At 73.1% G+C, this 49,664-nt stretch carries 34 protein-coding genes and 1 tRNA gene; 12 read left to right on the top strand and 23 right to left on the bottom strand.

What is annotated here, in order from left to right:
- Nucleotides 1-400: 400 nt before the first annotated feature.
- The 16 genes from AB852_RS20300 to AB852_RS20225 all read right to left on the bottom strand — a co-directional run bounded on the left by AB852_RS20300 (nucleotide 401) and on the right by AB852_RS20225 (nucleotide 22,293).
- A tRNA-Leu gene (locus AB852_RS20300) sits at nucleotides 401-488 on the bottom strand.
- A gap of 193 nt (nucleotides 489-681) precedes the next feature.
- Nucleotides 682-1,881, bottom strand: a complete 1,200-nt coding sequence (locus tag AB852_RS20295) for a sugar phosphate isomerase/epimerase family protein (protein WP_073790364.1) — start codon at nucleotides 1,879-1,881, stop codon at nucleotides 682-684.
- A complete protein-coding gene (locus tag AB852_RS20290; protein WP_073790566.1) occupies nucleotides 1,878-3,296 on the bottom strand; it encodes an alkaline phosphatase family protein in 1,419 nt (472 codons plus the stop codon). The genes AB852_RS20295 and AB852_RS20290 overlap by 4 nt, the downstream gene beginning before the upstream one ends.
- A 122-nt stretch (nucleotides 3,297-3,418) precedes the next feature.
- Nucleotides 3,419-4,588, bottom strand: a complete 1,170-nt coding sequence (eboE, locus tag AB852_RS20285) for a metabolite traffic protein EboE (RefSeq protein ID WP_073790361.1) — start codon at nucleotides 4,586-4,588, stop codon at nucleotides 3,419-3,421.
- Between the two features lie 3 nt (nucleotides 4,589-4,591).
- Nucleotides 4,592-5,446 (bottom strand): TatD family hydrolase, encoded by an 855-nt coding sequence (locus AB852_RS20280; RefSeq protein ID WP_073790353.1) that lies wholly within the window; start codon nucleotides 5,444-5,446, stop codon nucleotides 4,592-4,594.
- Nucleotides 5,446-6,132, bottom strand: a complete 687-nt coding sequence (locus AB852_RS20275; protein ID WP_079184805.1) for an EboA domain-containing protein — start codon at nucleotides 6,130-6,132, stop codon at nucleotides 5,446-5,448. The genes AB852_RS20280 and AB852_RS20275 overlap by 1 nt, the downstream gene beginning before the upstream one ends.
- Nucleotides 6,133-6,326: 194 nt before the next feature.
- Complete coding sequence (locus AB852_RS20270) at nucleotides 6,327-7,304, bottom strand: sugar phosphate isomerase/epimerase family protein (protein ID WP_079184786.1); 978 nt, start codon at nucleotides 7,302-7,304, stop codon at nucleotides 6,327-6,329.
- Entirely contained in the window at nucleotides 7,301-8,254 is a 954-nt protein-coding gene (locus AB852_RS20265) for an SCO3242 family prenyltransferase (RefSeq protein WP_073790351.1), read from the bottom strand. The genes AB852_RS20270 and AB852_RS20265 overlap by 4 nt, the downstream gene beginning before the upstream one ends.
- Nucleotides 8,255-8,376: 122 nt before the next feature.
- The gene (locus AB852_RS20260; RefSeq protein ID WP_079184784.1) at nucleotides 8,377-9,630 is read right to left on the bottom strand and encodes an inositol-3-phosphate synthase; all 1,254 of its coding nucleotides are present in this window, start codon (nucleotides 9,628-9,630) and stop codon (nucleotides 8,377-8,379) included.
- Nucleotides 9,631-9,935: 305 nt separating this feature from the next.
- Nucleotides 9,936-13,628 (bottom strand): ThuA domain-containing protein, encoded by a 3,693-nt coding sequence (locus AB852_RS20255; RefSeq protein ID WP_073790349.1) that lies wholly within the window; start codon nucleotides 13,626-13,628, stop codon nucleotides 9,936-9,938.
- A 598-nt stretch (nucleotides 13,629-14,226) separates the two neighbouring features.
- The gene (locus AB852_RS20250; RefSeq protein ID WP_073790346.1) at nucleotides 14,227-15,231 is read right to left on the bottom strand and encodes a sugar phosphate isomerase/epimerase family protein; all 1,005 of its coding nucleotides are present in this window, start codon (nucleotides 15,229-15,231) and stop codon (nucleotides 14,227-14,229) included.
- A gap of 15 nt (nucleotides 15,232-15,246) precedes the next feature.
- A complete protein-coding gene (locus tag AB852_RS20245) occupies nucleotides 15,247-16,476 on the bottom strand; it encodes a Gfo/Idh/MocA family protein (protein WP_073790562.1) in 1,230 nt (409 codons plus the stop codon).
- A 155-nt stretch (nucleotides 16,477-16,631) separates the two neighbouring features.
- Nucleotides 16,632-17,675 (bottom strand): substrate-binding domain-containing protein, encoded by a 1,044-nt coding sequence (locus AB852_RS20240; protein ID WP_073790560.1) that lies wholly within the window; start codon nucleotides 17,673-17,675, stop codon nucleotides 16,632-16,634.
- A 120-nt stretch (nucleotides 17,676-17,795) separates the two neighbouring features.
- Nucleotides 17,796-18,866 (bottom strand): ABC transporter permease, encoded by a 1,071-nt coding sequence (locus tag AB852_RS20235; RefSeq protein WP_073790343.1) that lies wholly within the window; start codon nucleotides 18,864-18,866, stop codon nucleotides 17,796-17,798.
- Nucleotides 18,863-20,446: a sugar ABC transporter ATP-binding protein gene (locus AB852_RS20230; RefSeq protein ID WP_073790341.1), complete on the bottom strand. Its 1,584-nt coding sequence runs from the start codon at nucleotides 20,444-20,446 to the stop codon at nucleotides 18,863-18,865. The genes AB852_RS20235 and AB852_RS20230 overlap by 4 nt, the downstream gene beginning before the upstream one ends.
- Before the next feature lie 665 nt (nucleotides 20,447-21,111).
- Nucleotides 21,112-22,293: an ROK family transcriptional regulator gene (locus tag AB852_RS20225; RefSeq protein WP_073790339.1), complete on the bottom strand. Its 1,182-nt coding sequence runs from the start codon at nucleotides 22,291-22,293 to the stop codon at nucleotides 21,112-21,114.
- Between the two features lie 885 nt (nucleotides 22,294-23,178).
- On the opposite strand from AB852_RS20225, the gene AB852_RS20220 reads away from it, so the two are divergent.
- The 3 genes from AB852_RS20220 (at nucleotide 23,179) to AB852_RS20210 (ending at nucleotide 29,378) form a co-directional block, all read left to right on the top strand.
- Entirely contained in the window at nucleotides 23,179-24,690 is a 1,512-nt protein-coding gene (locus tag AB852_RS20220; protein WP_073790337.1) for a DUF11 domain-containing protein, read from the top strand.
- A gap of 220 nt (nucleotides 24,691-24,910) precedes the next feature.
- Entirely contained in the window at nucleotides 24,911-27,040 is a 2,130-nt protein-coding gene (locus tag AB852_RS20215; RefSeq protein ID WP_073790335.1) for a DUF11 domain-containing protein, read from the top strand.
- Between the two features lie 220 nt (nucleotides 27,041-27,260).
- A complete protein-coding gene (locus AB852_RS20210; protein WP_073790333.1) occupies nucleotides 27,261-29,378 on the top strand; it encodes a COG1361 S-layer family protein in 2,118 nt (705 codons plus the stop codon).
- Nucleotides 29,379-29,473: 95 nt separating this feature from the next.
- Here AB852_RS20210 and AB852_RS20205 read toward each other — a convergent pair whose 3' ends face one another.
- Entirely contained in the window at nucleotides 29,474-30,421 is a 948-nt protein-coding gene (locus AB852_RS20205) for a beta-ketoacyl-ACP synthase III (protein WP_073790331.1), read from the bottom strand.
- A 264-nt stretch (nucleotides 30,422-30,685) separates the two neighbouring features.
- On the opposite strand from AB852_RS20205, the gene fdhD reads away from it, so the two are divergent.
- The gene (fdhD, locus tag AB852_RS20200; RefSeq protein WP_073790328.1) at nucleotides 30,686-31,522 is read left to right on the top strand and encodes a formate dehydrogenase accessory sulfurtransferase FdhD; all 837 of its coding nucleotides are present in this window, start codon (nucleotides 30,686-30,688) and stop codon (nucleotides 31,520-31,522) included.
- Nucleotides 31,523-31,988: 466 nt separating this feature from the next.
- Nucleotides 31,989-33,203, top strand: a complete 1,215-nt coding sequence (locus tag AB852_RS20195) for a DUF4185 domain-containing protein (protein ID WP_073790558.1) — start codon at nucleotides 31,989-31,991, stop codon at nucleotides 33,201-33,203.
- Here the strand turns inward: AB852_RS20195 and AB852_RS20190 are convergent.
- Entirely contained in the window at nucleotides 33,139-34,215 is a 1,077-nt protein-coding gene (locus AB852_RS20190) for a bile acid:sodium symporter family protein (protein ID WP_342748486.1), read from the bottom strand. The two genes, AB852_RS20195 and AB852_RS20190, sit on opposite strands and share 65 nt — an antisense overlap.
- A 328-nt stretch (nucleotides 34,216-34,543) precedes the next feature.
- On the opposite strand from AB852_RS20190, the gene AB852_RS20185 reads away from it, so the two are divergent.
- From AB852_RS20185 to AB852_RS20175, 3 genes are all read left to right on the top strand, one after another.
- Complete coding sequence (locus AB852_RS20185; protein ID WP_073790326.1) at nucleotides 34,544-35,416, top strand: LysR substrate-binding domain-containing protein; 873 nt, start codon at nucleotides 34,544-34,546, stop codon at nucleotides 35,414-35,416.
- Nucleotides 35,417-35,894: 478 nt separating this feature from the next.
- Nucleotides 35,895-37,730: an AMP-dependent synthetase/ligase gene (locus AB852_RS20180; RefSeq protein WP_073790323.1), complete on the top strand. Its 1,836-nt coding sequence runs from the start codon at nucleotides 35,895-35,897 to the stop codon at nucleotides 37,728-37,730.
- 182 nt (nucleotides 37,731-37,912) lie between these two features.
- Nucleotides 37,913-38,749 (top strand): aldo/keto reductase, encoded by an 837-nt coding sequence (locus AB852_RS20175; RefSeq protein WP_073790320.1) that lies wholly within the window; start codon nucleotides 37,913-37,915, stop codon nucleotides 38,747-38,749.
- A gap of 20 nt (nucleotides 38,750-38,769) precedes the next feature.
- Here AB852_RS20175 and AB852_RS20170 read toward each other — a convergent pair whose 3' ends face one another.
- On the bottom strand, nucleotides 38,770-39,735 hold the full coding sequence (locus AB852_RS20170) for a class I SAM-dependent methyltransferase (protein ID WP_073790317.1): 966 nt from the start codon (nucleotides 39,733-39,735) through the stop codon (nucleotides 38,770-38,772).
- Between the two features lie 150 nt (nucleotides 39,736-39,885).
- On the bottom strand, nucleotides 39,886-41,115 hold the full coding sequence (gene thrS / locus AB852_RS20165) for a threonine--tRNA ligase (RefSeq protein WP_073790314.1): 1,230 nt from the start codon (nucleotides 41,113-41,115) through the stop codon (nucleotides 39,886-39,888).
- A 339-nt stretch (nucleotides 41,116-41,454) separates the two neighbouring features.
- Between thrS and AB852_RS20160 the strand changes: the two genes are divergently transcribed.
- From AB852_RS20160 to AB852_RS20145, 4 genes are all read left to right on the top strand, one after another.
- The gene (locus tag AB852_RS20160; RefSeq protein ID WP_073790312.1) at nucleotides 41,455-42,300 is read left to right on the top strand and encodes a helix-turn-helix domain-containing protein; all 846 of its coding nucleotides are present in this window, start codon (nucleotides 41,455-41,457) and stop codon (nucleotides 42,298-42,300) included.
- 185 nt (nucleotides 42,301-42,485) lie between these two features.
- The gene (locus tag AB852_RS20155) at nucleotides 42,486-43,400 is read left to right on the top strand and encodes a helix-turn-helix domain-containing protein (RefSeq protein WP_073790310.1); all 915 of its coding nucleotides are present in this window, start codon (nucleotides 42,486-42,488) and stop codon (nucleotides 43,398-43,400) included.
- 9 nt (nucleotides 43,401-43,409) lie between these two features.
- Entirely contained in the window at nucleotides 43,410-44,273 is an 864-nt protein-coding gene (locus AB852_RS20150) for an SAM-dependent methyltransferase (protein ID WP_079184781.1), read from the top strand.
- A 183-nt stretch (nucleotides 44,274-44,456) separates the two neighbouring features.
- Complete coding sequence (locus AB852_RS20145; RefSeq protein WP_073790304.1) at nucleotides 44,457-46,070, top strand: flavin-containing monooxygenase; 1,614 nt, start codon at nucleotides 44,457-44,459, stop codon at nucleotides 46,068-46,070.
- 73 nt (nucleotides 46,071-46,143) lie between these two features.
- Here the strand turns inward: AB852_RS20145 and AB852_RS20140 are convergent, their stop codons facing one another.
- The 3 genes from AB852_RS20140 to AB852_RS20130 all read right to left on the bottom strand — a co-directional run bounded on the left by AB852_RS20140 (nucleotide 46,144) and on the right by AB852_RS20130 (nucleotide 49,568).
- Nucleotides 46,144-46,569, bottom strand: coding sequence for an OsmC family peroxiredoxin (locus AB852_RS20140; protein WP_073790301.1), 426 nt, complete (start codon nucleotides 46,567-46,569; stop codon nucleotides 46,144-46,146).
- Nucleotides 46,570-46,663: 94 nt separating this feature from the next.
- Nucleotides 46,664-48,481: a vWA domain-containing protein gene (locus AB852_RS20135; protein WP_073790299.1), complete on the bottom strand. Its 1,818-nt coding sequence runs from the start codon at nucleotides 48,479-48,481 to the stop codon at nucleotides 46,664-46,666.
- Between the two features lie 25 nt (nucleotides 48,482-48,506).
- Complete coding sequence (locus AB852_RS20130; protein WP_073790296.1) at nucleotides 48,507-49,568, bottom strand: ATP-binding protein; 1,062 nt, start codon at nucleotides 49,566-49,568, stop codon at nucleotides 48,507-48,509.
- Between the last annotated feature and the right edge of the window lie 96 nt (nucleotides 49,569-49,664).

Here is a 49,664-nt window from a genome sequence, read left to right as displayed (position 1 = left end):
GATCTTGGACGCCCTGTCCGGCGTTCCCAAACACACCATCAGCATTCGGAATGACTCGTCTAGGGACTAGGGCCGCTGGACACTTGGCAGATGGATGGCGATCACCTGGAACAGCGCCTGACCGGACGAGTAGCGATGGGGCGATCCGGCCCTCTCCTGCGTGTCCGTACAAGCCACGCATGTGCGACTGGCGGGCATCGAAGATCGCCCGCACCACCCGCCCGGCTGCACCGTGGCCCGTACGGCCACCGCCGCGCCGAGGGCGCGAGAAGCTTGCCGCTTCCAGCGCCAGCCGGATCAGCCTGTCATCCCTGGCCTGACCGGGAGATTTCGGGGATATTGGTCACACAGTGCCCTGAAATGCAAAAAACCCCAGATCAACTGGGGTTCCTGCTGGTGCTGGTGTCCGAGGGGGGACTTGAACCCCCACGCCCGTTAAAGGGCACTAGCACCTCAAGCTAGCGCGTCTGCCATTCCGCCACCCGGACCGGTGTGGTGTTCGCGGGGGTGTTCCCCGCGGCGACATGGACAACAATACCAAGGTTTCGGAGTCGCTTTCACCTGTGTATTCGCAGGCCGGGAGGGTGGGTGGCGGAGCGTGCACGGTTGGTCACCGGAGGTGTCGCGCCGCTCCCGTCCGGCGCCCCCGTAAGGGCAGGGGCGCCGGGTGGGAGGGGTGGGTCAGCAGGCTCGGAGGGCTGCCAGGTTGGTGTAGCCGGTGCGGGCGGAGTCCAGGGACTGGGTGGGGGCCGAGCTGCTGGGGGCGTTGTCCTGTTCGACCATCGGGTTGTGGTAGGTCTTCCGGCCGACGCGGGAGAAGAAGCGTTCGTAGTCGATGTCGCCCGTGCCGAAGGGCACCATGTCGTAGCCGTTGCCGCTGCTCTCGTTGACGGTGCCGTCCTTCGCGTGGAACAGCGGGTAGCGCGTGCCGTTGCGGGCGACGAGCTTCGCCGGGTCGAAGAGGCTGCGGCGCTGGGAGCCGTCGTGCGCGGTGTAGGTGTGGAACTTGTACCGGGCGACATGGGCCCAGAAGATGTCCAGCTCCAGCCAGACGTCGCGGGGGTCGGTCCGCTTCAGGAAGTACTCCAGCTTGCGGACGCCGGAGCTGCGGGTCGGGCGGCCCTGGGCGTCGAGGGGGCCGCCGTCCAGCAGGAAGTCGTACGCGCCGTCGTGGTTGTGGGTGTACAGCTTGATGCCCGCGCGGCGGGCCACGGCGCCGATCGCGTTCCAGTGGTCGGCGGCCTTGTCCCAGTCGGCGCGGTGCGAGGACCAGGTGGGGTCGCCGCCGGTGCCCATGTGGTCCATGCCGAGGATGTTGGCGATCTCCAGGGCCTGCTTGAAACGGTCGAGGTCCGGTGCGGTGAGGGTCGCGGGTATGAAGCCGTGGTTGCCCTGGGCCCGCAGCCCGTAGTCGTCGAGCCAGGAGCGCAGGAGCCGGGCGCCCTGGACGTTGTCGAGGTTCGCACCGCCGGGGGCGTTCGCGTGCTGGCCGTATCCGGCGAACTCGACCTGCCGGTAGCCGTAGCGGGCGAGCTGCTTGAAGACCTCGCGGAAGCCGGACGGCAGCTCGCTCGCCAGCGGGTCGCGGGCGATCGCGTCCCGGACGGTGTAGAGGATGATGCCGCGCTTGTGGGCGGGGACGAGGGCCCGCCGGTCATGGCCGTGGCCGTGCCCATGACCATGGCCGTGACCGTGGCCCCGGCCGCGGCTGTCCGCGAGGGCCGGGGACGCACCGAAGACGGGGGCCGCGACCGCGACCGCCCCGACGGCTGAGCAGGTGCTCAGGAAGCGGCGGCGGTCCACGCCCAGGACCCGGCGCAGGGACTCGTCCGGGGTGGCTCCGGACGCGGGTGCGGAGGCGGGCTCGGAGTGCTGGTTCACGGTCTCTCGCTTTCGCTGGAGGGTTCGCTCGCGGCTTCACCGGAGGGTTCACGGGCGGGGTCGGTGAGACCGGCGAGGGTCAGGAGCAGGGACTTCACCTCGGTGGCCGCTACCCGGTCACCGAACGCGCGGGGGGTGGAGCACAGGAGGAGCGGACCGTCGTCGTCGCTCGCGGGGAGGCGGCCGTGGGTGCCGCGGACGGGTGACGGATCGAGGGGGACGACCGCCATCCGGTAGCGCATACCGAGCTTCTTGCGGGCCAGCGCACCCGCCGCCTTGAGCCGTACGTACGGGTCCTCGGGGTCCATGAAGAGTTCCGCCGGGTCGTAGCCGGGTTTGCGGTGGATCTCCACGAGCTGCGCGAAGTCGGGGGCGCGGGCGTCGTCCAGCCAGTAGTAGTACGTGAACCAGGCGCCCGGTTCGGCGAGGGCGACGAGTTCACCGGAGCGCGGATGGTCGAGGCCGTGGGCCTTCTTGCCCTCGTCGTCCAGGAGCTGTTCGAGGCCCGGGAGCCCTTCGAGGGCGGCGCGGGTGGCGTCCAGGTCCTCGGGGCGGCGGACGTAGACATGGGCGATCTGGTGGTCGGCGACCGCGAAGGCACGGGACGCCATCGGGTCGAGGTACTCCATACCGTCCTGGGTGTGGACCTCCAGGAGACCCGCGCGGCGCAGGGCGCGGTTGATGTCGACTGGCCGGTCGGCGGGGGTGATGCCGTACTCGGAGAGGACGACGACGGTGCGGCCCTCGCGGCGGGCGTCGTCCAGCAGGGGCGCGACCGCCGTGTCGAGCGCGGTGGCGGCGGCATGGGAGCGGGGGTCGTCGGGGCCGAAGCGCTGGAGGTCGTAGTCCAGATGGGGAAGATAGGTGAGGGCGAGGTCGGGGCGGCGGGTGGCGAGGAGGTGCCGGGTCGCGTCGATGATCCACTGGCTGGAGACGAGGTCGGCGCCCGGTCCCCAGAAGTGGAACAGCGGGAACGTGCCCAGCCGGGAGACGAGTTCGTCGTGCAGGGCGGGCGGCCGGGTGTAGCAGTCGGGTTCCTTGCGGCCGTCGGCGTAGTAGACGGGACGCGGGGTGACGGTGAAGTCGGTGTCGGCGCCCATCGCGTACCACCAGCAGATGTTGGCGACGGTGTAGCCGGGGTGGGCGCGGCGGGCGGCGTCCCAGAGCTTGTCGCCCGCGACCAGGCCGTTGTGCTGGCGCCACAGCAGGACGTCGCCCAGTTCGCGGAAGTACCAGCCGTTGGCGACGATGCCGTGCTCGGCGGGCAGGGTGCCGGTGAGGAACGTGGACTGCGCGGCGCAGGTGACCGCGGGCAGTACCGTGCCGAGCGCCGCGCGGGAGCCGGTCCCGGCGAGGGCCCGCAGATGGGGCATATGGGCGAGGAGCCGGGGGGTGAGCCCGACGACGTCGAGCACGAGGAGGGGGGTGGGGGGCGGGGCGTCGGCAACCGCGTCGGCGGGAGCGTCGGCGGCGGGTGCCGTGGACCGGTTGGGCCCGGTGGACTCGTCGGGCGCGGTGGACTCCGGGGGCACGGGGGTCACGGGAGCTCCTTCAGGCCGAGGTCCGTCAGCAGGTCGCGGGCCAGGGTGAGTTCCGCGGCGATCCCGTCGGTGAGCTGGGCCCGGACCCGTGGCCGCAGTTCGGGCGGCAGGGCCTGCCAGGTGTACGTCTCGACCTCCAGGTGCCGGGTCAGCGGCCGGGGTCCGCCGACCAGCCGCCCCAGGGACGCGGTCAGCACGTCGAGCGTCGAGGTCAGCGGCGGGGCGGGCGCGGCGTGCAGCGGTACGTGGAAGTGGGCGCGCCAGGGGGCGCCGTCGGGCAGCGCCGTGCCGGAGACGGCCGCGCCGAGGTCGTCGGTGCCGCGCAGTCCGGCGGCGGTGGCGGTGCGGGTCTGGTGCAGGAACCGGGGTTCGTCGAAGGCGGCGAGGGCTTCGCGTACCTCGGGCAGATGGGGGTTCTCGGCGTGCAGCGCGGCGGAGAGCTGGGCCTTGACGACGGGTACGCCGGCGGCGGTGAGCGCGTCGAGGGCGGGGCCGGGGTCCTCGAAGGAGGTCGCCAGATGACACGTGTCGACACAGATCCCGATCCGCTCGTGTCCGACGGCGGTGAGCGGCGCGATGGCGTCCCGGGTCGTCTCCACGACACAGCCGGGCTCGGGTTCGAGGCCGACACGCACGGAACGGCCGGTGAGGTCGGCGAGTGCGTCGAGCCGGTGGCCGAGCGTGCGCAGGGCGTCGAGGGCGGCCGCGGCGCGCGGCGCGGGATGGTCGGTGCGCCAGGCGAGCGGGAGGGTGGAGATGGTGCCCTCGGTGATGTCGTCCGGGAGGAGCTGGACGAGCAGCCGGGCGAGTTCGGTGGTGTGGCCGAGGCGTTCGGGGTCGGCCCAGTCGGGTTTGTACACCCGGTACTTGACCTCCTCGGCGCCGAATCCCTGGTAGGGGAAGCCGTTGAGGGTGACGACCTCCAGGCCGCGCCGGTCGAGTTCGCCGCGCAGCGACCGGACGGCGGCGGGGTCGGCGGCGAGGGCGCGGGCGGCGTCCCTGGCGAGCCACAGTCCGATGCCGAGGCGGTCCCGGCCGAGGCGTTTGCGGACGGGTTCGCAGTGGTCGCGCAGCTGGGCGAGGACCCCGTCGAGGGTTTCGGCGGGGTGGACGTTGGTGCAGTAGGCGAGGTGGACCGTGGAGCCGTCGGGGTGCCGGAAGCGCATCGGTCACGAACCTCCGCGCAGGATGGAGTTGCCCTCGTGGGTCGCGCCGGTCCCGGCCCCGGGGACATCGAGGACGAGGCGCCCGCTGAGCCCGTAGAAGGCGACGGGGTTGCGCCACAGCACGAGGTCCACATCGTCCTCGGTGAATCCGGAGACCAGCATCAGATCGGCGACCTCGCGGGTCTTCAGCGGGTCGCTGCGGCCCCAGTCGGCGGCGGAGTTGACGAGTACCTTCTCCGGCCCGTACTCGGTGAGGACGTCGACCATCCGCGCGGCGTCCATCTTGGTGTCGGGGTAGACGGAGAACCCGAGCCAGCAGCCCGCGTCCTTCGCCTCCTTGACGGTGGTCTCGTTGAGATGGTCGAGCAGGACCCGGTCGGCGGGCAGCGCGGACTCATGCACGGCGTCGAGGGTGCGGCGCAGTCCGGCGAGCTTGTCGCGGTGCGGGGTGTGGACGAGCGCGGGCAGTTCGTGGTCGGCGGCGAGCTGGAGCTGGGCGGCCAGCGCGTGGTCCTCGGCCGGGGTCATCGAGTCGTAGCCGATCTCCCCGACGGCGACGACGCCGTCCTTGTCGAGATAGCGCGGCAGTTCGTCGAGGACGGGCACACAGCGCGGGTCGCCCGCCTCCTTCGGGTTGAGGGCGAGGGCGCAGTGGTGGGCGATGCCGTACTGCGCGGCGCGGAAGGGTTCCCAGCCGAGGAGGGCGTCGAAGTAGTCGATGAACGAGGCGGGTGAGGTGCGGGGCTGGCCGAGCCAGAAGGAGGGTTCGACCACGGCACGGACCCCGGCGGTGTGCATGGCCTGGTAGTCGTCGGTGGTGCGGGAGGTCATATGGATGTGGGGATCGAAGATGCGCATCAGGACTCCTCGCCGGTGGCAGTGGCCGCCCTGGGGGCGGTGAGGGTCAGCGTGTACCGCAGGTCGTCGGGGACGGGGCGGCCCGCCGCGGTCCGCTCCCGGGCCTGGTCGTCGAGCATCCGGGCGAGCTCGGTGTCGCCGCGGGCGCGTTCCGCGAGTGCGGCGACGGCGGTCACCGGGACCCCGGTGAACAGGCACTTGAGCACGGCGTGCCGCCATTCGTGCGCGTCGAGGTGGACGGCCGCGTAGGGGCCGACGGCGGCGGCGACCAGCCGGGTGTCATTGGTGCGCAGCGCGTCCCGGACCAGCGGGAGGGCGGCGGGTCCGGGGACGAGGGCGGGCAGGGCGAGGAGCACCGCGCGGCGTTCGGCGGCGGTGCCCTGGCCGTAGAGCCGGGTGAGGGTGTCGGGACCGGCGTGCGCGGCGCGCAGCAGGAGTACGCGTACGGCGTCGGCGTGCTCGTGCCCGCAGCGGCGTCCGGCCTGCGCGAACAGCGCTTCCCAGCGGGCGGCACCCCGGGCGGCCCCGGACTGCCCGGGGCCGGGTACGGCTCCGGCCCTGTACGCGGCCTCGGCTCCCGAGGCGGGTGCGGATGCGGCTCCCGGTACGGCTGCGGCTCCCGGGACGGGTGCGGCTCCGGCCCTGTACGCGGACCCGGCTCCCGGGACGGGTGCGGCTCCCGGGATGGGTGCGGACGCGGCTGCCGGTCCCGCCCCGGCCCCGCTTTCGGCCCCGGACCCGGACCCGCACCCGGCCGCGGTTCCGACCTCCGTCTCCGCCTCGCCCCCCGCCTCGGTGAGGGCCCGGTCGAGCCAGTCGCGGGCGGCCTCGGACAGTGCGGCGCCGAGCTCTTCGCGGGTGGGGAGGTGGACGGGGGCGGTCATGACCGGCCCCCTTCGCCGGGGGTGGTGCGGCCAGTGGCGGGTACGCGGTCGCTTCCGCCGTGGGACGGCCGGGCCGTCGTGCGCGGGGAAGCCGGGCGCCGCGCGCGGCGCGCCGTACCGTGTCCGGTCGGGGGCGGGGCCACCGAGCGCAGGAACTCCAGCGAGGTGGCCGCGAGCCGGGGGCCCGCGTGGCTGTGCCGGGGCAGTTCCACGCAGGTCAGCCCCTGGTACCCGGTGGCGGCGAGCGCGTCGAGGACGGGCGGGACGTACAGCTCTCCCTCGCCGAAGGGCAGATGGTCGTGGACACCGCGCCGCATGTCCTCGATCTGGACGTGCCGCAGCCAGGGCCCGGCGGCCCGGACGCAGTCGGCGGGCGGCGCGGTCTCCGTCACCAGGCAGTGGCCGATGTCAAGGGTGAGCCCGAGGGCTTCGGGCGAGCCGAGCGCGGTGCGCAGCCGGTGGAACCCGTCGAGGGTGTCCAGCAGATGGCCGGGCTCGGGTTCCACGGCGAGCGGCACCCCGGCGGCCGTAGCGGCGGCGACGACGGGTTCCAGGGTCGCCGCGAGCCGGTCCCACGCCTGGTCCTCGTCGACCCCGCCCGGCGCGGGGCCGCTGAAGCAGTGGACGGCGTGCGCGCCCAGTTCGGCGGCGACCCGGACGGCGGTGGTGAGGAGTCCGGTGCGCAGGGCCCGCCGGTCCGGGTCGGGGTCGAGCAGGGTGGGGCCGTGCTTGTGCCGGGGGTCCAGCACATAGCGGGCGCCGGTCTCGACGGTGACGGTGAGTCCGAGCCGGTCGAGCTGCCGGGCCACCGCGCGGGTGCGCTCCGCGAGGTCCGGTGCGCACGGGTCGAGGTGCATATGGTCGAGGGTCAGCCCGACGCCGTCGTACCCGAGGTCGGCGAGCAGGGTGAGGGCGTCGGTGAGCCGCAGATCGGTGAGGCCGTTGGTGCCGTAGGCGAAACGGAGGGCGCTCATGTGATGCTCACCCGCCGGGCGAAGGTCCGGGCGGCGGGGGCGAGGGCGGCGGTCAGCAGTGCGGTGACGGGCGCTCCGGCGCGGGCGCAGAGCGCGGCCTGGAACGGGATCATCGCCCGGATTCCGGCGCCCACGGCCCGCCGGGTGAGCGGTGGGGACGGGTTGAGTGCCGCGTGCCACAGCGGTACGGCGACGGTGGCGAGGTATCCGGCGGTGAGCGCGCCCTGGAGGCTGGTGCCCGGCAGGCCGAGGGGGGCTGCTCCCCGTCGGCCTGCCGGGGGCGGGTGGGCGCCGGCGGGTGGACGCGGTCCGAGCAGCGTCCGGGCCAGCGCGGTGGTGGTCGCGAGGGCGGTGAGCGGTACGGCGGTGGAGCCGCCGTACGCCTCGTGGCGGGACACGGCGGTCACCGCGAGGGTGTGCGTGCCGAGTGCCGCGGCGGCGGGCAGCGCCCGCCGGGCCCGGCCGCCGTTGGCGGTGGCGCCGAGGACGAGGTCCAGGGCGCGGGCCGTCCCCATGGCCACGGGGCCGAGCGGGGTGTGCTTGAGCCCGAGGTCGTACGCCCACACCGTGGCCGCCAGCGCGGCGGCGGTCGCGAGCGCGGGGCGTCCGGCCAGTGCGGCGCAGCCGATCCCGGCGGCGGTGAGGGCCGCCGCGCCGGTGAGGGCGGCGGCGGGGGCGATCCGCCCGGACGGCAGCGGCCGGTGCGGGCGTTCGACCGCGTCGACCTCCCGGTCGGCCCAGTCGTTGAGCGCCATGCCCGCCTGGTACAGACACAGGGAGGCGCCGATGGCCAGCAGGGTACGGCGTCCGGGGCGGGAGGCGACGGTCGAGGCTCCGGCGAGGGCGTCACCGGGGACGGTGAACAGGGCGGGCAGGCGCAGGAGTTCGGCCCAGTCGGCGCGCGTTCCGGCGCGGATCGCGGGGCGTTGGGGGGCGGGGGCCGCCGGCACCTGGACCGTGGACGTACCGGGCGCGGACGTACCGGGCGCGGACGCACCAGGTACCGACCTACCAGGTACCGACGGACCGGCTACAGCCGGAGCGGGTCCGGGTGCCGTGTCGCGGGGGTCGTTCATCGTTCACCCGCCAGGAGCCTGCCGAACGAGAGCAGTTGCGCGTACTGCTCACCGAGCGCGGCCGGGGCGCCCGGGTCCGGGTCCTTGAAGTAGAAGGCGAGTTCCGGCCGGGGTCCGGCGAGACCGGTCTCGTGGGCGCGGGCCAGCAGCCGGGCCAGGTCGAGGACCAAGGGGGCGGCGAGGGCCGAGTCGCAGCCCTGCCAGGTGGTCTGGAGGGTCATCCGGGAACCGAGGAAGCCGTCGAAGGCGATGTGGTCCCAGGCCGTCTTCCAGTCGCCGAGCGCGGGGACGTCGTCGATGTGCGTACCGCCTTCGGGGACCGTCCCGAGGGTGTCGGCGAGGACGCGTTCCTTGCCCGCGTTCTTCGCGGCGGCGGCGCGCGGGTCGGCCAGGGCGGCGCCGTCCCCGCCGCCGAGGAGATTCGTCCCGGACCAGGCCCGCACCGTGAGCGCGCGCTGGGCGAACATCGGCCCGAGGACGGACCGCAGCAGGGTCTGCCCGGTCTTGCCGTCGCGGCCCGCGTACGGCAGTCCGCCGGCCTCGGCCTCGGCGGCGAGCGCCGGGTGGTGCAGCCCGGTGGACGGGGTGAAGTTGACGTACGGGCAGTCGGCGCGCAGGGCCGCCGCCGCGTACAGGGAGCTGGGCGGCAGGGTGCCGTCGCCGGGGCCGGCCTCCGTGGAGGCGACGTTGACGACGACGGCGCGTGCCAGGCCGTTCGCGCGGACGAAGGCACGGATGTCGGCGGCGAACGCCTCGATCAGTTCCTCCTCGTCGCGGGTGTCACCGGGCAGCGGGCCACCGGGGCGGATCTCGCGGTCGGCGGCCTCCAGTTCGGCGCGGACCGCGTCGGCGAGGCCGTGCGGGAGGACGCCCTGGTCGGCGAGGGCCTCGGCGCGTTTGGGGAGGGGGCAGTCGAGGGTGTCGTGCCCGCCGAAGACGAGGGTGCCCAGCGGGGGAAGCGCGGCCTCGGTGAACGCGTCGGTCTCGGTGACCATCCCGGTGGCGGGGCGCAGTCCGGCGGCGACGGCCGCGCAGCCCGCGACGGCGGTGGTGGCGACGGAGCCCCTTGCGCCGATCAGCCAGACGCCGGTACGGGCGGGAGCCGCGGCGGGCACACCGCCCGGGGCGGACGTGGAGCGGGCGGACGTGGCGCGGGCGGTGCCGGGCCGGGTGGACGTGGAACCGGTGGGCGTGGACCGGGCGGTGCCGGACGGAGTGGTCGTGGACGGAGTGGTGGGTTCGGCGGACATGGGCAGCCTCCTTGTCGTGCGCGAACCGGGAGCGCGAGGGAACGAGTCGTGAGGTGGCGGGACGTGAGGGGGGGACGTGAGGTGGGGGGCGTGGGTGGCGGGTCGTGGGTGGGGGGAGCGGGTCCCTCCCGCCCCGGGGAGGCGGGAGGGACGACGGCTCCGGGCCGAAGGGCGGCCCGCCCCCGGCGACGCAGGGGGTAGCGGGCGGGCATCCCTCCGGGAGGGCCCGGAGCGGTGCGGAGCGGTGCCGGATGGTCGGTCCGGGACGGCGGGCGGAGGTCCGGCGTCCTCCGCCCGCCGCCGTTCTAGGCGCCCGGTACGGGCAGTTCCTTCAGCTGGATGTCGCGGAACGCCACCTTGTCGGCGGGTCCGTGGTTCTGGAGCCCGATGTGTCCGTCGGTGAGGCTGCGCCGCGGGTCCTTGTTGGTGAAGTCGTTGACCTTGACTCCGTTGAGGAAGACCTGGAGGCGTTCGCCCTGCACACGGATCTCGTAGCTGTTCCACTGCCCCGGCGGGCGCAGCGCACGGTCACGTGCGTTGATGTTCGCCGATTTGAAGGAGTAGACGGAGCCGGTGGTGCGGTCGGCCCGGTCGGTGGCGTCGATCTGGATCTCGTAGCCCTTGTTCACGGCGGACCAGGGGTCGTCGGAGGCGGGGAAGCCCACGAAGATACCGGAGTTGTCGTCACCGGTCATCTTCCAGTCGAGCGTCAGGGAGTAGGACTTCAGCTCCTTGGCCTGGTACCACAGGAGCCCCATGCCGCCCTCGCTGTTGAGGACGCCGTCCTTGACGGTGAAGCGTCCGGGACCGGCCTGCTTCCAGCCGTCCGTGGTGTGGCCGTTGAAGAGGTCGCGGGCGCCCTGTTCGGGCTTGCAGTCGCCCTTGACCTGGCCGCTGGCGTACTGGAGGCCGCCCAGCAGATGGCTGCGGAAGGCTTCCTCGGCGTACGACTCCTTGGTGTGGCCGAGACCGGTGTAGAAGGACCGGCCGCCCTCGTACGCCTGGCACCAGGCGATCGGGTGGTCGCCCTTCATGGTGCCGCCCTGGTAGGTGGTCTCGTCCAGGGTGGCGAGGACGCGGACGTTGTCCCGCGGGTTGGAGCGGTAGTTGTACCACTCGTCCGTGCGCTCCCAGACGTCCGGGACGGACTTGGTGGCGGGGTGGTCGTGGTCGGTGACCCGGACGGTGGCCTGCTGGGTCGCCGGGTGGGACTCGAAGTACGCGCCGACGAGCTTGCCGTAGTAGGGCCAGTCGTACTCGGTGTCGGCCGCCGCGTGGACGCCCATGAAGCCGCCGCCGTTGGCCATGTAGTTCTGGAACGCCTGCTGCTGGGCCGCGTTCAGCACGTCACCGGTGGTGGACATGAAGACCACGGCGTCGTACCGGGCGAGGTTGGCGGTGGTGAACTGGCCCGCCGCCTCCGTGGAGTCGACGGTGATCTTGTTGTCCTTGCCGAGATCCTTGAGGGTCTGGACGCCGGTCGGGATGGCGTCGTGGCGGAATCCGGCGGTCTTGGAGAAGACGAGGACCCGCCTGGCGTCACGGTCCTTGGGGTCGCTGGAGATGTCGAAGTCGTCCAGGTCGTAGAGCGCTCCGGAGCCGCCCTTGAAGACCAGGTACAGGCTGGTGGTCTTCTTCGGCAGGGCCCGCAGCGGGACGTCGACGTCCTGGAACGTCTCCCAGCTCCCGGTCACCGGGATCGGCGCGGAGCCGTGCAGGGCGCCCTTCGGGCCACCGCTGCGGACCTCCAGGGAGCCGCCCGCGCCGCCGGAGGATATCCGGGCGGTGAGCTTCTTCGCGCCGGTCAGGTTGTACGGGGTGAAGGAGATCCAGTCGCCGTCGGTGATGTCCCCGACGGTCTTGCCGCCGTTGGCCGCCGGCTTGTCGTAGACGCGGATGCCCTGCTGGGCGCCGAAGTGCTCGGCCTGCCGGTGGCGGGGCTGGAGCTGGACCTGGTCGTGGCTGGTGAGCTTCTCCTGGCCACCGCCGCCGTTGTCGGTGTACTCGGCGTCGAGGACCCCGAAGATATTGGCGTTGGGGTCGTGCTCGGTGTCGGCGGGGGCGGTGATGGTGCCCTCGCAGCCGGTGGCCGAGGTGATCGGGTGGCCGTGGCTGTCATGGCCGAGGATGTAGCGGACGGTGACCTTGGAGCAGTCGATCGCCCCGTCCTCGGGGTCCGTGACCTTCACCTTGAACGGGATCGTGTCACCGAAGCTGAACAGCTTGCCGTTCGGCGGGCTCTCCAAGGTGACGGTCGGCGCGGTGTTGCCGACGACGATCCGGACACTGGCGCGGGCCTTGCGGCCGGTCGGGTCGGTGACGGTGACGGTCGCCGTGTAGGTGCCGTCCTTGCGGTACGTGTACGAGGGTGAGGCGCCGGTGCCGGTCTTCCCGTCACCGAAGTCCCAGGCGTAGGTCAGCGGGTCACCGTCGGGGTCGCTCGCGGTGGCGTCGAGGCGGACCCTGAGCGGGGACTGCCCCGAGGTCTTGGTGGACTTGGCCTCCACGCTCGGGGAGCGGCCTCCGGTGGCGTTCTCGATGCGGTACAGCGCCGAGTGCTCGTTGCCGCCGAACCAGGCGGTGCCGTAGTCGAGGACGTAGAGCGCGCCGTCGGGGCCGAAGCTCATGTCCATGACCTGGGTGCCGGTCCACGGGAACGGGTTGATCGACTGGACCGCGCCGTCCCCGCCCTGTTCGATCCGCTTGATCCAGCGGCGGCCGAACTCTCCGGCGAAGAAGTCGCCGTCGTACGCCTCGGGGAACTTGACCGGCGAGTCCAGGTCCGGGTCGTGCCGGTAGACGGGTCCCGCCATCGGGGACTCGGAGCCGGAGCCCAGCTCGGGGACGGAGCCGCCGTCGTAGGGCAGCCACGCCTGCTCGGCGGGTGGCAGGTCCACCAGACCGGTGTTGTTCGGGGAGTTGTTCTTCAGCGCCCCGCAGTCGAACGCGGCCCCGGACTCCTTGGTGGCGAAGTCGTAATCCACGTACGGCTCGTTCTTGCCGACGCAGTAGGGCCAGCCGAAGTTGCCCGCCTTGGTGACACGTGCGAACTCGACCTTGCCGGACGGGCCGCGGGTGGCGCTGGCGGCTCCGGCGTCCGGGCCGTACTCACCGACGTAGACGACGCCGGTGGGCTTGTCGACGCTGATCCGGAACGGGTTGCGGAAGCCCATCGCGTAGATCTCGGGACGGGTCCTGTCCGTCCCGGGGGCGAAGAGGTTGCCGTCCGGGACGGTGTACGAGCCGTCCGGCTGGACCTTGATCCGCAGGATCTTGCCGCGCAGGTCGTTGGTGTTGCCGCTGCTGCGCTGCGCGTCGAAGGCCGGGTTGCGGTTCACGCGCTCGTCGATCGGGGTGTAGCCGTCGGAGGCGAAGGGGTTGGTGTCGTCGCCGGTCGACAGATAGAGATTGCCGTCCTTGTCGAAGTCGATGTCGCCGCCCACATGGCAGCAGGTGCCGCGGGTGGCCTTGACCTCAAGGACGTTCTTCTCGCTGGCCGTGTCGAGGGTGCCGTCGGCCTTCAGGACGAACCGGGAGAGCCGGTTGACCCCGTCGAAGCGCGCGAAGTCGGCGGCGGTGCCGGTCTCCGGGGCGTCGCCCGCCGGGGTGTCCATCGGCGGGGCGTAGTACAGATAGACGAAGCGGTTGTCCTTGAAGCCGGGGTCGACCCCGACGCCCTGGAGGCCCTCCTCGTCGTGGGTGTAGACGGGCAGCTTGCCCGAGACGCGGGTGTTGCCGTCGGCGTCGGTGAGGCGGAGCGTGCCGTCGCGGGAGGTGTGCAGGACGCCGCCCTCGGGGAGGACGGCGAGCGACATGGGCTCCCCGACCTCGGGGGCGCCCTTCGCGAGGGTGATCTGCTGGAACTCCTCCGCCGCGGCGGGGGCCCGCGGGGTGTCGGCACCGGCCGGCGGGGCGGCGAGGGCGAGGGAGGCGCCGGCGAACAGTGAGGTGATGAGGAGGGTGAGCGTTCTTCTCGGGGTGTGACGTTTCGTGTGCACGAAATCCCTCCGGGAGGGTCCGGGGAAGAGGGTTGCCGTTCGGCTGTGCGGTGCGGGACCCGGGGTGCGCCGTCACTCCGGTTCGTAGGTGTCCCTTACACCTCAGGGACCGTAGCCTCCTTTATCCGGGGCGGATAGCCCTTGTGCGACAGATAAGTTGAACTTTTTCCCGTGTCAGGACAAAGGGGGGTCCTGGCGGGGCCTCGGCGGTAACCCCCTGCGGGGTCGGTCCCGTTCTGCGGCTGCGGGCTCGCCTCCGGGGCGTCTGTGCCGCTGAGCGCGCTCGTTCCTGTGCGGGTCGTTCGTGGGTGCGCGGTTCCTCGCGCCCCTGGGTCTGTGCTGCTGGGCGTACTTGTTCCCGTGCGGTACGGACGGGGGTGCGCAGTTCCCCGCGCCCCTTTGGGGGCGCCACCTCTGCCGGTCCGTCAGGTGCGCGGGAACCGCACCGGCGGGCCTGCGGTCGATCGGCCACCGCAGGAGGCAGCCCCAGGGGCGCGGGGAACTGCGCACCCACGAACGACCTGTGCCGGAACACGTACGCCCAGCGGCACGGACCCAGGGGCGCCGAGGCCGTACGGGCACCGGGAACCCGGACCGATTACCCGGCGGAGCCGAACGCCGCGTCGAACGAGGCGGACGGGGGGTCGAAGTCGTAGCGGCGGAGGTGGGCCAGGGCCTCCGGCGCCCCCTGGAGGCGGTCCATCCCCGCGTCCTCCCACTCGACCGACACGGGTCCCTCGTACCCCACGGACCGCAGCATCCGGAACACGTCCTCCCAGGGCACGTCCCCGTGCCCGGCGGAGACGAAGTCCCACCCCCTGCGGGGATCGCCCCAGGGCAGATGCGACCCGAGGCGCCCGTTGCGGCCGTCCAGCCGCCGCCGCGCCTCCTTGCAGTCGACGTGGTAGATCCGGTCCTTGAAGTCCCACAGGAAGCCGACCGGGTCGAGGTCCTGCCACACGAAGTGGCTGGGGTCGAAGTTCAGCCCGAAGGCCGGCCGGTGGCCGACCGCCTCCAGGGCGCGCCGGGTGGTCCAGTAGTCGTAGGCGATCTCCCCGGGATGCACCTCGTGCGCGAACCGGACCCCCTGCGCGTCGAACACGTCGAGGACCGGGTTCCAGCGCTCGGCGAAGTCCTCGTACCCGCGCTCGATCATCCGCTCGGGGACGGGCGGGAACATCGCGACCAGGTGCCAGATGGCGGACCCGGTGAACCCGATGACCGTGTCGACGCCGAACGCGGCGGCGGCCCGTGCCGTGTCCGCGATCTCCGCGGCGGCCCGCCGCCGGACGCCCTCGGGGTCGCCGTCGCCCCAGATCCGGCCGGGCAGGATGCCCTGGTGGCGCTCGTCGATGATGTGGTCGCACACGGCCTGGCCGACCAGATGGTTGGAGATGGCCCAGCACTTGAGCCCGTACCGGTCGAGCAGTTCCCGGCGGGAGGACACGTACGACGGGTCGGCGAGCGCCTTGTCGACCTCGAAGTGGTCGCCCCAGCAGGCGAGTTCCAGTCCGTCGTAGCCGAAGTCACGGGCGAGCCGGCAGACGTCCTCCAGCGGGAGGTCCGCCCACTGGCCGGTGAAGAGGGTGAAGGGGCGGGGCATGGGGAAACGGACCTCCTAGGCCGGGACGGTGGTGTAGACGGAGTTCTTCGCGGCGCTCTCCTCGACGGCGGCCAGCACCCGCTGCACCTGGAGTCCGTCGGCGAAGGAGGGATCGGGGCCGGTCCCGGACGCGATGGCGTGCACGAGGTCGCGGGCCTGGTGCACGAAGGTGTGCTCGTAGCCGAGACCGTGGCCCGGCGGCCACCACGCGTCCAGGTACGGATGGTCGGGCTCGGTGACGAGGATGCGGCGGAAGCCCGCGCTCACGCCCGGTTCGGTGTGGTCGTGGAAGGAGAGTTCGTTGAGGCGTTCCAGGTCGAAGGCGAGCGAGCCGAGTTCACCGTTGAGCTCGATGCGCAGCGCGTTCTTGCGGCCGGAGGCGAACCGGGTCGCCTCGAAGGAGGCCAGCGCCCCGGACGGCAGCCGCGCGGTGAACAGGGCCGCGTCGTCCACGGTGACCTGGCCGCGTGCCGCGCCGCCGGACGGCCCGCCGGCCAGCGGCCGTTCCCGGACGAAGGTCTCGGTGAGCGCCGAGACCCCGCTGATCCGTTCGCCCGTGAGGTACTGCGCGAGGTCGATGATGTGGGCGCCCAGATCGCCGAGGGCACCCGATCCGGCGGACTCCTTGCGCAGCCGCCAGGTCAGCGGGGCGTCGGGGTCGACGAGCCAGTCCTGGAGATAGGCGACCCGGACGTGCCGCAGGGTGCCGATCCGGCCCTCCGCGACCATCCGGCGGGCCAGCGCGGTGGCCGGGACGCGGCGGTAGTTGAAGCCGACCATGGCGACCTGTCCCCGGGCGCGGGCCGCCTCGGCGGCGGCGGCCATCGCCTCGGCCTCCTCCACGGTGTTGGCGAGCGGCTTCTCGCACAGGACGTGCTTGCCCGCCTCCAGCGCGGCGATCGCGATCTCCGCATGGCTGTCGCCCGGGGTGCAGATGTCGACCACGTCGACGTCGTCGCGGGCGATCAGCGCCCGCCAGTCGGTCTCGGCGGCGGCCCAGCCGAGCCGGTCGGCCGCGACCCGGACCGCTGCCGGGTCGCGGCCGCAGACCGCCGACAGGACGGGCCGCCGGGGCAGGTCGAAGACCCGGCCCGCGGTGCGCCAGCCCTGGGAATGGGCGGCGCCCATGAAGGCGTAGCCGACCATGCCGATCCCGAGGGGTGGGGCGAGGTGCTCGGTGCGCTGCTCGGGGGTCGCGGCGGCGCTGCCACGGCCGGCCGGGTCGGGCTGTCCCTTGGGGCCCATACGGATGTCCTCCTTCTCGTCGGCGGTCCCGGCACCGCCGGGCCCCGGCCGCTTCACCGGGGCCCGTGCCGCCACCCGGGCCCGTGACGGCGCGGGTGGCGGCCACGGGGATACGGATGCCGCCGTGTTCGCTGTGTGGGGGTGGGCGCGGGCCTCTACTTGAACCCGGTCGCCATGTACTGGTCGACGTTGTCCTTGTCGACGACGGCGGAGTAGAGCGTGACGGACGCCGGGATCTCGAACTCGGCGGTCCCGGATATGCCCTTGCCCTGGCCGAGGGCGCGGGCGAGGTCGATCGCGGACGCGGCCATGGTCGGCGGGTAGAGCACGGTCGCCTTGAGGACGCCCCGGTCCTGCTTGATGGCCTCGAACGCGGCGAGCGCCCCGGCCCCGCCGACCATCAGGAACTCGTCCCGTCCGGCCTGTTCGATGGCGCGCAGCGCGCCGACGCCCTGGTCGTCGTCGTGGTTCCACAGTGCGTCGATCTGCTTCTGCGCCTGGAGGAGCTGGGCCATCTTCGCCTGGCCGGACTCGACGGTGAAGTCGGCGGCCTGCCGGGCGACCTTGCTGATGTTCGGGTAGTTCTTCAGCGCGTCGTCGAAGCCCTGGGTGCGCTGCTTGGTCAGCTCCAGATTGTCGAGGCCCGCGAGTTCGACGACCTTGGCGCCCTTCTTGTCCTTCAGCTTCTCCCCGATGTAGTGCCCGGCGTTCAGCCCCATCCCGTAGTTGTCGCCGCCGATGTAACAGCGGTACGCCTGCGGGGAGTTGAATACCCGGTCGAGGTTGATGACAGGGATGCCCGCACGCATCGCCTTGAGTCCGACCTGGGTGAGCGCCTTGCCGTCGGCGGGCAGGATGACGAGAACGTCGACCTTCTTGTTGATGAGGGTCTCGATCTGCCCGATCTGCGCGGCCGTGTCGTTGGCGCCCTCGGTGATCTCCAGGGTGACGTCGGAGTACTTCTTCGCCCTGCTCTCGGCGTTCTCGTTGATGGCGTTGAGCCAGCCGTGGTCCGCCTGCGGTCCGGCGAAGCCGATGGTGACCGGCTTGCCGGGCTTGTCGCTCGCGGCGGGCTGGTTCTGGTTCGCGGCCGGCTTCTCGTCCTCGGACTCGTTGCTGGTGCACGCCGTGAGCAGGGCGCCCGCGCCGACGGCGGCGGTGCCGAAGAGCAGTCCTCTGCGGCTCGGGATCTGTGGCATGGCGTTGGCCTTCTTCCCTTGAGGGTGCTTCTTGAGGGTGGTGGTGGAGCTGTGGATCCGGGTGCGGGGGGCGGCGGGCAAGGGGGCTCGCCAGGAGCCGGGAGGGGTGCGCGCGGGGCGCTAGGTATGGCTGGAGGTGCGCCGCTGGACGAGGACCGCGGCGACGATGATCGCGCCCTTGGCGATCTGCTGGACATCGCTCTGGAGGTTGTTCAGGGCGAAGATGTTGGTGATCGTGGTGAAGATCAGCACCCCGAGCACGGAGCCCACGATGGTGCCCCGGCCACCGCTGAGCAGGGTTCCGCCGATGATCGCGGCGGCGATGGCGTCCAGTTCGTACAGATTGCCGTTGGTGTTCTGGCCGGAGCCGGACAGGATGATCAGCAGGAACGCGGCGATCCCGCAGCACAGCCCGGACAGCAGATAGAGGTAGAGGCGCTGGCGCCGGACATCGATCCCGGCGAGCCGCGCCGCCTCGGGATTGCCGCCCACCGCGACCGTGCGGCGGCCGAACGTGGTCCGGTTGAGCAGCAGCCAGCCGATGACGGTGACCCCGGCGAAGACGATGACGAGCGGCGGCACCCCGAGGATGTACGCGTCGCGCTCCCCGAGGTCGAGGATGCTGTCGAGGCTGACGACCTGCGTCTTGCCGTCGGTTATCTGGAGGGCGAGGCCGCGGGCGGACGCCAGCATGGCGAGGGTCGCGATGAACGGCACCATCCCGCCGTACGCGATGAGGACGCCGTTGACGAGTCCGCAGCCCAGCCCGACGAGCACCGCCGTGAACAGGATGCCCGCGAAGCCGTACTCCTGGGTGGCGACGGTGGTCGCCCAGACGGAGGCGAGGGCCACGATCGCGCCGACCGACAGATCGATTCCGCCGCTCATGATCACGAAGGTCATCCCGACGGTGACGACACCGATGATGGACGACTGGGTGAGCACCAGTTGCAGATTGGTGGTGTCGAGGAACTCCTCGGGCTTGGTGATCCCGCCGATCAGGACGAGGACGGCGAGGACCCCGACCAGGCTGAGGGTGCGGACGTCCGCACGGGCCAGGGCGACCCGCGCCCCGGACCTCGGGGACCTCCCGCCCGCGCCGCCGGGGTCGGGCGGCTGCCCGGGGGTCTTGCGGAGGTCGGGGCCGGCCGAGGACCCGTCGCGCTGCGCGGGGGACACGGGCTGCGTCATGACGCCGGGCTCCCTTCCGTGGACGGGGCCGCCGGCTGCGCGGCTGCCGTGGACGGGGTCTGCGTGGGCACGGGACTTCCTTCCATGACGAGATCGAGTACGCGGTGTTCGTCGAGTTCGGTGGCGGGCGCATCATGGACGACCCGGCCCTCCCGCAGCACCAGCACCCGGTCGGCGAGTCCGAGCACCTCGGGCACCTCGCTGGAGACCAGCAGCACCGCGAGGCCCTCGTCGGCCAGCCTGCGCACCACCGCGTACAGCTCGGCGCGGGCGCCCACGTCGACACCGCGGGTGGGCTCGTCGAGGAGCAGGACCTTGCAGCCGCGCAGCAGCCAGCGGGCGAGCACCGCCTTCTGCTGGTTGCCGCCGGACAGGGTGCGCACGGGGGCGTCGGGATTGTCGGGGCGCAGGGACAGTTCGCGGGTCGCCTTCTGCGCCGCGGCGCGTTCGGCGCCCCGGTCGACCCAGCCGCCGCGCGCGAAGCGGGACATGGTGGAGACCGAGACGTTGCGGGTGACGGACTCCAGCATCAGCAGGGCCTGCGCCTTGCGTTCCTCGGGGGCGAGACCGAGCCCGGCGCGCACCGCCGCCCGGACGCTGCCGGGGCGCAGTACCTCGCCGTCGACGGTGACCCGTCCGGCGGTGGGCCGCCGGGCCCCGTAGACGGTCTCCAGGATCTCGGAGCGGCCGGAGCCGACGAGTCCGGCGAGGCCGACGATCTCACCGGGCCGCACCATCAGGTCCAGCGGCTCGAACTCGCCTGCCCGGCTGAGTCCTTCGACGGTGAGGACGGGTGCGGGCAGGTCCCGGGGGGCGGGGCGCGGCGGGAAGACGTAGGCGACGTCCCGGCCGGTCATCAGGGAGACGACGGCGTCGGTCGGGGTCGAGGCGGCGGGCAGTCCCCCGGCGACGGCACGGCCGTCCTTGAGGACGGTGACCCGGTTGCCGATCCGGCGGATCTCCTCCAGCCGGTGCGAGATGTAGACGACGGCGACACCGTCGGCGGTGAGGTCGGTGACGATCCGGAAGAGGTTGTCGACCTCGTCCGGGTCGAGCGCGGCGGACGGTTCGTCCATCACGATGAGCCGGACGTCGTGGGAGAGCGCGCGGGCCATGGACACGACCTGCTGGTGCGCGGCGGACAGTTCCCCGACGAGCCGCGCGGGGTCGATCTCCGGGTGGCCGAGCCGTCCCAGCAGGGCCGCGGCGGCGGTACGGGCGTCCCGGCCCCGGACGATGAACCCGGCGGTGGTGGGTTCATGGCCGAGGAAGACGTTCTCCGCGACGGAGAGGTGTTCGACCAGGTCGAGTTCCTGGTAGATGGTGGCGATCCCGAGCCGCATGGCGGCGATCGGGGACTTGAGCCGGACCCGGTCGCCCTGCCAGGTGATCTCCCCGTCGTCGGGCTGGTGGACCCCGGCGAGCACCTTGATGAGGGTGGACTTCCCGGCGCCGTTCTGCCCGAGCAGACAGTGGACCTCACCGGCCAGTACCTCCAGGTCGACGCCGTCGAGGGCGCGGACCCCGGGGAACGACTTGGTGATGCCGGACATATGGAGCAGCGGTGGTTGTGGTGCCATGAAGGGTTCCCCTCGGCGGTACGGCCGGAGCGCGGACGCGGTTCGGGACGGGTTCGGGCGGGCTGGGAGGGCGGCTGAGCGGGTGGGAGCGGGCGTGCGGGAGCGGGTGTGCGAACGGCCGGGGGCGGTCGGCGGCAGGGCGTGCGGGCAGCGCGGAGCACGGCTCCGTGCGGGTGGGCCGAGGGTGACGCGCAACGGCGCGCGGGACGGGCGCGGCGGCGACGCGGCGCTGGTACGGGCAGGTGGCGGCGCTGATACGGGCAGGTGCGGTGCGTGGTGGCACGTGCCATCAGGGTGGTGCGCGTGGTGCGTTCCGTGCGGGCGATACGGGTGACGCCGGTGATGTGAGCGGTGCCTGGTACGGGCGGTGCGTTCCGTGCGGTGCTGCGGCTCTGGGACGGTCGGTGCCTGGTACGGGCGGTGCGGGTGGTACGGGCGGTGCTCGGTGCGGGTGCTGCTCGTTTACGGGTGGTGCGGGTGGCACTGGCGCTGGTGCTGATGGCGCTTGGTTCGGCGGTGCGGCGGTTCGGCGGTGCGCTGACACGGGTGACGCTTGGTGCGGCGGTGCGGCCCTGCTGCGGTGCGGTCCAGCGTTCGTGCGGTCCAACCGGTCCTGCGGCGGTGCGGTGGTGCGTCCGTGCGGGTGGTGCGGTGGTGCGCGCCGGTCAGGCCGGCGAGAACAGGTGGTCGCTGATGAGCCGTGCCGCGCCGATGACTCCGGCGGCGGGTCCCAGCTCGCCCAGGACGATGGGCAGGTTGCCGGTCGCGAGCGGCAGCGACTGGCGGTAGACCTGGGTGCGGATCGCGGCGAGCAGGGTGTGACCGAGCCCGGTCACACCGCCGCCTATCACCACCAGGCCGGGATTGAAGAAGCTGACGAGTCCGGCGATGACCTGACCGGTGCGGTTGCCGCCCGCGCGGATGAGCTCCAGCGCGGTGGCGTCCCCGGCCGACGCGGCGGCGGCCACATCGGCGGCGGTCAGCACCCCGGCGGCGGCGAGACGGGCCGCCAGCTCGTCGGAACGTCCCTGCTGGGCGGCGTCCATGGCGTCCCGGGCGAGCGCGGCGCCGCTGAAGTACGCCTCCAGACAGCCCCGGTTGCCGCAGGCGCAGGGACGGCCGCCGGGGTCGACCTGGATATGGCCGATGTCCCCCGCGCTGCCGGTCGTCCCCCGGTGGACCTCGCCACCGACGACGATCCCGCAGCCGATACCGGTGCCGATCTTGACGCAGAGGAAGTCGCCCACGGAACGGGCGACGCCCGCGTGCTGCTCCCCCATCGCCATCAGGTTCACGTCGTTGTCGACCATGACGGGGCAGCCCAGCTCCTGGCTGAGCGCCTCGCGCACCGGGAAGCCGTCCCAGCCGGGCATGATCGGCGGGGCGACGGGGACACCCTCGGGGAAGCGGACCGGTCCCGGGACGCCGATCCCGGCACCGTCGAACCCCTCGGCGAGCCCGGAGGCCCGCAACTTGGCCGCCATGGCGAGGACTTGTTCGAAGACCGCCACGGGGCCGTCGCGTACGTCGAGGGGCTGGGTGATGTGGCCCAGCACCTCCAGTTCCGCGTTGGTGACGGCCACGTCGGCCGAGGTGGCGCCGATGTCGACACCGAGGAAGCGGAGCTCGGGAGCGAGCCGGATGTTGTGGGAGCGGCGGCCTCCCCGGGAGGCGGCGAGCCCGTCGGCGGCCACGAGTCCGGTCTCCAGCAGCCGGTCCACCTCGACGGCGAGCTTCGACCGCGAGAGGTCGACCCGGTCGCCGAGCTGGGCCCGCGAGTGGGGGCCTTCGTCGCGCAGCAGCTTGAGCAGTCGCGCCTGATGCGCGTTGGCGGGTCGTGCCGTCATACGTCTCACGTGCCCCTCCCCGCCTGTTCGGCTGTTCCCTTTTTGCTTTCGGGTGGAACGTAGCAGCGGTTGCGCGGGCTGGGAAGAAGTTACGTCGAGATTGGCATCGACTTTTTCCCGACTCAGGACAAAGGTCGGTGCAACCCACACCGGCACGGCCGCCCACCTCGCACCGCGACGGCAGCACACACCGCCGACCGGACGCCCTCCTTGATCTGAATGAACGTCACCATTACTGCAATAAGGGCAATTGGCCGAAATAATCCTATAAACAGAACGGTAAAGGGGAGTCGTGAGACCGGGATCTTGAGACCGCTGCTCACGGAAGGCGAACCCCGCATGAGAGGCAAACGTCGACGGACCGCGCAGGCGGCCCGCCGGGTCGGCGGGGTGACCGCCGCGTGCTGTGTGCTGGGGGCGGGGTTCTCGATGCTCACCCCGCTGGGCCCGGCGAACGCGGCCGAGGTCGTGCCGTCCCCCGCGGACAGCGCCACCGGAACGGTCACGACCGGCCCCGGTACGGCGACCGGGGACGCGGCGGCCGGAACCGGCCCGGAGGCCGACCGCGCGGCGGCGCCTCCGTCCGGTGCGGAGGGGAACGTACCGGGCGCGGCGGGGGCTACGGGCGGGGCCGGTGCGACTGGGGCTACCAGTGCGGCCGGTGCTGACGGTGCTGACGGTGCTGACGGTGCTGACGGTGCTGACGGCTCACGGACCGGCCTGGTCGGCGCGACCGGGGCAGCCGACGGTACGGGTGGGGCAGGTGGGGGCGGGCCGATTGACGACGCGTCGTCAGACACGGCGCGGGGCACGGCCCTCGCGGGGACGGAAGCGGGTACGGGGACGACAGCGAGCGCGGGGACCGCGGAGTCACCCGCACCTCCCGTGGCCGGAGGACCCGGTGCCGGACACCGCGTCATCGCCCAGGACGGGCCCGACGTACGGAACGCACCGGCTCCGGCCCCCGCACCCACCTACGCCGACAGCACCGCACCAGCGCCCGGCGCCACCCCCACGCCGGACGCACGCCCCGCGCCCTCGCGCTCCGGCGCACCCACCACGTCCGCCCCGGCCGCGCCCCCCACGCCCACCCCCGCGCCCCCGACGCTGACACCCACACCGACAGCCACAGCGACACCGACACCGACGGCACCGGCCTCCCCCACCGCACCACCCACCGGCACCGCCACCCCCACGCCCTCGGGAACCCCCTCGGAAACCGCCCTGGGGACCCCCGAATCCGGCGCCCCCGGCCCCGGCCCCGCACCCGCACGCGCCGACCTCGCGCTCAGCTCCGAGTTCGTGCCGCGTACGGCCACGCACCGGCTGGCCGCCGAGGGCGACGGGCTCACCCACACCTACCGGCTCACGGCGATCAACCACGGACCGGCGCGCGCGGTCGACGTGGTCGTCACCGATGAACTGCCCGCCGCCCTGGAGTACGTCTCCGGGCCGCGCGACTGCGCGGCCCGCGGCCGTACCGTCACCTGCGGGCCGCTCGCCGCGCTCAGGGCGGGCGAGTCGTACTCCTGGCTGATCACCGTCCGGCTGTCCCCCGGGTACACCGGCGACGGCTCCGACATCACCAACATCGCCGCCGTGTCCTCCGGTACACCCGACCCGGACCACGGGAACAACCAGGTGTCGCTGGGCGGTCTGGGCGGTGTCCCGCCAGGCGTGGGCATCGCGGACCTCTCGCTCGGCAAGACCGCCGTCCTTCCCGAAGGACGGTCCTGGGTGGTGCCCGGAGACACCTTCACGTACCGCGTCGAGGTACGCAACCAGGGCCCGGGGACGGCCCGGGACGTCAAGGTCACCGATCCGCTGCCCCGGGTCCTGAGCTTCGTCTCCTCACCGGACGGCTGCGCGGTGTCCGGCCCCACCCGGCAACTGGTGACATGTCCGTCGCTGGAGCGGCTCCCGGCCGGGGAGCACGCGGTGTACCGGATCGTCGTACGGGTGCTGGACGAGACCACCCTGCGCGGCGGGTCGGGCGGCGGCGGGCACGGCGGCCATCAGCACCAGGGCTGCGAGATCGAGAATCTCGCCACGGTGACCTCCTCCACCCGGGACCCGGACCCGGCCGACAACACCAACCCGCCCGGCACCACCGGCCCCGGCGGCGGCCCCCTGTACCTCAAGCACCCGGGAGGCAAGCCCAGCCCGCACCCGACCCGGCCGCCCACCCCGCGTCCCACCCCGCACCCCACCCGCCCCGGCGACGGACACGGGCCGGGCCACGGACACGATCACGGGCACGGGAAGCCGGGCGGCGGCCGTCCGCACCTCGCGGACTCCGGCCGGGAGGTTCCCGGCTGGCTGCCCTGGTCCGCAGGCGCGGCGCTGACCACGGGCGGTCTCCTGGTGTTCCTCGCCCGCCGCCGCGACGGCTCGTGACCCACGACCGCGCCTGACCAGGACGGCGCCCGGCCCCCGCACGGTCCCGGCCGGGCGATCCGGCCGGGCGCCGCCCCACCGGCACCCGGCCACCCCGGCACCCGGCCACCCCGAAGCCCCCCGCGCACCACGAACACCACACACCCGCACCCGCACCCGCACCCGCACCCGCACCCGCACCCGCACCCGCACCCGCACCAGAGAACGAGGCTCCGCGGAAATGAGATCCCCCCTGGGCCCGGTCCGCGCCAGGACCCGCCGCGCCCGTCCGAGGTTCTTGCTCGCCGTACTGTGCGGGCTGCTGCTCTGTCCGGCGCTGACCGCCGCGGCGAGCGGCGACGGCGGGTCGCCCCCGCAGCGTGCCGCGGAGCGCGGCGCACAGCCCCGCGCGCTGAGCTTCCCCGTCCATGAACCGTTCGACGGGGCGGCCGGGAACCTCGGCTCGCTCACCGGTACGGCGAGTTACGTGAGCGACGGCTGGCTGCGGCTCACCAGCGCCGCGGGCAACCAGGCCGGGGGCTGGCAGATGAACGACTCGTTCTCGACGGGTCTCGGGATCGTCGCCGAGTTCACCTACGCCTCCTACGGCGGCACCGCGTTCGACGGCAGACGCGGCGACGGCATCGCGTTCTTCCTCTCGGACGGCGGCGCCGCCAACGGCACCGGCGCCCCGGGCGGCGCGCTGGGCTACGCCTGTTCCGGGAACCCCTGCACCCGGGCCGGGGTGCCCGGCGCCTTCCTCGGTATCGGGATCGACGAGTTCGGCAACTTCTCGTCGGGGCTGGTCGGCAACGGCGGGCCGGGCAGCCAGGCCAACCGGATCGTGCTGCGCGGCGGCGGCAACGGCAACACCGGCTACCGCTTCGGCACCTCCGTGATGGGCCCCGGCAACACCGTGGAGACCACGGGTCGGGGCGACTACCGAACGGTCCGGGTCAGTCTGGTGCCGCGCTCGGGCAGGCTGCTGGTGTCGGTCTGGTCCGACACCGGACCGGGCACCGCCCTGAACCGGATCATCACGGACAGCGACGTGAGCGCCATCGCCAACCAGCCCGCGCTGCCCTCCACCCTGAAGGTCGGGTTCTCGGCGGGGACCGGCGGCGCCACCAACATCCATGAGATCGGCGACCTCAAGATCAATGTCCCGGCGGACCTGTCGGTCACCAAGACCGCGGACCGGACCACCGTCCCCGCGGGCGGCGGCCCGGTGACGTACACGGTCCGGGTCGCCAACAGCGACGCCAACGACGTGACGGGCGCGCAGATCCGCGACACGGTCCCCGGGCTGACCGGCGTGACCTGGACATGCGCGGCGACCACGGGCAGCGCCTGCGGGCAGGCGTCCGGCAGCGGGAACACCCTGGCGACCACCGCCGATCTGCTGCGCGGTGGCTCCGCGACGTACACGATCACCGGTACGGCACCCGCGCAGCCCGCCACGCTCGTCAACACCGTGACGGTGACACCGCCGGGCAACCGCTCCGACACCGACGCGTCCAACAATTCCGCGAGCGTGACCACGACGGTCACCGCGCTCGCCGATGTCTCCGCGGCCAAGTCGGGGGTCGGCTCCGGCCCGGTGACCCCGGGCCAGGAGTTCGACTACCGGGTCACGGCGACGAACAGCGGCCCCTCGGACACGTCGGACGTCGCGATGACCGACACCCTGCCCGCCGGTCTCACCTTCGTCTCGTCCACCGACGGCTGCACCGCGAGCGGGCTGACGGTGACCTGCCCGGCCCGGGCCACGCTGCCCGCCGGGCGGTCCTCCTCCTGGGTGTTCCGGGTGCGGCTCGACCCCGCGTACACCGGTGACGGCTCCGCCCTGCGCAACACCGCGACGCTCACCCACGCCGTGTCCGACCCGAATCCGGCCAACAACACCAGCGCCGCCGCTCTCCCGCCCGGCGGGGTCACCGCCCCCAGGGCCGATCTGCGGACGGTGAAGCGGGCCGTGGGCGCGACGCCCGTGGCACCGGGCCGGACCTTCGATTACGAGGTCACGGTCACCAACGGCGGCCCGTCCGTGGCCCGTCAGGTCACGCTCACCGACCCGCTGCCGGACGCCCTGTCGTTCGACTCGTCCACCGGCGCGTGCACGGCGGCCGGCCGGAACGTGACCTGCGGCCCGGTCGCGGCCCTCGCCCCCGGCGCCTCGGTGACCTGGACGTTCCGGGTGCTGCTCGACCCCGGTTACGACGGTGACGGCACCGGGCTCCGCAACACGGCGACCGTCTCGTCCGCCACCGGCGACCCCGATCCGTCCAACAACAGCGGCTCCGCCGGTCCGCCGGGCGGCCGGACCGCCCGGCCGACCGCCGATCTGGTCCTCACCAAGCAGGCGAGCTGAGCCCGGCACGGGCCCGCCGCCCATTTCCGCCGCCCTGCCCGCAGAGCCCGCCCCGACCGCCGCCGCCCGCCCCGTACGGGCCACCCCGGGCACAGCCGCCCTCCCCGCAGGGGCCGCCCAGGCCACCGTGTCCCGTCCGCGGGCCCCGCTCCGGCGCCCGCTCCCCCGATCCGTGCCGCACAGCCCCTGTGAGGCCCGAGCATGAACGGAAACCGATGCGATGAGACCGAAGAGACGTGCCGGGCGCCGCCGTCCCGTGCTGCGCGGCGCGGTCGCCGCGCTGGCCTGCGCGGCCGTGCTGTGCGCGGGCGCCGGGCCCGCGAGCGCGCTGGCTCCGCTGACGCCCGCGCAGGTGGTGACACAGCTGGGCCGGGCGCCGGGCCTCCGTGCGGACACCCCGCCCGGCGGCCTGGTCACCTACACGCTGACCGCCCGTAACAACGGCCCTTCGGTGGCCCGTGACGTCATCGCGACGGACACCCTGCCGGAGGGCCTGGAGTTCGTGTCGTCGGCGGACGGCTGCACCGCGTCCGGTGGCACGGTCACCTGCGGGCCGGAGCCGGAACTGCTGGTCGGCGAGACGAAGTCGTGGACGTTCGTGGTCCGGCTCAGCCCGTCCTACCAGGGCGACGGCACGGACCTCGGGAACACCGCGACCGGTACCTCCGAGGCGGAGGACCCGGACCCCGGCAACAACACCACCGACCCGGTCACCCCGGTCGGCCCCTTCGACCCGGTGTCGGACCTGAACACCGTGAAGACGGCGCTCGGGAGCGGACCGGTGGTGCCCGGTGAGGAGTTCGGCTACCGGATCACCACGGAGAACACCGGTCCGTCCGACGCGCGCAATGTCACCGCCACCGACACCCTGCCGCCGGGGATCACCTTCGTCTCCTCGCCCGACCCGTGCGTGGCGGCCGGACAGCGGGTGACCTGCGGGCCGCGGGCCCGGCTCGCGCCCGGCGCGAGCGTGTCATGGGCGTTCCGGGTCAGACTGAGCGACGCGTACAGCGGCGACGGCTCCGATCTGCGGAACACCGCCACCTCCACGTCCGACTCGACGGACCCGAACCCGGAGGACAACACCTCGCCGCCGGTCCTGCCGCCGGGCGGGGTCACCGGTCCGCAGGCCGATCTGTGGACCACCAAACAGCCCTCGACCACGGCACCCGTCTCCCCCGGTGAGACCTTCGGGTACACGGTCACCGTGACCAACGACGGTCCTTCGCGGGCGCTGGACGCCCGGGTCACCGACACGCTGCCGGCCCCGCTGGCGTTCGTGTCGTCGCCCGACGGCTGCACGGCGACCGCGCAGACCGTCTCCTGCGGTCCGCAGCCGGTACTCGCCCCGGGCGCGTCGAAGACCTGGCGTTTCACGGTACGGCTGGACGAGGCGTACCGGGGTGACGGCTCCGACATCGCCAACACCGCCACCGTGTCCTCCGACACCGACGACCCGGTGCCCGGCAACAACACCAGTCCCCCGGCGGGGCTCCCCGGCAGCACGGTCAACCAGCCGTACGCGGATCTCGCGGTGACGAAGGAGGCGGTCGGCACGACGGCACCGGTCCCCGGCCGGACGTTCGACTACCGCATCCGGATCACCAACAACGGCCCGTCGGCCGACGCGTTCAACGTACGGCTCGCCGACGAGCTGCCGACGGGGCTGACGTATGTGTCGTCCTCGCCGAGCGGCTGCACCGTCTCGGGCCAGGCGGTGTCCTGCCGCCGCGCCAGCCCGCTGCGGGTCGGTGAGACGGCCGAGTACGTGCTGACCGTCCGGGTGGACCCGGCGTACAAGGGCGACGGCAGCGATCTGCTGAACACCGCGAAGGTCACGGCCGACAACATCGACCCGGCCTCGGAGAACGACACCGACACGGCGACCGTGCCGGGCGGTCAGGTGGCGGCGCCCTCCGCGGACCTCGGGATCGTCAAGCGTCCGGTGACGAGTACGCCGATCGCGCCCGGCGAGATGTTCGACTACGAGGTCACCGTCACCAACAACGGACCGTCGCAGGCCGAGCAGATCACGGTCACCGACGCGCTGCCGACCGCGCTCGGGTTCGTCTCGTCGGAGGACGACTGCGAGTCCGGTGACACGGTGGTCTGCGGTCCGCTCGCGACCCTGGCCCCCGGAGCCTCGGTGACCTGGGTGTTCCGGGTGAAGCTGGATCCGCGGTACACGGGTGACGGCTCCGACATCCGCAACACGGCGCGGGTCGGGGCACTGACCCAGGACCCCGTACCGGGCAACGACTCCAGCACGACCGGTACCCCCGGCGGCTCGGTGAAGAGGCCGACGGCGGACCTGGAGGTGACGAAGGAGACGCCGTAGCGCCACGGCACCAGGAGAACGGGGCGGGCCCGCGGCACACGGGCCCGCCCCGGCACGTTCACCGGGTCACGCCGTGCGGCGGACCGTCGCCGGGATCAGGGGCAGCGCACGACCTGTCCGGCGTAGGACAGATTGCCGCCGAAGCCGAAGAGCAGCACGGGCGCGCCGGAGGTGATCTCCCCGCGCTCGACCAGCTTGGAGAACGCGAGCGGGATGCTGGCGGCGGAGGTGTTGCCGGAGTCGACGACGTCCTTGGCGACGACCGCGTTCACCGCGCCGATCTTCTCGGCGAGCGGCTCGATGATCCGCAGATTGGCCTGGTGGAGCACGACGGCCGCGAGGTCCGCGGGGCTGAGCCCGGCGCGTTCGCAGGCCTCCCGGGCGAGCGGGGGCAGCCGGGTGGTGGCCCAGCGGTAGACGCTCTGGCCCTCCTGCGCGAAGACCGGCGGGGTCCCCTCGATACGCACCGCGTGCCCCATCTCGGGCACCGAACCCCACAGCACGGGACCGATCCCGGCCTCCTGGCCCGGCTCGCACGCCTCGACCACGGCCGCGCCCGCGCCGTCACCGAGCAGCACACAGGTGGTGCGGTCGGTCCAGTCGGCGATCTGGGTCATCTTGTCGGCGCCGATGACCAGCGCCCGGGTGGCGGCGCCCGCGCGGACGGTGTGATCGGCGGTGGCCAGGGCGTGGGTGAACCCCGCGCACACGACGTTCAGGTCGAGGGTCGCCGGGCTGGGCATCCCGAGCCGGGCGGCGACCCGGGCGGCCATGTTCGGGGACCGGTCGATCGCGGTGGAGGTCGCGACGACGACCAGGTCTATCGCGGCAGGGTCGAGTCCGGCCGCGGCGAGGGCCTTGGCGGCGGCGTGCGAGGCGAGGTCCTCCACCGGCTCGTCGTCCCCGGCGATGTGCCGGGTACGGATACCGACGCGGGACCTGATCCACTCGTCGCTGGTGTCGACCATCCCCGCCAGGTCCTCGTTGGTGAGGACTCCGGCGGGCTGGTAGTGGCCTAGCGCGGTGATGCGCGTGCCGGACATGGGGGTCCCCCTTGGTACCGGGTGAGATCACGGATCTGCCAGTCTGCTCAGCGACCCGCCAGTACGAGGGAGTGTAAAGCGACAGGATTCGGGCGCGGGCGTTGTTGGCTCCGCCCATGATCGCAGGCCGACCGCCGGCCGCCGCACGCGCCCCCGCCGTCCCACCGGTCGTCCACGGTGTTCCCGGGCACCGCACAATGGGCCCGTGCGGGTGCCCTCGGGCCCTCGCCGGACACCACACGCACAGAACCGGGACGGACGACCATGGGACGTGTCACCGAGCGCCGCCGGATCGTCCGGATCAGGGACGGCAGGGCCGATACCCGCGCGGACACGCTGGTCGCGGAGGAGCCGCTGGAGATCCGGCTGAACGGCAAACCGCTGGCGATCACGATGCGCACCCCGGGCGACGACTTCGCGCTGGCGGCGGGCTTCCTGGTCAGCGAGGGGGTCATCGGGGCGGCGGAGGAGGTCGCCGGGATCGCGTACTGCGCGGGCGCGACGGCGGACGGCGGCAACACGTACAACGTCGTGGACGTGCGGCTGGCCCCCGGGGTCGAGGTGCCGGACATCACACTGGAACGGAACGTCTACACCACGTCGTCCTGCGGGCTGTGCGGCAAGGCGAGCCTGGACGCGGTGCGGACCACCACCCGGTGGCCGGTCGCGGACGAGCCGCCGCTGCGGCTGGCGCCGGAGCTGCTGTCGGCGCTGCCCGACCGGCTGCGGGCCGCGCAGCAGGTGTTCGACCGGACGGGCGGACTGCACGCGGCGGCGCTGTTCGACGAGCACGGGGAGCTGCTGGACGTCCGCGAGGACGTGGGACGGCACAACGCGGTCGACAAGGTGGTGGGCCGTGCCCTGCGGTCCGGGCGGCTGCCGCTGTCCCGGGGCGTGCTGCTGGTGTCGGGGCGGGCCTCGTTCGAGCTGGTGCAGAAGTGTGCGATGGCGGGGGTGCCGGTGCTGGCGGCGGTGTCGGCGCCGTCGTCGCTGGCGGTGGACCTCGCGGCCGAGACGGGCATCACCCTCGTAGGCTTCCTCCGCGGCCCGAACATGAACATCTACGCGAACCCCGACCGAGTCACCCTCCCCTCCCCCTGAGTCCCTGTGCGGGTATCACGTGGCTGCCCGGTGCAGACGAAGGGCGACGGAATGGGCGCCCCTTGAGGGGCGCGGGGAACTGCGCAAAAGACGAGGGCGGACCCGCACCCGAAGAGCGACCGCAATGGGGCACCACCCAGGGGCGCGGGGAACTGCGCACCCACCGAGCGACCCGCACAGAAACACGTACGGCCAGCCGGACAGACCCAGGGGCGCGAGGAACTGCGCACCCACGAACGACCCGCACGGGGACAGATACGCCCAGCCGTGGAACCCCAGGGGCGCGGGGAACCGCGCACCCCACGAGCGACGGCACAGGAACAAGTACGCCCAGCCGGGACGAAACGGTGGACCGAGGCCGGCCAAGGCCACTAGCGTCGCGTCGGTGGCCGCCGACCTCCCCCCACGACGCACCTTCCCCTCACGACGCGTCCTCCTCCCCCGACGCCCCCGCCTCGCCGGAGCCCTGGCACTCGCCCTCGTCCTCCTGACCGCCCTCGCGGTCTCCACCCTCCCCGGCGGGGACACCTCCCCCGACCGCACCGGACGGACCTGCACCCCCCGCACCGTCGCGTCCTGGGAGCCGGACCCCGCCGTGACCGGGGAGTTCGCCCGCTACGGCGACGACGGAATCCTGCACGACGACTGGACCGGCGGCGACGGCACGCACTCCGTACGGCTGCCCGACGGGCGGGTCCTGTGGCTGTTCTCGGACACCTTCCTCGGCCGGGTGCACCAGCCGCCCAACCCGTCCGGCCAGCCCCACACCTGGCGGGAGATGTCGGCACCGGCCGTCCGCAACTCGGGTGTGCTGATGTCCGCGTCGGGCGTGCTGGAGCGGACCCTGCCCGCGCCCCTGTTCCCCGACCCGGCCCCGGACCGCTGGCGCTGGCCGGTCGCGGCCCGGGTGGAACCCCGTACCCCGGGCTCGGACGAGCGCGTCGTACGGGTCCTGCTGTGGACGCGGGAGACGGGCCGGGCGCCGTGGATCTACGGGGTGCCCGCGGCGACCGAGGTGGCCACGCTGTCGCTGCCGGACCTGCGGGTCGAGGGGATCACGACGGTGCTGGACCAGTCGTCGGTGGCCGACCCGGCCGAGCGGGTGCTGTTCGGGACGGCGGCGGTGGCCGACGGCGGCTGGACGTACGTCTTCGGCGGCGACGACGGCCGTTCCGCGCTCGGGGGGCACGCGTACGCCTATGTGGCGCGGGTCCCGGACGGCAGGCTCGCGGAGCCCGGCGCGTGGCGGTACTGGGACGGCCGGGGCTGGTCGCGGCGGGCCGAACCCCGCCCGGTGCTCGGGGACGGCGACGCCAAGGGGGTCGGCAGCGCGTTCACGGTGGTCCGGGACGGGGACACGTACACGCTGTTCACGATGGCGGCGGGGACACGGGGGCTGACGACCGTCACCGCGTACTGGGCGTGTTCGCCGAGCGGGCCCTGGCAGGGACCGGTGAAGGAGTTCGCGCCCCCGCTGCCGGAGGACTCCGGCGGCGGCGGGGGCCTCGCCGCGTACAACCCGCGGACGCACCCGGCGCTCGGCACCGACGGCGGACTGCTGCTCAGCTACGACGTGAACTGGCTGGACGCGGCGCCCGGTGTCGCGCACACGGAGGTCAACCGGAACGTGTCGCTGTACCGGCCGCGATTCCTGCGGCTGCGTCTGACGCCCGGGGACTGACGGGCTCCGGCCCGTCCGCACCGGCGACCGGCCGGGGCGGGGACACCGGCTCATGGCCGTCCGCGCCGGTCACCGGGTCGCGGGAGCGGCGGCGGGCGATGACCGCGCAGACCATGAGCTGCATCTGGTGGAACAGCATCAGCGGCAGCACCGCCAGCGACGCCTCCGCGCCGAACAGCACCCCGGCCATCGGGAGCCCGGCGGCGAGGGACTTCTTCGACCCGGCGAACTGGACGGCGATCCGGTCCTCGCGGGCGAACCCGAGCCGCTTCGCCCCGAACCAGCTCACCGTGAGCATCAGCGCGAGCAGGACGGCCTCGGCGCCGAGCAGGGCGAGCAGCCGCGGCGGGGTGACCTGCTGCCAGATCCCCTGCACCATGCCCGCGCTGAACGCGGTGTAGACGACGAGGAGTATGGAACCCCGGTCGACCAGCCCGAGCGCCTTGCGGTGCCGGGTGAGGAATCCGCCGACCCAGCGGCGCAGCAGCTGGCCCGCGAGGAACGGGGCGAGGAGCTGGAGCACGATGCGCAGCACGGAGTCGGCGGAGAAGCCGCCTCCGGCGCCGTCGATCAGCAGGGCGACCAGCAGCGGGGTCAGCACGATCCCGGCGAGCGAGGAGAAGGAGCCCGCGCAGATAGCGGCGGAGACGTTGCCGCGTGCGACGGAGGTGAAGGCGATGGACGACTGGACCGTCGAGGGCACCAGGGTCAGGAACAGGAACCCGCCGTACAGGGCGGGGGTCAGCACATACGGGACGAGGCCCTGGGCGGCGAGGCCGAGCAGCGGGTAGAGCAGGAACGTGCAGCCGAGGACGGTGAGGTGGAGCCGCCAGTGGCGCAGCCCGTCCAGGGTCTCGCGGGTGGACAGCCGGGCGCCGTAGAGGAAGAACAGCAGGGCGATCGCGGCGGTCGACGCCCCGGAGACGGCGTCGGCGGCGGGCCCCCGGGCGGGCAGCAGCGCGGCGAGTCCGACCGTGCCGAGCAGCAGGGCGATGAACGGGTCGACGGGCAGCCGCAGGCGTCGTGGGCGCCGGGCGCGCGGCGCGGCCGGACCGGGGGTGCCGTGGGGGCGGGGGGTCCGCGGCCCGGGGGTGCGCTGCATCGCTTCCTTCACTCGCTCGGTCCGGCGTGGTCCGGGGTCGTCGGTTGAATTTCGGTGCGGTTCGGTGCGGTTCACGTGGTGCGGCGGTCGTACGCGACGAGTGCGTACAGGTGCGTGACGGCACCGGCCGCACCCGCGCACCGCCCTCCCCATCGTCCTCCCCGGGGGCGTGATCGGGAATCCCGTACAAGCGACTCACTGTGATCGCGATTCGCGATGACCCCGGTACCGTGGAGGTGTGTACGACCCCACGCAGTTGCGGACCTTCCTCGCGGTGGCGCAGACGCTGAGCTTCACCCGGGCGGCGCGGCGGCTCGGGCTGCGGCAGTCGACGGTGAGCCAGCATGTGCGGCGCCTGGAGGACGCGGCGGGCCGTCAGCTCTTCCTGCGGGACACCCACTCGGTGGAGCTGACGGAGGACGGCGAGGCCATGCTGGGGTTCGCGCGGCGGCTGCTGGAGGTCCATGAGCAGGCGGCGGCCTTCTTCACGGGGACGCGGCTGCGCGGTCGGCTGCGGTTCGGCGCGTCGGAGGACTTCGTGCTGACCCGGCTGCCCGACATCCTGGAGGCGTTCCGGCACGACCATCCGGAGGTCGACCTGGAGCTGACCGTGGAGCTGTCGGGCACCCTGCACGAGCAGCTCGCGGCGGGGAAGCTCGATCTCGTCCTGGCGAAGCGCCGTCCCGAGGACACGGCCGGTGAGCCGGTGTGGCACGACCGGCTGGTGTGGATCGGCGCGGAGCGGCTGCGGCTGGACCCGGAGCGGCCGGTGCCGCTGATCCTGTACCCGCCGCCGGGGATCACCCGGGCACGGGCCCTCGAAGCGCTGGAGCGGCAGGGCCGCCCCTGGCGGATCGCGTGCACCAGCGGCAGCCTCAGCGCGCTGATCGCGGCGGCCCGCGCGGGGCTCGGGGTGATGGCCCACTCCCGGGGGCTGATGCCGCCGGGTCTGACCCGGGTGCCGGAGCGGGCGGGGCTGCCGGCGCTGGGCGAGGTCGACTTCGTCCTGCTGCACGGCCGGGGCAGGCGCCCGGGGACGGCCGCGGACACGGCGGACGCCCTGGCGGCGGCGATCCTGGCGGGCGGCGACCGACTGCACCGCTCACGCTGAAGCGCTGGAGCGCGGGCACGCCGGCCCGGGGGCACGCCAGCCCGGGGGCACGGGAGCACGGGGGCCCGGGGGCCCGGGGGCCCGGGGGCCCGGGGGCCCGGGGGCCCGGGGGCCCGGGGGCACGGGGGCACGGGGGCACGGGGGCCCGGGGGCACGGGGACACGGGGACACGGGGGCGCCCCCGCGTCGGTCGCACGCCCGGCGCTCGCTCCCGCCTCCCGCCCCCCGCACCCGCGCCGCACCCCACCCGGCGCGCTCGGGCAGATCCCGTAGGGATTCCGTGGAGATGACGGGACCGGAACCTACCGGCGGGTAAGCAGAAGGTGGACGTAGCGGGAGGGATCTGTCCGGGGGCTCCCGAGGTGGCCGGTTCCTCCCCCGGGAGCGCGGTCCGCGACAGACCGGAGGCCCTCTCCCACGGCACGGACGAGTGGGGTACGGTCGCCGCGCCGTGGGAGCCGCCACAAGGAGCACACACTTGCGCGAGTTCACCAGCCCGCCGCTGCCGACGGTGACACCACCGCTCGTCGGCGGCCTCGCCGACACCGTGTACGAGCATGCCCGCACCGATCCCCGGCACATCGTCCTCGGCCACAAGGACGGGACGGGCCACTGGCGGGACGTGACGGCCGCCCAGTTCCGCGACGAGGTCCTGGCGCTCGCCAAGGGGCTGCTCGCGGAGGGCATCCGCGCCGGTGACCGGGTCGCGATCATGTCCCGGACCCGCTACGAGTGGACCCTGTTCGACTTCGCGCTGTGGACCGTCGGGGCGGAGGTCGTCCCCGTCTACCCGACCTCGTCGGCCGAACAGGTCCTGTGGATGCTGCACGACGCGCGGGTGACCGCGGCGATGGTGGAGCACGAGGACCACGCGATGACGATCGCCACCGTCATCGACCGGCTCCCCGCGCTGCGCAGGCTGTGGCAGCTCGACGCGGACGCGGTCCGGGAGCTGTACGAGGCGGGGGCGCATCTGGAGGACGACATGGTCCACCGCCACCGCAGGGCGGTGACCCCCGACTCGGTCGCGACGATCGTGTACACCTCCGGCACCACCGGCCGCCCCAAGGGCTGTGTGATCAGCCACGGGAACCTGATGTTCGAGGCCGACACCGTCTACCGCCGCTGGGAGCCCCTGTTCCGCTCGGCGCGCGGGGAGGAGCCCGCGACGCTGCTGTTCCTGCCGCTGGCGCATGTCTTCGGCCGGATGGTGCAGGTCACGGCGGTCCGCTGGCGGGTGAAGCTCGGCCATCAGCCGCAGCTCGACGCGGCTTCGCTGCTCCCCGATCTCGCCGCGTTCCGGCCGACGTTCGTCCTGGCGGTCCCGTACATCTTCGAGCGCCTTCTCCAGACGGCCCGCCGCACCGCCGAACGGGAGGGCAGGGCGGCGCCGTTCGAGAAGGCCGTGGAGACAGCGGTGCGCTACGCGGGCGCGCTGGAGGACCGGGCGTTCGGCACGGGTCCCGGGCCGTCGGCGGCGCTGCGGATGCAGCACCGGCTGTACGACCGGCCGGTGTACGCGAGGCTGCGCGAGGCCCTGGGCGGACGGGCGCGGTTCGCGATGTCCGGCGGCTCCGGGATGGACCGCTCGCTGGGGCTGTTCCTCGCGGGCGCCGGGATCACCGTGTTCGAGGGCTACGGCCTCACGGAGACCTCGGGCGCCTCGACGGCGAACCCGCCCGAGCGCACCCGCTTCGGCACGGTCGGGCAGCCGCTGCCCGGCACGTCCGCGCATATCGCCGACGACGGCGAGGTGTGGCTACGCGGCCCGCATGTCTTCCAGGGGTATCTCGGCGCTCCGGGCGCGACCGGCGCGGACCGCGCCGGCGACAGCTGGTTCGCCACCGGTGATCTGGGGGCGCTGGACGCGGACGGCTATCTGACGCTCACCGGCCGCAAGAAGGAGATCCTGGTGACCTCGGGCGGCAAGAGCGTCTCGCCCGCCCCGCTGGAGGACCGGGTCCGGGACCATCCGCTGGTCGCGCAGTGCATCGTCGTGGGTGACAACCGTCCGTACATCGCCGCCCTCGTCACCCTGGACGCCGAGGCGGTGGCCCACTGGCTGGAGATGCGGGGCAAGGCGCGGCCCGCCACGGCGGAGCTGGTGCGCGATCCGGAGCTGGAGAGCGAGGTGCGGCGCGCGGTGGTCACGGCCAACACCCTGGTGTCCCAGGCGGAGTCGATCCGCACCTTCCGGATTCTCGCCCACCGGTTCACCGAGGAGCACGGGCTGCTCACCCCGTCGCTGAAGCTGAAGCGCGCGGCGATCGAACGGGTGTACGCGTCCGAGGTGGAAGCCCTGTACCGGGTCTGATTGCGCGCCCCTGCGCCGGGTCCGGTCCACGGGCCGGGGAAGTCCGTACCGGGGAACGGAATGCGTGACCGGTCGCGATCGATGACGATGGGAGGGTACGCGGGGCCGTCGCACCATCCCCGCACCGCTCGACCGAGCGACCGATCAGGCGACACACCGACGACTCGAAGGATCGAGAACCCGTGAGCAGCAAGGTCCCCCCGATCATCCTGAACAACGGCGTCGAGATGCCGCAGCTCGGTTTCGGCGTCTGGCAGGTCCCGGACGACGAGGCGGAGCAGGCCGTGGGCACCGCCCTGGCGGCCGGGTACCGCAGCGTCGACACCGCCGCGATCTACGGGAACGAGGAGGGCACGGGCCGGGCGCTCGCCGCCTCCGGCATCCCCCGCGAGGACCTCTTCGTCACCACGAAGCTCTGGAACACCGACCAGGGGTACGACGCCGCGCTGCGCGCGTTCGACGCGTCGCTGGCGAAGCTCGGCCTCGACCATGTGGACCTGTATCTGATCCACTGGCCGGCCCCCGCCCTGGGCAAGGCGGGCGACACCTACAAGGCGTTCGAGAAGATCCACGCCGACGGTCGCGCCCGTGCCATCGGTGTGTCGAACTTCCTCCCCGAGCATCTGGAGCGGCTGCTGGACGCCACTTCGGTGATCCCGTCCGTCAACCAGATCGAGCTGCACCCGAGACTCCAGCAGCGCGCGGCCCGGGAGTTCCACGCCGAGCAGGGCATCGCCACGGAGGCGTGGTCCCCGCTCGGCCAGGGCAAGGGGCTGCTGGAGGTCCCGGCGATCGTCGCGATCGCGCAGAAGCACGGGCGCACCCCCGCGCAGGTGGTGCTGCGCTGGCACATCCAGCTGGGGAACGTGGTCATCCCCAAGTCGGTGACGCCCACCCGGATCACCGAGAACATCGACGTGTACGGCTTCGAGCTGGACACGGAGGACATGGCCGCGATCCGCGCGCTGAACGAGGACCGCAGGCTGGGCCCCGATCCGGCGGACTTCAACGCGGCCTGACCCCGTCGTCCGCCGGTCCGTCAGCTCTCGCGGGGCGCCGCGACCGCGGTGTGGACCGTCTGGGCGGTGAGGAGATGGAGGTCCGGCCGGTTGCGCAGTCCGGCCGGGTCACCGGCGTCGACCAGCCGGTCCAGGGTCGCGAGGTCGGCCGCGTCCAGCGAGTCGCCCATGGCCTCGCGGCGCCGCTCGAACGACGCGACGACGAAGTCCCGCTCCTGGGCGGTCAGCGGCGCGGGACGGTCCAGCAGGAACGTCCGGGTCCCGGCCGGGCGCAGACCGGCCGACTCCAGCAGGGCGGGCCAGTCCTCCGTCTCGGACCTCGAACCGGGCAGCGCGTCCCGCATCGCGGAGAACCAGTCCTGCTCCACCGCGTCCATGCGGCTCTCCAGCGCCGGGCGCCCGAAGCCGAGGTCCCGGGGCAGCGAACGGGACGGGAGCCCGCCCTCCAGCAGGGCGAGGACCCCGCCCGGTGCCAGCCGTCGCGCGGCCGAGGCGAGTGCGGCCCGCTGGTCGCCCACATGGTGCAGCGACCGGCCGAGCCACAGCAGATCGGCGGGCGGCAGCCCGTCGAGCCCGTCGGGCAGTTCGGCGCGGACGGTCCGGACCCGGTCCGCGAGCCCTTCACGCGCGGCGCGCTCCCGGGCCAGTTCCAGCAGCGCCTCCTCCGGGTCCACCGCGATCACCTCGGCGTCCTCGAAGACCTCCGCGAGCAGACAGGCGACCACTCCGGGCCCGCTGCCCACGTCCAGCACCCGGCCCGGCCGGGGCAGCGACCCGGCGATCCAGCGCGCGGCCTCCCGGTACACCGGCGCGGACACCTCACCGCCCCGCTCGATGTAGGGCCCCATGACACTCCAGTCCATGGTGGAGTGATCGTGCCCGCCATGGCCCGGGTGACCCTGGTGCGCTCCACCGGCGTGGCCCTGGTGCGCTCCCTGATCCGGACCGCCGTGCCGATGCGGGTGCTTGCCGTGTTCCTGCGCCATGGTTCGTGGAACCGCCTTCCGTACGGACGGGGAGGCGGCGGACCCCGGTCGGGCCCGCCGCGTACCGCTTCGCCCAGGGTGCGGCCCGGGGGTCGCCACTGACCAGCCGCCTTGCCGTTCCGGCAAATTCGTTCCCGGGGATGCCGTGCGTCAGCCGACCGGGACGGGCTCCCAGAGCTCGGCGGAGCGGGCCCCGACCCGCTCCGCCACCCGTTCCAGCACCTCGTCCACCGGCAGCGGACCCGGGCGGCGGCCGTCCCGCAGCCGCAGCGACGCGAGCCCGTCGGCGGCCTCCCGTCCGCCGATCACCAGGTGGTAGGGGACGAGCCGGGCGGCCCTGATCCGCGCCCCGAGGGTGCCCCGGTCGGTCCCGGCCGACCGGGCGCGCAGCCCCAGCGCGGTACAGCGCCGCACCAGCCGCTCGGCGTACTCCGCCTCGGCGTCGGTGACCGGCAGGACCACGATCTGGACGGGGGCGAGCCAGCCGGGGAAGGCGCCGCCATGGGTCTCCAGCAGCTGGGCGACCAGGCGTTCCATGCTGCCGACGACACTGCGGTGAACCATCACGGGTCGGTGCGGGGCGCCGTCGGGGCCGGTGTAGCGCAGCCCGAAACGGGCGGGCTGGTGGAGATCGATCTGGACGGTCGACAAGGTCGACTCCCGCCCGGCCGGGTCCGCGATCTGGATGTCGACCTTGGGTCCGTAGAACGCGGCCTCGCCCGCCGCCCGTTCATAGGGCACCCCGGAGTCGTCGAGCACCCCGGTCAGCAGGGCCGAGGCGCGTTCCCACATCGCGGGGTCGCTGACGTACTTGCCGCCGGGGCCGGGCAGCGACAGCCGGTAACGCACGGCGCTGATGCCGAGGTCGGCGTAGGCGCGGCGGATCAGTTCCAGGGCCGCGGCGCTCTCCCCGGCGGCCTGGTCGAGGGAGCAGAAGATATGCGCGTCATTGAGCTGGATCGCCCGGACCCGGGTCAGTCCGCCGAGCACCCCGGACAGCTCGGAGCGGTACATACCGCCCAGTTCGGCGATCCGCAGCGGGAGTTCCCGGTGGCTGCGGGACCTTGAGCGGTAGATCAGCGCGTGGTGGGGGCACAGGCTCGGGCGCAGTACGAACTGCTCCCCGCCGACGTCCATCGGCGGGAACATGTCGTCGGCGTAGTGGGCCCAGTGGCCGGACAGTTCGTACAGTTCCCGTTTGCCGAGGACGGGTGAGTACACATGCTGATACCCGGCGCGGCGCTCCGCGTCGCGGATGTACTCTTCCAGGGTGTGGCGCAGGGTGGCGCCGTCGGGGAGCCAGTAGGGCAGTCCGGCGCCGATCAGCGGATCGGTGCCGAACAGGCCGAGCTCACGGCCGAGTTCGCGGTGGTCGTGCATGGTGGTCTCCTCGGGAGGCGAGGCGGGTGACCACACGGCGAAGCCCCGGGGCACTCGCCCCGGGGCTTCGGACTCTCGTTCAGCAGTCAGCGCGCCGGGACACTCTCCGGCGTCGTCGTCATTGCGGCACGCTTCATACGCCTCACGCTAACAGAACGGCTCGCGCCGCGGCCGGGACCCGTCGCGCCCTGGCGTGATCGCGCCTGGCTCCCAGCCCCGTTCACACCCGCCGCGACCTGCGATTTCCCGCCGAGCGACAGGTGACAGGAACCGCCCGGGGCGCGGCGGTGGCGGGCCGCCGTTCCCGCGTTCACCGCGCGCGTCGATTACCGTCGGGGCATGACTACCGCTCTGCCCGCAGGACCCAGGCCCCACCGCGTCGGCGCGACCCCCGGCCCGGCCGGCCGCGGGGTGGGCCCGCTGCTGCGGGACTGGCGGGAGCGGCGGCGGCTCAGCCAGCTCGAACTGGCGCTGCGCGCCGGGTCGTCGGCGCGGCACATCAGCTTCGTGGAGACGGGCCGTTCCCGGCCCAGCGAGGAGCTGATCCTGCGGCTCGCCGACCATCTGGACGTTCCCATGCGGGAGCGCAACGCGCTGCTGCTCGCGGCCGGGTACGCGCCCCGGTTCCCGGAGACCTCGATGGACGATCCGGCGATGGAGGGGCTGCGGGCGGGACTTGACCGGCTGCTCCAGGGCTACGACCCGTATCCGGCGCTGGTGGTCGACGCGACGTACCAGGTGGTCGCCGTGAACCGGGGGATCACCATGCTGATGGAGGGCGTGTCCGAGGAGCTGCTGGTGCCGCCGCTGAACGCGATGCGGGTGGTCCTGCATCCGGAGGGCATGGCGCCGCGCATCCGCAATCTGGCCGAGTGGCGCGGGCATCTGCTGGAGCAGATGGAGCGCCAGATCGCCCTGGACCGCTCGGCGGTCCTGCGCGAGCTGTACGAGGAGGTGGCCGCGTATCCGGTGGCCGACGGGGGCGAGTCGGCGGCGGACGGCGCCTCGGCCCCTTACTTCGCGCTGCCGATGCGGATCGAGCACGACGGACGTGTCCTGTCCTTCGTGTCGTCCATCTCGACGTTCAACACCCCGATGGATGTGACGGTGGCGGAGCTCGCCGTCGAGACGTTCCTCCCGGCCGACCGGGAGACCGCCGACCACCTCCGTGCGCTGGACGGCTGACGCCGTGTGACATCCACCACGAGGAGGGCCCGTCACTCGCCTGATCTCTTCCCGTACGCCCGGTTACCACCCCCCGCCGGGGCCGTGACCGGAACGTAACTTTCCATGTGAAACCCCGAGTGCCCCCGCCGCGTAGCCGACGCATGACAGACTGCTCACATGTTCGGCACGTGGGGAGGCGTGACGTGAGCGAACGGCGTGCCGCGCCGACCGTCGGGCAGGTCGTACTCGGGAAGCGATTGCAGGAGTTGCGGGAGGCCAAGGGCCTGACCCGCGAACAAGCAGCCGCACAGCTCCGGGTCACCGCCGCCACGGTCCGCCGCATGGAGATGGCGGAGGTCTCGCTGAAGATCCCCTACGTGCATGTGCTGCTCACGGCTTACGGGGCGGCCCAGGAGGAGGTCGACGGCTTTCTGTCACTCGTCGAGGAAGCCAATCAACCGGGCTGGTGGCAGCGGTACCACGACGTCCTGCCGGACTGGTTCAGCCTCTACGTCAGTCTGGAGGCCGAGGCCCGGCTCATCAGGTCCTACGAGCCGCATTTCGTCCCGGGACTGCTCCAGACCGAGCGCTACGCCCGTGAGGTGATGGCGGCGGGCACCATCGGGCACACCCGTCCCGAGGACGTGGAGCGCTATGTGGAGCTGCGGCTCGACCGCCAGAAGCTCCTCACCAAGCCCGACGCCCCGCATCTGTGGATCGTGATGGACGAGACGGTGCTGCGCCGCCCGGTCGCCGGCCCCGAGGTGATGGCCGAACAGCTGGACCGGCTGCTGGCCGCCGCGCAGACACCCGGACTGACGCTCCAGGTCGCCGAGTTCCACAAGGGACCGCATCCGGGGACGTACGGCCCGTTCGCCCTGTTCCGGTTCGCGCAGGCGGAGTTGCAGGACATGGTCTACTGCGAGTTCCTCACCGGGGCGATCTATCTGGACGGACGTCCCGAGGTGGCCACCCATCTGGAGGTCCTGGACCATATGTCGGCCCAGGCCGCCTCCACCGACCGGACGAAGGAGCTCCTGCGGGAGGTCCGCGACGCCTACCAGGCGGAGGCGGACGCCGCTCCCGGCGCGGAACCCGTCCGGCACGACCTCGCGTAGGAGAGCACGATGCCCGGCCGAGACCGGACCGCCCGCCCGACCGGGCCACCGAGGACGGCCCACCCCGCGCGGGTGTACGACTGGTGGCTCGGCGGCCGGGACAACTACGTCGCCGACGAGGAGCTGGGACGCGGTGTCCTGGACCTGGACCCCTCCGCCCGGCGCGGAGCCCTCGCCAACCGCGCCTTCATGCGCCGGGCGACCCGCTACGCGGCCCGCCGGGGCGTCCGCCAGTTCCTCGACATCGGTACGGGCATCCCGGCCGCGCCCAATCTCCATGAGGTCGCGCAGGGCGAGGCGGCGGACGCGCGGATCGTGTACACCGACAACGACCCGGTGATCCTGCGGTACGCGCAGGCCCTGCTGCACGGCACCCCTGAAGGCGTCGTGGACTGTGCGCACGGCGATGTCCGCGACCCGGACGGCGTCCTCGGACAGGCGGCGAAGTCCCTGGACCTGTCCCGGCCGGTCGCGCTGTCGCTGTTCGGGCTGCTGCACTACCTCGACGATGCCGGGGACGACGACGTGTACGCGCTCGTCGCCCGGTACACGGCGGCGCTGGCGCCGGGGAGCACCCTGGCGGTCTCCCAGGTCACCGCCGACACCGCGCCCGGGGTGATGGCGCAGGTGTCGCTGCGCTTCCGGGCGGGCGGGATGCCCTTCCACCCGCGTTCCCGGGAGCAGGTGACCCGGTTCTTCGACGGCCTCGACGTGGTGGAGCCGGGAGTACTGGCCGCCCCCGACTGGCACCCCGGCCTGGACGAGGACCCGGCGTCGTACCCGCCGCCCCCGCCCGGCCCGTCGGCCGCCGCGCCCGAACCCACGGACCCGGGCCCCGTCCCCGTACTCGCGGGCCTGGCCGTCAAGCCCTGACCTGTCCGCGCTCCCGGCCCGGAAGCGGTCGGCAGGACCGTCGGGGCATACGGATCACGCCACCCTCAAGGGCTGCTTCGCGCCTCTCCCGCCTGTCGGGTGGCGGAGGGGCGCCGGGTCGGCGGATGATCGAATCTGCGGAGTGGCGGCTCCGGGATGACCGCTGCCGTCAGGAGAGCCGTGATGTCCCAGAGTGTCCCAAGTGCCCCGCAGGTCGACGCCGTGATCGTCGGCGCCGGGGCGGCCGGTCTCTATCAGCTCCACCGGTTCCGGCAACTGGGTCTGAGCACCCGGGTGTTCGAGGCGGGTGACGACATCGGCGGCACCTGGTACTGGAACCGCTACCCGGGCGCGCGCTGCGACATCGAGTCCATGACGTACTCGTACACCTTCTGCCCGGAGCTGGACCAGGAGTGGGTGTGGAGCGAGAAGTACGCGACCCAGCCGGAGATCCTGCGCTATCTGCGCCATGTCGCCGACCGGTTCGGACTGCGGCCGCACATCACCCTCTCGACCCGGGTGCTGCGGGCCGTGCACCAGGAGGACGACGGGCTGTGGGAGATCACCACCGACACCGGGGAGCGCGTCACCGCGCGCTTCCTCGTGATGGCGTCCGGGTGCGCGACCGTCCCGAAGGAACCGGAGGTGCCGGGGCTCGCGGAGTTCGCGGGCCCGGTGCACCACACCTCGCGCTGGCCGCGTGACGGGGTCGAACTGGCCGGACGGCGGGTCGCCGTGATCGGGACCGGGGCCTCCGGGGTCCAGTGCGTCCCGCTGATCGCCCGGCAGGCCGCCGCGCTGACGGTCTTCCAGCGCACCCCCGTGTACGCGCTGCCCGCCCTGAACCGCCCCCTGACCGGGGCGGAGGTCGCCGCGCGCAAGGACGACTATCCGGCGTTCCGGGCCGCCCAGCGGGCGTCCAAGGGCGGCTCCGTGTTCACGATGCCGACCCGTTCGGCGCTGGAGACCGACGAGCGGGAGCGGACGGCCGCCTACGAGCACGCGTGGAACCAGGGGGTGCTGAGCGCCCTGCTGCGCTCGTACACCGATCTCCTCGTGGACGTGGACGCCAACGAGACCGCGGCCGAGTTCGTCCGGGGCAAGATCCGCGCGACGGTCAGCGATCCCGTCGTCGCGGAGGCGCTGTCACCCCGGAGCTATCCCTTCGGGACGAAGCGGCCCTGTCTGGACAGCGGGTACTACGAGACGTTCAACGAGCCGCATGTGACGCTGGTGGACCTGCGGCGGGACCCGATCGAGGAGATCACCGCGAAGGGCGTACGGACCGCCGGGCAGGAGTATCCCGCGGACGTGCTGGTCCTGGCCACCGGTTTCGACTCCATGACCGGCGCGCTGACCGGTGTCGACATCGTCGGCAGGGGAGGTGTCACCCTGCGGGAGAGATGGGGCGCCGGTCCGCTGACGTATCTGGGGCTGCTGTCGGCCGGGTTCCCCAACCTCTTCACGGTCACCGGGCCGCTGAGCCCCTCGGTCCTCACCAACATGATGGTCTCCATCGAGCAGCATGTGGAGTGGATCACCGACTGCGTCGCGTATCTGCGCGAGCGGGGGCTGACCTCGATCGAGGCGACACCGGAGGCGGAACGCGACTGGGTGGAGCACACGGCCGGGACGGCCGCGCGGACGCTCTACCCGGCGACGGACTCCTGGTACACGGGCGCCAACGTGCCCGGCAAACCCCGGGGGTTCCTCGCCTACACCGGCGGGGCGGACGTCTACCGCGCGCGGTGCGACGCGGTCGCCGCGGGCGGCTACGAGGGCTGCGTCCTGCGGTAGGCGGGCGCACCGGCCGCGGTGGCGGGCACACCGGTGCCGCGGCCGGGCCGGGGCCGCGGTACCGGTGCGGGGATCAGGCCAGCTTGGCCGTGAGGGTGATCGTCGTGCCGGTGAGGGCCTGGCTCACCGGGCAGTTCTTCTTGGCGTCCTCGGCGGCGGCGGCGAACGCCTCCGCGTCGAGACCCTCGACGGTGCCCTCCACCGTGAGGTGGATACCGGTGATGCCCTCACCCGGCTGGAACGTCACGTCGGCGGACGTGACCAGCTTGGTGGGCGGGTTGCCCGCACCGGCGAGCCCGTGCGACAGCGCCATCGAGAAGCAGCTGGAGTGCGCCGCGGCGATGAGCTCCTCGGGGCTGGTCTTGCCGTTCGCGGCCTCGGCCCGGGACGGCCACGACACCGGCTGCTCGCCGATACCGGAGGAGTCGAAGGTGACGACGCCGTTGCCCTGGAGGAGGTTGCCTTCCCACACGGTGTGTGCGGAGCGCGTGGTTGCCACGTCAGTGCCCTTTCCGAGAGGTTCCTGGAGTCCCGTTGCCGGGGTCCGTGCCCCCATCCGATCACACTCCCGGGCGCGCCGGGCACTTCCCCTCTCAGCGGACCCGGAACACCGGCCCGCGCGGGGTGAACGGCAGGGCCCCGCCGGGCGGCAGCAGATACGCGTGCTCACGGCGCACGGTCAGCACATCGCACCAGCCGTCGGTGATGATCAGCAGGGGCGCGGTCGCCGGGAAGTCGTCGGCCCGGCGCAGCAGATCGACCGCCGGTTGCAGGACTGTGCCGCCGCGGCCCCTGACCCGGACCCGGCCGGCGATGTCCTCGACGGGGACGTACCCCGCGTCGTGCGGGGCCGCGTCGCAGAACACCACCCGCGCGGCGGGGACGTCCCGGGCGGCGGCGTACGAGGCGATCGCGCCGAGCGCCTTGCCGAGCAGGACCCGGTCCATCGAACCCGAGGTGTCGAGGACCACACCGAAGGTGCAGCGGGCGATCTCCTCGGGCGGGAACCGGCGCCCCGCGCGCGGGATGTCCGGGGTGGACGCCTGGCGGCGGGCCGGGCGGGCGAAGGTGCGCAGCGGCTCGGGCCGGGGCACGAACTCGTCGAACCAGCGGGCCAGCCGGGCGTCCCAGGGCAGCGGTGGATGGCTGAGCGCCCGGATCTCCTCCACGAGTCCGGCGGGCAGGGTGCCGCGTTCCTGGTATCCGTGCAGGTCGAAGCCCTGGACCAGACCGCGCCGGTAGAACTCGTCGAGGTCGACGTAGTCGGCGGGGCCGCGGGCCAGTGGTTCGCCGAGGATGTCGCCGCGTCCCTTGCCGCGCAGGGTCGACAGCCGCCGCATCCGCCGCAGATCGCCCGCGATCCGGTCGTAGACCTCCTCCGCCGACAGCCCGGCCAGCTCGGGATCGTGGAGCAGTCCGTCCGGCATCAGTCCGACGTCCATCTCCCGCAGCCAGCCGTTGATGACGTAGTCGGCGGCGACGTTGAACAGGTACGGGTCGCGTCCGCCGAGCCGGTCGCCGTGGCGCAGGGCGGCGTGCAGCATCTCGTGGGCGAGGACGAACCGCCACTCCTCCGTGGTGAGCCGCACCAGCGGATTGATGTAGATCTCGCCCGCGGTGGCGTTGACGGCGGCGATGGCGATGTCATGGGCGCGGGCCAGTTCCGCGTCGGCGACGATCCTCATCCCGGCGGCGATCCCGCCGAGCAGCGGGTACGAGGACACGAACCAGTTGAGCGCGTGGTGCCACTCCCTGACGCGGGGCGCCTCGTCCGAGAAGGACATCCGGCGTCCGCCCGCCACGTCCATGGCCACGGAGACACTGCGGGTCAGGGCCCTGGCGAACGCCTCCTGCCAGTCGGTGGGCGGCGGGGTGAACTGGTCGTCGGGCCAGGAGGTCAGCACCTGGTCGGGGGCGTCGCCGCCGGTGCCGCAGCGCTCGTAGGCGACCGGGACGCCGTCCCGGCGCCAGCCCGCGGCGATCTGCTCCTCGTCGCCGCCCGGCCAGCTCGCCGGGAGGTCGTCGGGGGGCTGTCCGCAGGGGAAGGTCTCCTGGAACCGGTTCACGACGGCGCAGCGGGCGGCGAGGTCGGCGCGGTCGGGCTGGACGCGCTCGCCGGTCGCCGCGGGGACATGGCCGAAGCCGAGATGGATGACGCAGTGGGCGATCGCCCAGGCCCACTCGGCGGGTTCGGCGCGGCGGGTGGGGTGCGCGTGGAGCGCGCCGCCGGAGTCGATCCGGCACAGCCCCCGCTCGGGGTACTGACGGCATTCCTTGCCCCGGCACACGGTGGGTTCCAGGGCGGCGAGCGCGGGGTTGCGCATCGCCAGCTTCAGCCCTTCGGCGAACGCCTCGGCCGCCGGGTCCGGCTTGGCCTTGCCCTTGCCGCCCCGGCCGGGGCCCCGGCTCACCGCCGGCCCCCGCGGGTACGGCCGGTCACCGGCGGGCCTCCACCAGGCGCGGCATGTCGCGGGCCGCCTCCACCAGGAACCAGGCGGGCAGCACCGGCTGTCCGTCGGCGTCGTCCGCGATGACGGCCTGCGCGACCTCGACGGAGATCTCCGCGAGCTGCACCAGCAGGGCCTTGGCCCGGTACGCCGTCTGACGGCCCGTCGCCGACACATGCTGCTTGTCGGCGGGCAGTTCCTTGACGAGCCTGCCCCGGAACGCCTCGGCGAGGTAGTACAGCAGATCCCGGTCCCCGAGGCCGCGCGGCCAGGAGGCGTCGCCCTTGAGGATCGCGTCGATGCCGTACGCGTGCCGGACGATCTTCACATAGCCGCAGAACGCGACGGCGTGCGCCGGGCTGAGGGTGCCGTGCGCGACGACCTTCAGGGTGTCCTCGTCCAGGCCGGGCCCGAAGGAGTGCAGCGCGTCGGACAGCATGTGCCAGGACCGGGGGGTGGAGAACGGTTCCTCGGTCTTCGGGGGCTTGGACCACAGATGGTCGGGCCGGTCCGTGAGGTGGTCGAGTATCCAGGGGTGGATGCCGTTCGAGGCCGCCCACAGGAGCCAGTCCTTCGCGGACGCCTGGAGATGGACATGGGTGAGCCGGTTGATCAGGGCGGAGGCCATCGGGCGGGCGAGCGCGTTGTCGGTGGCGCGGTTGCCCGCGCCGATCACGATGGACCCCTGGGGCAGTTCGTAGCTGCCGATCCGGCGGTCGAGGATCAGCGAGTAGAACGCCTTCTGCACATCCGGTGTCGACGCGTTCAGTTCGTCCAGGAACAGGCAGTAGGGCTCGTCGCGGGCGATGGCCTCCGGCGGGCAGAACACCGAGCGCCCGTCGCGGATCTGCGGGACCCCGATCAGGTCCTCGGGGGCGAGCTGGGTCCCCAGCAGGCTCACGCACTCCAGCCCCAGCGACTCCGCGAAGTCCCGCACCAGCGACGACTTGCCGATCCCCGGCGCGCCCCACAGGAACACCGGCCGCACGGTCGCCAGACCGAGCAGCAGCTCGGGTATCCGGGCGGGGGTGACGGTGACGGCCGGCTGCACGTGAGGACTCCTGGTGGGGGGTGGGGCGCGGCGATGGCCCGTGCCGGAAGGGGTACGGCGTCAGGCGCCGGGCGGCGGGACCACGCCGCGGCCGGC

The sequence above is a fragment of the Streptomyces uncialis genome (assembly GCF_001905345.1).
In the GTDB taxonomy this organism is placed as follows: Bacteria; Actinomycetota; Actinomycetes; order Streptomycetales; family Streptomycetaceae; genus Streptomyces; species Streptomyces uncialis.
The sequence above is the reverse complement of the archived record's forward strand: the minus strand, read 5'-3'. Positions and strand labels throughout refer to the sequence as shown.

Excerpts from the sequence above, each read along its gene's own strand:
- eboE (WP_073790361.1), bottom strand. The coding sequence starts at position 4,588 with ATGCGCTTCCGGCACCCCGACGGCTCCACGGTCCACCTCGCCTACTGC.
- AB852_RS20280 (WP_073790353.1), bottom strand. The coding sequence starts at position 5,446 with ATGCGCATCTTCGATCCCCACATCCATATGACCTCCCGCACCACCGAC.
- AB852_RS20270 (WP_079184786.1), bottom strand. The coding sequence starts at position 7,304 with ATGAGCGCCCTCCGTTTCGCCTACGGCACCAACGGCCTCACCGATCTG.
- AB852_RS20260 (WP_079184784.1), bottom strand. The coding sequence starts at position 9,630 with ATGTCCGCCGAACCCACCACTCCGTCCACGACCACTCCGTCCGGCACC.
- AB852_RS20250 (WP_073790346.1), bottom strand. The coding sequence starts at position 15,231 with ATGCCCCGCCCCTTCACCCTCTTCACCGGCCAGTGGGCGGACCTCCCG.
- AB852_RS20245 (WP_073790562.1), bottom strand. The coding sequence starts at position 16,476 with ATGGGCCCCAAGGGACAGCCCGACCCGGCCGGCCGTGGCAGCGCCGCC.
- AB852_RS20240 (WP_073790560.1), bottom strand. The coding sequence starts at position 17,675 with ATGCCACAGATCCCGAGCCGCAGAGGACTGCTCTTCGGCACCGCCGCC.
- AB852_RS20235 (WP_073790343.1), bottom strand. The coding sequence starts at position 18,866 with ATGACGCAGCCCGTGTCCCCCGCGCAGCGCGACGGGTCCTCGGCCGGC.
- AB852_RS20230 (WP_073790341.1), bottom strand. The coding sequence starts at position 20,446 with ATGGCACCACAACCACCGCTGCTCCATATGTCCGGCATCACCAAGTCG.
- AB852_RS20225 (WP_073790339.1), bottom strand. The coding sequence starts at position 22,293 with ATGACGGCACGACCCGCCAACGCGCATCAGGCGCGACTGCTCAAGCTG.
- AB852_RS20215 (WP_073790335.1), top strand. The coding sequence starts at position 24,911 with ATGAGATCCCCCCTGGGCCCGGTCCGCGCCAGGACCCGCCGCGCCCGT.
- AB852_RS20210 (WP_073790333.1), top strand. The coding sequence starts at position 27,261 with ATGAGACCGAAGAGACGTGCCGGGCGCCGCCGTCCCGTGCTGCGCGGC.
- AB852_RS20205 (WP_073790331.1), bottom strand. The coding sequence starts at position 30,421 with ATGTCCGGCACGCGCATCACCGCGCTAGGCCACTACCAGCCCGCCGGA.
- fdhD (WP_073790328.1), top strand. The coding sequence starts at position 30,686 with ATGGGACGTGTCACCGAGCGCCGCCGGATCGTCCGGATCAGGGACGGC.
- AB852_RS20170 (WP_073790317.1), bottom strand. The coding sequence starts at position 39,735 with ATGGCGCAGGAACACGGCAAGCACCCGCATCGGCACGGCGGTCCGGAT.
- thrS (WP_073790314.1), bottom strand. The coding sequence starts at position 41,115 with ATGCACGACCACCGCGAACTCGGCCGTGAGCTCGGCCTGTTCGGCACC.
- AB852_RS20160 (WP_073790312.1), top strand. The coding sequence starts at position 41,455 with ATGACTACCGCTCTGCCCGCAGGACCCAGGCCCCACCGCGTCGGCGCG.
- AB852_RS20150 (WP_079184781.1), top strand. The coding sequence starts at position 43,410 with ATGCCCGGCCGAGACCGGACCGCCCGCCCGACCGGGCCACCGAGGACG.
- AB852_RS20145 (WP_073790304.1), top strand. The coding sequence starts at position 44,457 with ATGTCCCAGAGTGTCCCAAGTGCCCCGCAGGTCGACGCCGTGATCGTC.